Consider the following 56,560-nt stretch of genomic DNA (forward strand, 5'->3'; position numbering starts at 1 on the left):
CAGCCCGGCGGTGTGCAGGGCCAGCCAGACCCGCAGCAGCACCCTGCCGAACTCGACCTGACCAGGCCGGTCGAGGTCCGCCGGGCCGACGAGGACCAGCACCGCGCCGCCACGCGCGAGTGGATCGTCGGCGGCGGCGAGCAGCCTCGGTAACCCCAGCGGCCGCAGCACCGGGTACGCGGCCAGTGCCGCGCGCAGCCCGGTCGCGGCGGTCCGCGACAACGCCAGGCAGCGGTCGTTGAGCCCGTCGGCGTGGTAGTTCGGATGCGTCGGATCCAGCCGTAGCCAGCGGCGCAGCTCGGTGACGACCGCCGGGTCCGCGTACAGCCGCCGGTCGGCGGCGCGTAGCAGGGCACCGAGCCGATCCGGGTACGGCACGGCGTGGAGGCCGCCGTCCGCCTGCCGGGCGATCGCGTCGACCGCGTCGAGGGTCTCCTGCTCCGGGCCGGCGGCGAAGCGGCCCCGGTCGGTGCGGCGCTGCCACACGTCGGTGGTGCGGAACGGCGTCGGGTAGCGGTGCCGGGCCGGCCGCAGCCGGCCCACCTGCCGGTGCCGTTCGTCGTGGTCGGCGACGTACTCCAGTTGTAGGCCGGCGTCGGCGGCGACGATCAGGCAGGTCTCGACGAACGCGCCGAGGGACAGTCGCAGATCCCGGCCGGTGGGGTCGGCCGCCGGCAGCGTGTGGGCCGCGTGCCAGCCGACCTGGATCGCCCCGGTTTCGTAGCGCAGCCGCCACGGCTGGGTGTTGTGCGCGCTCGGCGCCCGCCAGCACAACGGCTCCAGCGCGCGGAACGCGGCGAGGTCCACCTACTTCTCCTTCGCGTAGAAGGTGTACCCGTGCAGCGGGCGACCGCCGAGCCGCCGGTACTGGGCGGCCGACGCCGGGTTGTCCCGCCCGACGTAGGTGCTGCGCAGCGTCGTGTAGCCGGCGGCGTGCAGGTTGTGGTGCAGGTGCGTGGAGAGCAGCCGCTGGTAGCCGCGCCCCTGGTACTGCGGCAGCACGCCCTTGACGATCAGCACCGCCTCCCGCCGGTAGCGGCGACGCGTGGCCAGCAACCGCACCTGGTTGACCGGGTGCAGGTCACCGCGGACGGCGACCAGGAACTCGCTGATGTCCGGTACGCAGAGCACGAACGCCACCGGCTGCCCGTTGCGGGTCAGGTAGAGCAGCAGCGACTCGTCGAGCAGGTACGCCAGACCGTCGGTCTGTCGCCGCAGCTGGCCGGCGGAGATCGGCGTGTAGTAGCCGAGCTGGGCGAAGGAGGCGTTAAGCATCCCGCGCAGCAGGTCGAGCTGGTCGTCGAGCCGCCGGACATCACCACGGTGCAGCTCCAGCCGGGCGTCGTCCGGCGCACTGCGAGCCGGCTGCGCCGGGGCCGGCACCGGGCAGATCCAGGTGTCGGACTCGAACCGGCGATGGAACCCGTACGCCTCGTAGGCGGCCACGTAGCGCGGCGGGTTCCAGGCGCTGTCGACAAAGCCCCGCTCGGCGTAGCCGGAGGTGATCACCCCGCCGGCCTGGTTGGGCAGCAGCGCCACCGGGCCGAACAGCAGATCCCGGTCGGCGTCGGTGTGCGCGGTCATCGCGTCGAACAGCGGCCCGGCGGCCGGCGCGGTGAACTCGGTCAGCCCGAACAGTTGGCACCGACGGCCGAGCTTCCTGTCGAAGGCCGGATCGGTGTGCAGGGTGGTGCGTCCGACCACCGTGCCGGCGGCGTCGCGCAGCAGGTACAGCGGTACTCCGTCGCGCCACCACCGCCGGATCTGCTGCCGGGGAAGGGGCACGTGACGCGGTTCGTCGGCGTACAGCCGGTCGGTGAACGCCAGGAACTGCCGCAGGTCCCGGCGGCTGGTGACGCGATCGAACCGGTGGCTGCTCACCGCCGGACCGCCGGCCCGGTCGTCTCCGCGCCCAGCGGGGTGAAGGTCGCGATGTGTCCCATCTCCGGGCTTTCGGCCCGCCACGCGCCGTTGGAGTACCCGTCCGGAGCGGCGCTGTAGAGCCGGATGAACCCGGCGGTGGCATTGCGGGTGCCATCGGTCAGCCAGACCATCAGCCGGCGGTGATGGCGGGTACGGGCGAAGCGCAGCATCGCGTCGCGGTCGGTGAAGAAGGCGATGGTGCCGAGGGTCAACGGAAACTGCCAGTAGACCGTGTGCCAGCAGTAGCCGGACATCCGGCGCATGTCCCGGACCATCCGGAACCAGGCCGGTGCCAGCCGCAGCAGCACCAGGGGATTGGCGTACCGGGTCCCGCCGATGAACATGGCACCGGCGCGGGCCTGGGCGGGAGCGCGGGAGAAGTCGCGAGTACGCATGGTCACCTCACCAGGTAGACGTTCTTGATCTTCTGCTGCCCGGCGAACGGGCCACTGCCGGGTTCGTGCAACTCCACTCGCAGGTCACCGGCGGTCGGGTCCTCCACGAGCGACTGGGCGAAGTCGCGGGAGACCGAGGTGAGATGCCGGCGTACGCCGCTGCGGCAGGCGGCGGCGAGCGCGTCGCGTTGCGCGGCGGCCAGCGGGCGGCGCAGTTCGAGGTGGATCACCGGCCGGGTCTCCAGCGCCGCGTCCTCGACCAACGCCAGACAGAAACGGTTGATCTCGGCGGCGTGCGGATTGCCGGTGTAGAGGCCGTACTCGACGTCCTGCGGGTAGAGGTTGGCTCCCAGGTAGGAGACGGTGGAATCGCGCCGTCCGAACAGCAGCAGCACGGGCAGGGTCATCCGCTCGACGGAGACGGCGGTGCGGAACTCGGCTCCGCGTACCGGGTCAGCCTGCGCCAGCTCGACGATCCGCCGGTACGGCACCAGCAGCGCCTCGTCCCCGATGTTGTAGCGCAACCGGGGTTGCAGCACGTCGGTGGTGACCGTGCAGACCAGTTCCCGTCGCTCGTTGGTCTCCAGGTAGGTGCTGAACGGGTTGTACTGGAACACCATCGGCAGCCGCTGCTCGTCGGCGCCGAGCAGCGTGGACCGCAGGGCGCGATCGGTCTGCAACCGCCGTCGCAGCCACACCGTGAGCCGGGTCTCCGCACCGATACCGATGGTCAGGTCTGACGCACCGTACGCCGAACGCACCAGCGCGAACCGTTGCTCCAGGTAGTCGCGCAGCGCCTCGGTCATTCCCTCGCCGCCGCAGCTGGCGAAGATGCGGTACCGCGACCAGGGGAATCCTTCGGCGTCGAGCCGGTCGCGCAGGTGTTTCAGGAACGGCGGGTACGCGGTCACCAGGTAGTCGAAGTCGGGGCCGAATTCCCGGAGCGTGTCGACGATCTTTCCGAGGTCCGGGCCGGTGTTCTTCACCACGGCGATGCGGGCCATCGCGGCGCCGGTCGTCGTTCCGGTCGCCCAGGCGCCCATCGAGTAGGCGTTGATGACGAACGGTCGGCGCATCGGAAACACCAGCCCGGTGTATCCGGCGATGTCGCGGTGCACCGCGCGCAGTTCCCGCTCCGCGCGAGGCCAGTTGAACGGCTGCCCGGACGAGCCGGCCGACTCGTCGACCACCACCCCACGGGTGGGCAGCCGTCCCCGCCAGCAGCGCGCGGCGGCGTCGTAGGCCGTGACGTAACGGAGCTTGTCGGTCTCCGGAAAGTCGTCGAGTCGGCGGCGGTCACCGGCGGGGCGGGCACGCAGGAAGGCCCGGTAGGCGGGTACCTGCCGGGCGGCTCGTACGCAGATCGCCGCCGCGTTCGCAGCGGCCAGCCGGTCCAGGAACGGGTGGTGCCGCCGCGCCAGCCACCGCCACCCGGCGGGGTGGCGGCCGGCGAGCCGACTCAGCGCGGCGACCAGCCGGCCGAGGGCCGCCAGGACGGCCTGCCGGGCACGCGCGGCCACGACCGGCAACGGAGATTCGGCGGTACGCACAGCAGGGTGTGGGTGTGGCAGTTCGGCCATGCCGACATCCTGTCGACGCCGCAGCGTCGACACCTGAGCCCGTGCACGGTCCCCCGCTGAGTACTCCTACCCAGCCGGCTTCCCGTGTTACTCGTTGAGCAGCTGCTCGCGGAGGATGTCGGCGTGCCCACAGTGCTGGGCGAGTTCGCGCAGCACGTGCAGGTACACCCACCGCAGCGGCAGCGGGCCCCGGCGGTTGCCGCGCAGTGTGTCGTCCAGATCCAGAGACGACGTCGCCTGGCGTGACGCCGCGCAGGCCTCACGGTGCGCCTGCTGGACGCTGGCGATCGTGTCGCCGTCGTCGAGGACGAACGACTCGTCCGGCGTCGCCGGAATGCCGATCTCAGCGCGCGACCGGCACGTGAGGGCTTCGTCGAACCAAACCTTCTCCACGAAGGTCGCATGCTTCACCAGACCCAGCAGCGTGGTCCGGGAAACCACCAACGAGCGGCGGGCCTGTTCCTCGGTCAGCCCGTCCAGGCAGTTGGTGAGCGCCCTGCGGTGCTCGTCGATGAACGCCTCGAACTGGGCCTTGGCTGGCTGTGCGACGACCTGGTCGGCGAAGGTGGGTGGGTAGGAAGGCATGGACGTAGCATCCCAGACCGTCACTCAGCAGAGGCAACATCGCCCTTAGACTCCGTCGGGTGATCGTGCGCAGGGCCGGCGTGGCGGACGTGGCGGCGCTCGCGGAGCTACGTGGCATCGACGGGAACACGCTCCGGGCGTACGCCGACTGGGTAGCCGCCCACGCGCAGACGCACCTGCCGTTCGTCGCCGAGATCGACGGACTGGTGGTGGGTGCCGCCTGGCTCCATGTCGCGCAACGGGTGCCGGGTAACGGATCGCTTGAGCGCTGGTACGGCGACATCCAGTCGGTCGAGGTCCGTGCGGAGTACCGCAACCGCGGCGTCGGCGGTGCACTGATGGCCGCGATCCTGGCCGAGGCCCGCGCCCGGCGGCTGCTGCACGTGACCGTCCACTCCGGCCGCCGCGCGGTCGACTTCTACAGGCGCAACGGCTTCAGCCATCACCGCCAGATCCTGCTCTGGGAGCCGACGCACCGGTCGCCATGACCGTACGCCGCCGTTCGCCTGCTGCGACCGACCTGCCCAGCCCGGACCTGCCCTGCCCTGCCCTGCCCTGCCCGGCAGCGTAATTCGGTCGCGTGCGGTGCGGCCGGCGGGGACGATACGGCGATGCCCGGTGCACCTGAGGGATTCACCTACCGCCTCCGCAAGAACGGTGACGTCGAACTGCTCCATCACGGCCGGCCGGCCGGCGTGCTTCGGGGTGCCGCTGCGGCCCGGTTCCTGATCGACGTGAACACCGAAGATCCTCAGGAGTTGATGGCGCGCATCACCGGCAACTACAAACACGGCAACGAGCGGACGGCCAAGAAACACCCCCGCAACCGCCACCGGTAGCCCCCGTCGGTGTGCCGACACGCACTGGTCCAACTCGCCGGATGCCGGCAGCCGATGGCCGGACCGTCAGGTGTCGGCTTCGAGGGCGAAGGTGTTGCCGTCGGGATCCTGGAACCACGCGATGCGTCCACCGCCGGCCCGCGCGGTGATGCCCCTGGCGTCATGGTCCAACTGGTCGTACCTGATCATCTCGACGCCGGACGAGACGAGCTCGTCGACGACCTGGTCGATGTCGTCGACGTACCAGGTCGCCAGGGTCGCCGGACTCTTTCCGGCAGTGACCGACTGGTAGACATTCAGCGCCGGCCTGCCACCGCAACCATAGATGCGGCTGCCGTCGGCGATCTGGGCGCTCGGGCCGGACTGCAATGCCTGAAGGCCGAGCTTGCCTTCGTAGAATCCGATCGCCCGTTGGATGTCGGACACCGCGATCGACGCTCTGAGGTCGTACCTGCTCAACGGCATGAACCACTGTCGCACAGAACGGGATGGCGGGCGTTTCGCGGCAGCCTCCTGTGCTCATCCGGGATGGTCGACCAACGGGCTCATCAGCAGGGTCTTGCTCGCCGGGTCGGCGGACAGCCATCCCGTTGCCTGCTCGCTGGGAAGCAGCACCGCCCAAGGGACCTCCGCACGCGTTCGCGCGCCTCGGCCGATGCGCAGCACGAACCGCCACGGCTCCTGGCCGCTGGGCCCGCACCAGGCCCGGCCGCGGATGCACGGTTCGGCGGTCAGCAACTCGTACTGCTCGGCCACCAGACCATCGCACCAGTACCACCGGAGGTGCCGGTCCTCGAAGCCCCGGAACTCCGCGCAGATGCGGAACTCCAGCCGTACCCAGAAATCCTGCTCATCCATGGCGGCCCCCACCGACGACCGGGTGCCATCGCACGGTACGCCACGTTCGATGACTGATCGGCGGGCTACTGTCGCTCGCGTACCAGATCGCGCTCAGACCCCCATGGTCGGAAGAGGACGGCTCAGTGAGTGAAGTTCCGGATCTCGGCCCCGTGCCGCAGCGCATCACCGTCGACGCGGAACAGGTGCGTCGGCTCGTCGCCGACCAGTTCCCGCACCTGGCCGACCTCCCGATCGAGCCGGTGGCCAACGGTGGCTGGGACAACTGGACCTTCCACCTCGGTCCCGACCTGCTGGTGCGTCTGCCCAGCGCCGCCGAGTACGCCCTCGCGGTCGACAAGGAACATCGGTGGCTGCCGGTCCTCGCTGCTCGGCTGCCGCTGCCCGTTCCCACCCCGGTGGCGAGAGGCGAGCCAGCTGTGGACTATCCCTACCCGTGGTCGATCTACCGGTGGCTCGGCGGCGAGCCGGCCAGCCTGGACCGCATCGCCGACTCGGCGCGATTCGCGGTCGACCTGGCCGAGTTCCTGGCGGCCCTGCGGGCCGTCGATGCCGCTGGGGGTCCGCAGCCGGGTGTCCACAACTGGTTCCGGGGCGGCACCCTGCGCACCTACGACAAGATTGTGGAGCAGGCGCTTGCGGCGTTGGACGACCACGTCGATGTCGAGCTGGTGCGCGAGATCTGGGCGGCAGCACTCGACGCCCGCTGGGACGGTGTCGACCGGTGGTTCCATGGGGACATCGCCCAGGGCAACCTTCTGCTTGCTGACGGCCAGCTGGCGGCCGTCATCGACTTCGGGACCTGCGGCGTCGGTGACCCGGCCTGCGACCTGGCGATCGCCTGGACGTTGCTGACCGCCGAAGGCCGGCAGGCATTCCGCGCCCGGCTGTCGGTGGATGATGCGACGTGGGCGCGTGGCCGTGGCTGGGCCCTCTGGAAAACCCTCGCCACCTGCTCCTACACGTTCGACGCCCCGGAGGACGCAGCAGAGTTCGCGAGCGCGCGACGCATCCTCGCCGAGATCCTCTCCGAATCGGCCAGCACTGTCACCAAGCCTCGCCCGCAACAGTGATACCCGCCCTGGCGCTCCCTCGGCCCCGGCCGGAGCACTAGGTTGGGACAGATGCGCACCATCGCGAGCGATCGCCTGCTGCTGCGTCCCTGGCGCGAGGAGGACGCCGACTTCCTGCTGGATCTCGAGTCGCGCTGGGAGGTGGTGCGGTTCCTGGGCGCGCGGCCGACCCTCATGAACAGCCGTGAGGACGCCCTCGCCTCGATCGCACGTCGACGCGCCATCGACGATCCGATCCACGGGATCTGGGCCGTCACCACCGCGACGGACCGCCGGCTGGTGGGCAACGTCCTGCTCAAGCCGATTCCCCTGTCGGCCGGCGAAGTCACCGGGGGCCCGACCGATGTCGAGATCGGCTGGCATCTGCATCCGGACGTCTGGGGGCACGGCTACGCCACCGAAGCAGCGGCGGCGGTCCTGGACGACGCGTTCGACCGAGGTCTGACGAGGGTCATCGCGGTCACGAACCCGGACAACCATGCCTCCCAGGCCGTCTGCCGGCGGCTCGGCATGGCGCGCCTCGGCCGGACGACGAGGTACTACGACACGACGAGCGAACTCTTCGAGAAACTGGCCGGCCTCTGACCTCGGCATCGTGACCGGGACGTGTCGACCTTTCCGAGCCCCGCCCCTGGCCCGCTACGGCGCGGGTTCGAGTACGACGACGGGGATCTGGCGGGTGGTCTTCCGCTCGTACTCGGCGAAGAATGGATACGCTGCCTTCTGCGCGCTCCAGATTCGTTCCCGCTCGTCCCCGGTGGCGACCCGGGCGACCAGATCGACCGTGTCCGTCCCGATCTCCGCTTGAGTGCGCGGATGGGCGAGCAGGTTGTGGTACCAGTCGGGGTTGGTGGGCGCGCCGGCTTTGGACGCGAACACGGCGTAGCCGCCGTCCACCCTCTGGTACATCATCGGGTGTACGCGGGGCTGGCCGCTCTTGGCGCCGACCGTGTGCAACAGCAGCAGTGGCTCGCCAGCGAAGTGACCGCCCACCTGCCCGCCGTTGGCGCGAAACTCGGCGATGACCTTGTCGTTCCAGTCGCTCATGTCTTCCCCTCGACCCGTGCCGTACCGGCTCCTTGAGTCCGATTCTGACAGTTCCGGCTCCGCCGCACACCGTGACGCGACCGGGCACCGCGCGAGCTTCGTCCACCGACTCTCCGTGGCAGGTGGTCACTGCAGTGTGACCTCAACGATCGGGGTGGCGCGATCATCACCGAACTCGCCGCCGAGTGGCTGGCCGCCCGATAACCCGGATGCGTCCCGGGGCTCAGGCCACGAGCAGGCGGAGACCGAGCTCCGCCGCGTCGAGGGCGACCAGGTCGCGGTTGCGCTCGGCCCACCGGCCCGAGGCCAGGTCCTCGCGGAGTCTGCTGACGGCCCGCTGCTCGGCCTGCGGTCCGACCCGGGCCCACACCGAGACCGCGCGGCGTACGTGTTCGTCCAGGTACGCCTCAGGTCGACGCCAGTACGCCTCGAAGAACCCGTCGACGCAGTCCCACGGCACGAGCACCGGCTCGGCGCGTCCGCCGATCGCGCCGGCCAGATCGGCCAGCGACGGCCATCCGACGAGGAGGTCCGCGAACTCCGGCAGATAATCGCGGGTGAGCCAGAATCGTTGACGCCAGCCGGTGTCGTCGGCGTCGTACGTGAACACCACCACGCGGCGGGCCACCCGTCGCATCTCGCGCAGGCCGGCGACCGGATCCGGCCAGTGGTGCACCGTGCTGACCGCCATCGCCGCATCGAACGACTGGTCCTCGAACGGCAGACTCTGCGCAGCGGCGGCCACACACGGCGCCGCGCCCGGGGGACGCAGCGCCCGCATGACCGCCGACGGCTCCACCGCCGTGACGTCGCGGTCGGGCGGCTCGTACGAGCCGGTGCCGGCTCCGACGTTCAGCACCGTCCGGGCGTCACCCAACGCATCCCAGATGCGCGCGGCGATCCGTGGCTCGGTGCGTCGGGTCGCGGGATAGTCGGCTCCAATGGCGTCGTACAACTGCGCCCCGAACACTCTCAACTGCTCCTCCGGTGTCGTCCTGATTCCCCTCGCCCGTGCCTCCAGCTCCCGGTCGATGGCCGTCACCATGGCGGCAGCGCGATCACGCTGATCCATCAGCAGGCCCCGCAGCCGGCACAGATGCGCGACCGCGTCCGTGGTCGGATCGTCGACCAGATCAGCGATCTCGCGCAGCCCGAAGCCGAGCCGCCGGTAGGCGAGTACCTCCCGGAGGCGCTCCACATCGTCGGGGGAGTAGGCCCGGTGTCCGGCCGCGGTTCGGGTGGACGGTTCGAGGAGGCCGATCTCGTCGTAGTGGTGCAGGGTGCGGACGCTGACGCCGGCCAACTCCGCCACCCGTCCCACGGTCAGGTGCTCCGCCATGGCACGACTATCGGGCATCACGCCGCGTGAGGAACAAGGTTCGCCGCCGCCCGATCTTCCTCAGGCCCGCTCCAACGTCTGCGCGCGAGCGCGGCCGTACTCGGCCAGGGCGTGGAAGGCGGCCTTCGGCTGCCACGAGCCGTCCGGCAGTACCCGCACGATCCCGCGCGCGGCCAGGTCGTAGTCGTGCGCCGGGTCGCCGGTGGTGGGTAGGTGCCGGTTCGCGAACGTGTACACGAACGCCGCCTCCACACCGCCACGCTCGTAGTCGCATAGCAGATCCACCAGGTAATGGGCCTGGCCCGCCTCGTCACGTGCCAGGCTGGCGGTGAGCTTCGCGGCGCGGCCCTGCTCGTCGTAGGTCACCGGCTCCGTCGCGCCCGCGACGGCGGGCGCGCCCCGGAAGGTGCAGCAGCCGAACTCGGTCACGGCGTACGGCTTGCCCTGCCCCACGGCAGCGGCCAGGGTCTGCGGAAAAGCCGCGGCGTTCGTCGCGTCACGGTAGCCGGCGTCGCTGGCGATGATGTCGAACGCGGCCCAGTCGACGTCCTCCAGCGGGATCGCGGCGTAACCGACGAGGCCGTCGAACCGCTGCCGCACCGCGGGCACGACCTCGGCGAAAAAGTCGCGTACCGCGGCTCGGGCAACCGGGACCGCCTCCCGCATCCGCATCGGATCGGCGAACAGTGTCAGCCGCTCGACGAGGTCACGACCGGGCAGAAATCCGTCGGTGAACAGGGAGATCTCGGAGCCGGTGAGGTACACGACCGAGGCGCCGGTGCGGCGGAGCCGCTCGGCCCGCTCGGCGCCGTCGAGGAGGAACGCTTTGAGCCCGTTGCGGTCGAGGCCGTTGGTGAAGGGGGAGTACCACACCTCGAGCCCCGCTTCGGCGGCGAATCGCGCGGCCAACTCCAGTCGATCCTGGACACCGCCGGTGAGGCGTACCGCGTCGCAGTGCAACTCCTCGCGGATGATGCGCAGGTCGCGCCGGACGGTCTCGGGGTCGAACGGCTCGTGGGTGGTGGAGCCGGCGCTGACGAAGCCGGTGTCGTAGTTCATGCCGAAGACACGCACGGAGATCTCCTTGCCCATAGGGTACGCACCGTACCTTATAGGGTACGTCTAGTACCCTGCAAGGCATGGGCACCAGACGCCGGGGCGAGGATCTGGAACGGGCGATCCTGCAGGCGGCGGCGGAGGAACTGGGCCGGTCCGGTTATCCGGGGATGACCATGGACCGGGTCGCCGCCCGGGCCGGGACCAACAAGAACGCCATCTACCGCCGGTGGCCGCATCGGGCGGCGTTGGGCATCGCCGCGTACCGCCACCTCTCCGACGCCGCGATGCCGAACCCCGACACCGGTACGCTGCGGGGCGACGCGCTCGAGATGCTGCGGCAGGCGAACGAGACGTGGTCCTCGCCGCACGGAGCGGTCCTGCGCAGCCTGCTGGCCGCGGCGGCGGACGATCCGGCGCTGCTCGACCTGATGCGCGAACGTTCAGGCGCGGACACCATGGACCGCGCCTGGCTGACCATGCTCGACCGCGCGGTCGCCCGCGGTGAGGCAGCGCCGACGGCCGTGCATCCGCGGGTCGCGGCCGCGCCGATGATGCTGCTGAGAGCCGAGTACGCGATGCGCGGCACACCGTCGGTCCCCGACGAGGTCCTGATCGAAATCGTCGACGAGGTCTTCCTACCGCTCGTCCGCGGTCGCGTCTGACCCCCGCACGACGGTGGGCCGACGCGCGCCGGCCAGGGCCGGGGCGGGGCTACGCTGACCGGGTGCGGCTGGTCATCATGGCAGACACCCACCTGCCGAAACGTGCCCGGGACCTGCCGCCCGGGCTGTGGGCCGCCGTCGACGCCGCAAACCTTGTCATCCATGCCGGCGACTGGGTCGACGCCGCCCTGCTCGACGACCTGGAACGGCGCAGCGCCCGGCTGATCGGCGTCCACGGCAACAACGACGGTCCCGACCTGCGTGTCCGACTGCCGGAGATCGCCCGCGTGGACATCGGCGGGATGCGGATCGCGGTGGTGCACGAGACCGGGCCGGCCAGTGGCCGGGAGCGGCGGTGCGCGGCGCGCTTCCCCGACTGCGACCTGCTCGTCTTCGGCCACTCCCACATCCCCTGGGACAGCGAGGCGCCCGGTGGCCTGCGGTTGCTCAATCCCGGCTCGCCGACCGACCGGCGCCGCCAGCCGTACGCGACGTACCTCACCGCCGAACTGGCCGACGGTCGGCTCGACGCCGTCACCCTGCACGAGGTGCCGCGCTAGCCGTAGCCGGGACGCGGGCCGGCCTAGTCTGGGAGCATGCCGAAAGCCATCTGGAACGACCTGGTCATCGCCGAGAGCCCGGACACCGTCGTGGTCGAGGGCAACCACTATTTCCCCCGTGCCGCGCTCCGCGACGACCTGCTGCGGGACTCCGACACCCAGACGGTCTGCCCGTGGAAGGGCACTGCGTCGTACTACACGCTGGAGCACGACGGGCAGACCAGTGTGGACGCGGTCTGGTACTACCCGCAGCCGCTGCCCGAGGCCGAGATGATCCGGGACCGGGTCGCGTTCTGGAAGGACGTCAAGGTCGTCGGGGGCGACTGACGTCGACGTCAGCGCCGAGGGTGCTGTCGAAGGCGGTCAGCCGCCGCATGAACCAGGACGGGTCGGCCAGGTGGGGGTAGTGGGTGACGGTGGGCGACATCTCGACGACCGCACCGGGAATTCGACCGGCCAGCCAGGCTGGGTAATCGTCGGCCACGGGTAGGCCGTGTAGCGACAGGAAGGGTGTGGGCTGCCGCATCGCCATCACGTTCGCCATGAACGCGGCCAGTTCCGGCGGTTCGAGGTCGAGCAGGGGCGCCCATGCTCCGAGCAGTACGTCCTGGCGCAGCGTCCGGCTTCTGCTGATCTCTTCGGCGACGGCGGTGTCCAGCTGCCCGTACATCCTGGCCAACGCCGACGTCATGAACTCGGCGAAACCATCCCCTCGCAGGGCCCTGGCCGCCCGTGCCGGCAGCGGTTTCACGTCGAGTGTCTGATCGACGGTGACCACACCGCGCGCCGGGAAACGGGCGGCGTAGGCGGTGGCCACCACCCCGCCGTAAGAATGCCCCACGACCAGGGGATCTTGCTCGATGCCCAGGGCACGGACGAGTTCGTGGAGGTCGCCGGCCATGCTCAGCGGGTCGTACGGCGGCACTCGTGGCGAGACGCCATGGCCGCGCAGGTCGACGCGGACCGTACGGAAGTGCGAGGCCAGCGGCGCCCGAGCCCAGGAGTGGCGGTCCTCGGTCATCCCATGGATCGCGACGAGGAGTGGCCCAACGCCATCGACGTCGTGGGCAAGCGGGACGGTCCGCTTCATCGGTGTGCGCCTTCCGTTCCGCCGGCTCGGAGGCTGGCGCGAACGAGGCTGCGTGCCAGCTCGGTGCTTTCCGCGAGGGTGTCGAGGGCGAGTGGTTGGGTGGCGAGAGCGCCCTCGTGCAGCACGAGGAGCCGGGTGGCAAGCGGGGCGGGTTGTGCGCAGCCTGCCGCGGAGGCGAGTTCCCTGAAGAGATTCAGCAGCCAGTGCTTCTGGTCCGCGGCGATGCGGTGGGCGGGATGCGCCGGGTCCGGGAGTTCGGCCAGCGCGTTGATGAACGCGCAGCCGCGGGTGTTGGTCCGGCTCCAGGTCCGCAGCGCGTCGAACGGTGCGGTGACCGCCGCGACCGGATCGTCGCACGCGTCGACGGTGTCGTGGACGAGCGACCGCCAGCGTTGGTCGCGCTCGGTGAGGTACGCGGAGACGAGGTGGTCTTTCGAGCCGAACTGGTTGTACAGGGTCCGTTTGGTCAGACCCGAGTGCTCGGCGATGAGATCCACGCCGACTGCGGTGATCCCGCGGTCGTAGAAAAGCTCCTCGGCGGCCGCGAGAATGCGCTGGCCAGCCGGGGTGCGGACCCGGGTTTTCGGCATGTGGGGCTCCCCCTCACCGATCGCTGTACGCTGGTGGTTCACAGATCAGTGTACTTATGGAGGGGGCAGCTGATGGCGGTGCCGACGACCATGCGTGCCGTGCGGATCACCCGGCACGGTGGACCGGACGTGCTGACCGAGGCGGAGGTGACCGTGCCCGCCCTGGCAGCGGGGGAGGTGCTGGTGCGGGTCAGCGCGGTGGCGCTGAACAACACCGACCTGTGGACCAGGGAGGGTGCCTACGGTCGCCCGGGGGATCCGCAGGCGCGGTCGGGCTGGCGGGGGCCGATCGAGTTCCCCCGCATCCAGGGCGCCGACGTGGTCGGCCGGGTCGTGTCGGTGGGGCCCGGGGTGGACGTGGGCCTCGTCGGCCGCAGGGTGGTGGTCGATCCGGCGATCTACGACGCCGACGGGCCGGACGCGAACCCGGTCGGCCTGATGGGCAGCGAACGCGACGGTGGATACGCCGAGTACGTGACCGCACCGGCGCGGCAGGTGCACGACATGACGGAGTCGCCGCTGGCGGACGATCAGCTCGCGGCGTTGCCGACGGCGTACGGCACGGCGCTGGGCATGATCGAGCGGGGCCGGCTGCGGTCAGGGGAAACCGTCCTGGTCTCGGGAGCCTCCGGCGGCGTGGGGTTGGCGCTGGTGCAGATCGCGCGGGCGCGTGGCGCGCGGGTGCTGGCCATCAGCAGCGGGGAGAAGATCGACGCGGTGCGCGAGGCGGGAGCGCACGACGTGGTGGACCGCGCGAAGGACGTCGTCGAGCAGGTCCGCGCCATCGCCCCGGAGGGCATCGACGTGGGGCTCGACGTCGTCGCCGGCGACCTCGTGGGCGAGGGGCTGCCCCTGTTGCGCGACGGTGGCCGGTGGGTCATCGCCGGTGCGCTCGGCGGCTACCAGGTGGCCTTCGACGTGCGCCGCCTCTACCTGCACAACGCGCAGTTGATCGGCTCCGCGATGCACAGCCCGGCACACTTCGAACTCCTGATGGACCTGGCCCGGCGAGGCGAGATCGCACCCGTCATCGCGGCGACCTTCCCGCTGCACCAGGCTGCTGACGCCCAGGCGGAACTCGCCCGTCGGCAGCACGTGGGAAAGATCGTCCTGTTTCCGTAGGGCCCCGTCGGAGGCGACATCCCGCCGGTCGGTCTTCACGCCGTTCGGTGGTGCAGCTCCAGGACGCCCCGGTCGAGGACCAACCCACCCGCACCACCGTCGCCGTACACCAGTTGCCGCACCCGCACCTGCTGATCGAGATACAGGCGGTCGGCCGGCGGCGGCCATGACCGGTCGACGCCAGCGTTCCGAGGCGGCCCAGGGGAGTGGTGACACCATCATCCTAGGACGGCCTGGCGGTTGTGGGGGGCGTCACGGCAGGTAGCGGAGACCCGGGCGCCTGCGCCAAGTTGTGCAGGGGCACGGCAACCGGCATCCGCGACGGCTGCGAACGGGCAGTGGCGCATCGCCCGGCCCGCTGCGCACCAAGATGATCTACGGTGGCGGTCGAGGAGCGCGGACGATGTCACGACCCGGGGTGCAGCGTGCGCTGATCGCCGCCGTCCAGGTGCTCAGCCTGGCGGTGTGGTTCTCGGCCTCCGCCGTGGTGCCGGCGCTACGCGAGTCGTGGCAGATCAGCGCCGCCGCATCCGTCTGGCTGACCGCGTCCGTCCAACTCGGCTTCGTCGCCGGTGCCGTCACCTCCACCGTGCTGAACCTGGCCGACCGGATCAGGCCGCACCTGCTGATGGCCGGCTGCGCGACGCTGGCCGCCGCCTGCACCGGCGTCTTCGCCCTCACCGTCGACGGGCTGGCCGGGGCCGTCCCGCTGCGCTTCCTCACCGGTGTCTTCCTGGCCGGGGTGTACCCGGTCGGCATGAAGCTGACCGGATCCTGGGCACCGCCGGCCCGCCGTGGGCTCGCGTTCGGCGTCATGATCGGCGCGCTGACCCTCGGCTCGGCGCTGCCGCACCTGATCGGAGGGCTGGGCGACCTGCCGTGGCGTGGCGTGATGGGCAGCGCGGCCGGCTGCGCGCTGCTCGGCGCGGTGGTGGCCGTGACCCTGGTGCGGGAGGGTCCGCAGTTCGCTCCGGGCACGCCACCGCGTCCGTACCCCCGGTACGCCCTGGCGATGTTCGCTCAGCGCGGTCCACGGTTGGTGAACCTGGGCTACTTCGGACACATGTGGGAGCTGTACGCGCTCTGGACCTGGCTGCCCAGCTTCCTGATCGCGGGTACGGCCGCCCGGACCGGCCGCGACGGCGTGAACGTCAGCCTGCTCGTGTTCCTGGCCGTCGGCCTCGCCGGAGTCGCCGGATGCCTGGCCGGCGGGTGGGCCGCGGACCGATTCGGGCGATCCCGGGCCGCGTTCACCGCCCTGGTGGTCAGTGGTGCCTGCTGCCTGGCCTCACCGCTGTTCTTCACCGCGCCGCCCGGCGCCGTCGTGCTGCTGGGCGTGGTGTGGGGTGCCGCGGTCATCGCGGACTCCGGCGTCTTCTCGACCGCCCTGAGCGAGGTCGCCGACAAGCGGTACGTCGGAACCGCGCTCACCGCGCAGACGGCCATCGGGTTCGCCCTGACCGTCGTCACCATTCAACTCGTCCCCGTGCTGGCCGACGCGGTCGGCTGGCGTTGGGCGTTCCTGCTGCTCGTCCCGGGCCCGTTCGTCGGCGCGCTGGCGATGCGCGCCTTCGGCCGTGCGTCCGCTCGTGCCTGAGCCGCGAAAACGGCACCGCGCTCGGGCTGGCCGGCGGCGGCCTGGCTGTCGGTCATCGCGCACGAGGTAGGGCGGCGGTGGTGACCGTACGCCCGGCGTCGTCGTGTGCGGTGACCGTCGGCGGCCGGCGAGAGCCCCACACCACGATCAGATGACCGTGGTACGGGACGGGCAGGCGGCGGTCGGCGACCCGTAGTTCCGTGATCCCAGAGCCGACGAGTATCTCCCCCGCGTGCACCCACCGGCTGCCCCACGGCAGCGGGCGCCGGGTGTCGCGGAGGGCACCGGAGCTTCCCTCCACCACCACGTCATGCGGCGCGAGGCTGACGCGGGCGAGTGCGAACTCGTCTGCCGTCAGGTCGTCGCCGCTCGAGGACGCGCTGCCGCCGAGCTGTCGCCAGGCGCCGCGACCATCGCTGGCCAGCAGGTGTGTCTCATCCCAGTGGCAGCCGACGCCGCGACGGAGAAACCGGGTGGCGGCGATGTCGCCGTCCACGTCGACCGCGACCGGTGCGAATCGGCGACGCCGGCTCAACCGCAGCGGGCGGTCCGGCAGACCCGATCTGATCAGACGCAGGCTCTCGGCCTGACTGTCGTACGCCACCCGCCGACCGTATCGGCGTCGAGGCGCGGTGTGCAGCATGCGCCCGTCTCCACCGGCTGGAGCAGCCTCGACCTGGAGAAGGGACGACAGCGTACGTCGCACTTGGTCAATTGGTGGAAACCAGATCTTGTCGTCGCTCTTCGCCCAAACTGGCCGGGTGAGTGCTCCACCGCCGTTGCGCCGTTCCCGTTGGCTCCGGCCGGTCATGCCCGGTTCTCGGGTCACCCGCCTGGAGCTGTTCTTCGACCTGATCTTCGTCTTCGCGTTTCTCAACGTGGCCGGCCTGGTGTCGGTCGAGGTGACCACGCAGGCCGTGCTGTCCGGCACGGTCGTGCTGGCTCTGCTCTGGTGGTGCTGGACGACGTTCGCCACGCTGGGCAACCTGGTCCGCGCCGACCACGGACTGCTACCCCTGTTCGGGTTCGGGGTGATGGCCGCCGCGTTCGTGCTGGCGATCGCCATCCCACAGGCGTTTCTCAATCAACCCGACGACCTGACCGGCCCGGTGGTGTTCGCCGTCGCCTACCTGGTCCTGCGTGCCCTGACCCTGGTCGCGTTCCTGTACGCGCTCAGCGCCGCCGGCCGCAGCCGCCGGCAACTCATGCTGATCAGCCTGCCGGCAGTGGTGGCGGCAGTGCTCGTCGGGTTGGCGGCCTCCGCGAGCCGGTGGGTGCCGGCGCAAGCCGTCCTCGACGTACGCCTCGGGTTGTGGGCTGCCGCCCTGCTGGTCGAGTATTCGGTCGGTCTGTTCCTGCCGTACACCCGCTGGGCCGTCGCCTCGGCCGGGCACTGGGCGGAGCGGCATTCGCTGATCGTCATCATCGCCCTCGGCGAAGCGGTCATCTCCCTCGGGCTCGGTCCGGGCCGGTTCGACCGGCTCGCCCTGACCGCGCCGGTGGTCACCGGGTCCGTGCTCGGTATCGCGTTGCTGGCGACGCTGTGGTGGCTGCACTTCGACACGCTGCTGCCGAGCGTCGAGCAGGCGATGCACGGCACCCGGGGTCCGGAGCGGATCACCCTCGCCCGGGACGTCTTCTCCTACCTGCACTTCGTGACCATCGTCGGCATCGTGGGGATCGCCCTCGGGCTGAAGTTGGTGCTTGAGGCGGTTGCCATGCCCGAGGCCGAACCGCTGCCCTGGCCGGCCGTCACCACCCTGTACGGTGGCGTCGCCCTCTATCTGCTGGCCGGTGTGGCCGTCGCGGCGCGGACGTTTCGCCGGCTGCGGGCCACCACGCTGATCGCCGCAGTGGTCGTCGGTCTGCTGGCGGTGCCGGCGGCCGCGCTCACCCCTCTCGTCGCGCTGGCCGTGCTGGTGTCGGTCTGCGGTGCCCTCGTGGTGATCCAGCGGTTCAGCGCCGCCGACGCGCGGACGCGGATCAAGGCCTCGGTCCACGCGGAGGAACGGGCGGTCGAAGTGGCGGCCAGCGAGTGGCGCCACCAGCATCTCTGACCTGGCGGCGGCGAACCTCCGGCGTACCCACGTCGGCGACGAGCGCTGCCATCTCCCGTTGGCCGGGCGTGAGGCGTTCGATGGGTGATTCGGTCGTGACCCGCGCGGGTACCCGGTCGGGATGGCACGAGCACCCTCCCCGGAGGAGATCTACGACAGCGCCCGCGCCGAGGGCGAGCGGCGACTGTCCAGCGGCGCTCTGGAACAAGCCTCCACCGGATTCATCGCCGGGGTCACCATCGTCTTCGGCATCGTGGCGCTGGGTGTGGCCCGGGAACTGGCCGCACCCGACTTCGCTTCCGGTGTGGGGCAGTTGGTCGGCGCGCTGGCCTTCGGCATCGGCCTGATCTTCGTGGTGGTCGGCCGCACCGAGTTGTTCACCGAGAACTTCTTCGACCCGGTCGCCGCCGCGGTGACCCGTCGGCGCCTCGGGGCGCTGTGGCCGCTGGCCCGGTTGTGGCTGCTGGTGCTCGTCCTGAACTTCGTCGGCGGTGCGGTGATGGCCGCCGTGTTCACCGTCCCCGGCACGCTGCCGGGCCGCGCCCACCACACCCTGGCCCTCGTCGCCGAGGAGATCGCCGCCAAGGACGGGCTGGCGACCTTCACCCGCGGTATCGCCGCCGGAACCCTGTTGACCCTGCTGTCCTACCTGCTGCACGCCGTCGGATCGGTGGGCAGTCGGATGCTCCTGGCGTACGTGGTGGGGTTCTTCCTCGCCCTAGGCCCGTTCGATCATGTCGTGGTTTCCGGGCTGCATCTGCTGTTCGGTATCTGGCTGGGCGCCCCCGTCTCCTACCCGGATCTTGGGCTGAACATCGTCCTCTCCGGTGCCGGGAACCTCCTGGGCGGCCTGCTCCTGATGACGCTGACCCATGCTGTCCAGGTCAAGGGCAGCGGCTGAGGACGGTCAGCTGTTGCCCCAGGGCGTGGTCGGTTGCAGGACCGCCTGTTGCAGGGCGACGGTTCGCCACCTTGTGACCTGCTGATATTCGGGGTCGGCGACCATCCGGCTGAAAGCCGTCCGGCTCGGGTACCGCACCAGCAGCACCGCGTCCCACGCCTGGCCCTCCTCGGCGACCAGGGCCGGTCCACCGTCACCGGCGTAGAGCACCTCGCCGCTGTGGCGGGGCAGGAAGGTCTCGCGCAGCTCGGCGGCGTACCGCTCGTACGACTCCCGTCCACCGTCGGCGAAGCGCAGCAGGTTGAGCATCACCACAGGCGCCTCGGGATCGGTGGCGAGGAACTCTTTCAGATCCTGACCGGTCGGGTCGACGGCCATGTTCGCGTCTCCTTCCGTTGAGGGTGGCGACATCAGACCACAGACCTCGGTGGCGGGAGAACCGTCCGGTGGCCTGGCCGAGGGTACGCGGGGTGGCGGCGGGTGTCAGGGCCGCCCGGGTACGGGTGCGGCGGGCCGGGCAGTTCCTGGTGGCGGAGCATGGACGGTGATGTCCTGGGTGACGGAGGCGACCCGGAGGCCGTTTTCGGTGAAGCGATCGAGCACTCGCCGGGTGACCTGGTCCTTGACCTGTCGGGCTGCGCGTACCGGCACCACGAACCGGGCGGACAGCTCGATCCAGTTGGGGGTGGCACGGATGAAGACCCGAGGATCCACCTCGGCGTCGGCGACCGGGTAGCGGTGGCGCATCTGCTCGATGGCGCGCTGCGCCTCGGCGGTGGAGGAGATGTTCTGCGCCTCCTCGCACAGGATGCGCTCCGCCAGGTGCCAGTCCGCCTCGTAGGGGACCGGCAGGGTCAGTTCCTCCCACAGATGGTCCAGCACGGTGCTGCTGTTGAACACCGGCGCGGTGAACACGAAACGATTCGACAGGGACACCACGCGCCCGGTGTACTGGCGGCCGCGGATCCAGGACTCCGGGTCGGAAGAGGATCCGCTCTCCAGGATCCGGGTACGTAGTGGGGTGATGTCCAGGACGTCGCCGCGGACGCCGCACATCTGGATGCGGTCACCGACGCGGAACTGCCGGCCGGTGAGGATGCTGACCCAGCCGGCGAATGCGCCGAGGACCTCCTGCAGGGCCAACGCGAGCCCGGCGGCGAGAAGACCGACGACCACGCCGATCCGGCCGGCGAATGGTCGCCACAGCAGCGCCAGCGCGAACAACAGCGCTACGACGGTCAGGTAGTGCACCGCCTTGCGGAGGTAGTACCGGTTGGTGGTGTCCTTCACCTTCACGGTGGCCAGCCGACCAGCCAGGGCGGCGACGACGACAGCGAGCAGGGCCAGGACGACGCTGGTCACGAGTCGACCGTTCACGCTGCTCGTGTCCCACAGTATTTCCAGGAACCGCGCCATGGTGTTGCCCATCGTTCTCGGCGGCCGACCGATGTGTGTCCGTCGCGTCTTCACCTTAGGCAGCCGCCGACGGGGGGATTCGCGGAATGCGCGACACACCTTCCGTGCCGGTGGGGTGCGGCGTCAATCGCTGTGGTCGGCTCCGTCGTGGATCTCGGCGTCCTCGGTCTCGACGACTGGTGGTGGCGGTGGCACGGGGGTCAGGGCAGCGGCGACCGGTGCCGGGCCGGTGACGCGTTGCCCATTGCCGAAGTCGAAGGTGACAGAGGCGTGCTGCCCGGAGCGGAGAGACTCGTCCAGATCGAGGAGTTGAAAGTACCGGCCGGATTGTTCGTTGAACCGCACGAAGCTCAGCGGCGGGAGTTCGATCCGAGCGGGCCCGGTCGCTGGTTGCGGCACCCCGCTCTGCGGCGATCCGTCGGGGGAGAGGGAGGCGTTCGGGCTGGCGGTGGTGGGGCGCGGAGATGCTGCGTCCGACCGGGGAGGGATGGGTCGGTCAGCATCGACGATGACGACCTCGCGGGCGTCCTGCGTGGTGACGGTCACCGTGACCGGCCCCTTCGAGTCGTTGTAGATGACGGCGCTGAGCAACGCGTTCTCGCCGGCGCGGTAGCCATCAGCGCCCGGAAACTCGATGAGCAGACCGCGAACCGCGTACTCGCCGTTGTCGGCCATGAGGTTGACGCCCTGGATGGAGGGCTCCTTCTCGGCCGTCTCCGCGATCTGCCCCGCGCCGCATCCGCCGAACAGCAACACGACCAGTGCCGTGCCGGGCAGCGACGCCCACCGGAGCGTTCTGGCCGGTCGCGTCACGGTGCCTCCTCGCGGTTCCGCGCTCCGTCTCGGTGCTCCGCGTTCCGTTCGCGACCGCGGCGACAAACCCAGCCTAATGCCGCTCGACCGGGCCGGTGCGCGGATCCAGGTGGCTCGCCTACCGCCAGCCTCGCCGCGATCGGCCGGGCCGATCGCGGCACCACCCGCCGGCATCCGACGTGGCCGGCCGGACCGGGACAGGCGTCAGGGGCGTTCCCAGAAGTCCGGACCGATGGGCTGGCGATAGTCGGAACTGGCGACGAAGAAGCCCTCGTCGTCGACCTCGATGGGCAGCTGCGGCAGCGGCCGGCTGGCCGGCCCGAAGACGGGTCGCGCGTTGTCGGTGATCAGAAACTGGGACTGATGGCACGGGCAGAGCAACCGGTTGGTCTGTTGCTCGTAGAGGCTGGCGGGGCAGCCGGCATGGGTGCAGATCTTGGAGTAGGCGATGAAGTCGCCCCACATCCAGTCCTGCTTGCCGGCCCGACGGTTGTTTTCCCGTGCGGCGAGGGCATCCTCGGCGCGCAGCCGGATGAGCAGCGTGACCGAGTCGGCGTACTGGTTGCTGACGCCGTGTGGGATGCCTGGGAACACGGTGACCTGGCCGCCGGGTAGCACGTCCAGCGGCCGGACGGGCCGCAGGTCTTCCCGAACGAGCCGGATCCTGGTGACGGCGCCGTTGTCGTCGGCGGGGGCGAACCCGGTGCGGAACAGTTCCCGGTTGTCGTGCGGGTCCCTGATGAGGCCGCCGACCAGGGGAGCGGCGACGACCGCCCCGACCGGAACCAGACCCGCGAGCAGGGACACCCCGAGCACGGGGCGCCGTTTCACGCCCAGCTCGTCGGCCATGTACAACATGGTCTGGCCGGTGATGCGCCGATCGGCGGCGGGTACCGGCTCGTCGTGCCGGTCCTGGATCGACACCTCTTTCGGCAGCAGTCGCTTGCCCCAGACCAGGATGCCGAAACCCAGCGCGAGCAGCGCGACGCCGAGGGTCAGACCGAGCAGCGGGGTGTAGTACTCCTCGATGTCACCCACCAGTCGATACCGCCAGGGCCACCAGATGTAGACGATGAGGAAGGCCGTGGCGGACAGCCCGGTGACCAGGAAGAGGGCGGCCACGGTGCGGACCAGTCGCCGTTCGGCCCTGGAACCGGCGGCCACCTGCGGTTCGTAGTGGACGATCTCGATGTCATCGCGGCGCGCACCCTCGCGAACCACCTCGAAGCGAGCCAAGCCGGGGTCGTCGACGTCCGTCGGCTCGCGGCCGTGTCGTTCGGTACCGGTGTTCACGACTTACCCGCGATCCACAGACTGGCGAACACCAGGGCGATGATGCCGACAAGGAAGATCGCCAATCCTTCGGTGGACGGGCCGTAGCGGCCGAGGTTGAAACCGCCCGGGTCGCGATCGTCCTGCACGACCTGCTGGATGTAGGCGATGATGTCGGCCTTCTGCTCAGGGGTCAGCTGACTGTCGCCGAACACCGGCATGTTCTGTGGACCGCTGAGCATCGCCGCGTAGATCGTCCGATCCGACGCCGGGTACAGACTCGGCGCGAACTTGCCGGAGGACAGGGCACCCCCGCCGCCGCCGAAGGCGTGACACTGCGAGCAGTTGATCCGGAACAATTCTCCGCCCCCGGCCAGATCGGCGTCGTTCAACTGTTCGTCGACGCTGTCTGGCACCACCGGGCCTCCGCCGATCTCCTGGATGTAGGCCGCCAGCTGACGGACCTCCTCGTCGCTGTACTGCGGTGGCTTGCGCAACGCCTGCGCCTCCTGCCGCGCCAGTGGCATCCGCCCGGTACCGACCTGAAACTCGACCGACGCCGCGCCCACCCCCACCAGGCTGGGCCCGCGCCCCTCGACACCACCGGCGCTGCGTCCGTGGCAGGTGATGCAACCGACGTTGAACAACGCCTCACCCTGCGCGGCGGCGCCGCTGAACCGAGGCTCCTCCTGCGCTCGCGCGGCGGGCGCGAAAGTCGCATACACCCCGCCGGCCAGCACCAATGCGGTCAAAAGCCGGGCTGCGGCTCCGAGACGCCGACGGGCCCTGCTCATCGAACGTACGACAATCCGGCGGCTCGGCCGTTGCCGGCCGGATCGGCCCCGACGATCAGTCGCCACGCCGTCTCCTGTGTCCGAGGGTGAGCCGGGGCACCGACGGACCTGCCGATCATCGTGCGAGCAGAACCGGCCCCACCGCAGACTAAGAAGTGAGCAGCGGGTGCACGCCCGTTTCGGTCAGTCCGTCCCTCCCAGGCGTTCAGTACCGGTCGTCGAGGATCTCCTTCATCTGGTTGATCTCCTCCTGTTGCGACCGGACGATCTGATCGCACAGTCGTACGATCTCGGGGTCGGTGATCTGGGATTCCTGGCACACGAGGATGGCCCGGGAATGATGGGGGATCATGGATTTGAGGAAGGCTTCGTTGCCCACGAACGGCTCCGTACGCACGGCCGCGAACCCGCCCACGAAGAGCACGCCCAGCGCGATGTAGAGGGCGATGTTGAGACGCCGGACGGCGAACATCTGGTGCATGACGCCCATCATGATGAGCCCCATGGTGGCCACCATGATCAGCGACATGTAGAAATTGCTGAGGTTCAGGTAGAAATCCGACCAGCCGCGAATCTGGGACAGCGTCAGGACGAACATGACCGCCAGGCTGATCACCAGGACCAGCCCGAACCGGACGTAATTCTGCTTCATCTACCCCTCCGCCGGCTGGTCGGGAAGTTTCACCCGCTATCTGGTGATAAGCAACCATACGCGCTTGCCGGCAGCCGGTCCGGCCGCCGGGGAAGCCGGACCGGACGGTCGACGGTCACGCCCGGCGGACGTGGGTCGAGTGGATCCAGCGGTGATAAGCGGCCACGTCGACGTTGCTGCCGCAGACGATGATGGCGACGTGGCGGCCGGCGAACCGGTCAGGGTCTTCGAGGATCGCGGCGACGCCGAGCGCGGCTGAGGGTTCGGCTACCAGGCCGGCCTGGTCGAGAAGCATCCGCATACCGGCGATGATCGAGGTTTCCTGGACGAGGATGGCGTCGTCGGCGACCAGGAGCAGGTCGTCCAGGACGGCCGGGATGGGTCGCCGGCCGGCGACGCCGTCGGCGATGGTGTTGACCGATTCGGTGGTGACGACCGCCCGCTGGTGCCAGGAGCGGGTCATCGCGGGTGCGCCCAGCGGCTGGACGCAGAGGACCTCGACCTGGGGGGCCTGCTCCTTCAGGACGTGTCCCACGCCCGTGGCCAGCGCGCCACCACCGAGCGCGATCAGCACCGCGTCGAAGGACGGCGCGGTGTCCACCAGTTCCAGGCCGATGGTGCCCGCGCCGTCGCAGGTCTCGATGTCCAGGCTGTCTTCGAGGAGCCGGATGCCGCGCTGCTGGGCGATGGCTGCCGCGCGGTCGCGGGCCAACTCGTGGTCGCCGTCGACCAACTCCAGGGTGGCGCCCAGGGCCCGGATGCGATCGAGCTTGGCGACGGTCGCCTGGCGGGTGGCCACGACGGTGACGTCGAGTCCTCGACCGCGACCGGACCAGGCGAGGGCCTGGCCGAGGTTGCCCGCGCTGGCGCACACCACCGCGTGTTGTCCGTCGTCTGCGAGCTGACTCGCGACCAGTTCGGTACCGCGGGCCTTGAAGCTGCGGACCGGGTTCGCTGTTTCGAGCTTGATGCTCACGGCACACCCGAGTTCGGGCTCCAACGGCTCGCACCGGTACAGCGGAGTGTCGAGAAAGACCGGGTCGATGGTCCGGCGGGCCGCCCGGATCCGGGCAGTGTCCAGGCGGGTCTTCGGCACGACCGATCAGCGTAGCGGCGGCCGGCCGTGGGGTGGGGGCACTCGGGTGCCGGAAGTCTTTCACGGTTCTGTCAGGCAGCGGTATCGCGCCGATGGGGCCGGCAGAGTGGCGGACGCTGGCCTCTACCTGCGAAGGGTGGGCGTTGACCTTGACGCGTCACGGAACGGACAACTCGACCAGGGATCGGCAGGCGGACGAACCGGTGATCCGTGTGCGCGACGTGGCGAAGACGTATCCCGTGCCGGGTGGTGAGTTTCCCGCGCTGAGCGGGGTGGACATCTCGGTGGACGCCGGCGAGTTCGTCGCGGTGGTAGGTCGATCGGGCAGCGGCAAGACGACGCTGTTGAACCTGCTCGCCGGGATCGACCGGCCGACCGCCGGGGAGATCAGAGTGGCCGGAATCGCGGTGCACGAGGTACCCGAGGCCCGGTTGGCGGCCTGGCGGGGGCGCGCGGTCGGGTTGGTGTTTCAGTTCTTCCAGCTGCTGCCGACGCTGACCGTCGCGGAGAACGTGATGTTGCCGATGGACTTCTGCGGCACGGTTCCGGCGCGCCGCCGCCGGCCGCTCGCGCTGGAGTTGTTGGGCCGCGTCGGCATCGCCGAACACGCCGACAAGGTGCCGGCCGGGTTGTCCGGCGGGCAGCAGCAGCGGGCCGCGATCGCCCGGGCTCTGGCCAACGACCCGCCGGTCATCCTGGCCGATGAACCGACCGGCAATCTCGACAGCTCCACCGCCGAGGCCGTGCTCGGACTGTTCCGGGATCTGGCTCGCGGGGGCAAGGCCGTCGTCATGGTCACCCACGAGCGCGACCTTTCCGGGTACGCCGACCGTCTGGTCACGCTGGTCGACGGACGGGTGGCCGAGGACGTGGCGGTCTCAGCGTGATACGGCCACGCACGGTCAAGATGTGGCGGGATCTGTCCGCTGCTCGGGGCCGGGTAGCGGTCATGATCCTGGCGATCACGGTGGCGATGTCCGGTGTGGGTGCGCTGCTCATCGCCCGTACCGTGATCGTCCGTGAGGCCGAGGCGGTCTATGCCGGCACCAACCCGGCGAGCGCGACCCTGGAGGTCGAAGGCGGCGTGGATGCCGCCCTGCTCGCCCAGGTTCGCGCCCGACCCGGTGTCACGGACGCCGTGGCGCGGCAGACCGTCCTGACCCGGGTCCGGGTCGGTGACCAGTGGCGTCGCATGCTGCTGTTCGTCATCGCGCCGGACGACCCGATGCGGGTGGCGAAGCTGCGCATGGAGCCCGGTGCCTGGCCGCCCGCCGACGGTGAACTGCTCATGGAACGTACCGCGGGGCCGGTCCTGGACGCGACAGCCGGCGACCGCCTGGCGGTCGCCGGCCCCTCCGGCGCGACGACGGAGGTGCGGATCTCCGGCACCGTGTACGACGCCGCGTTGGCCCCGGCCGGGCAGGAGAGCACCGGCTACGGCTACCTCACCCCGGCCGGGCTGGCTCGCCTCGGTTTCACCGCGTCGGCCGACGAGCTGCGTATCGTCACGGCCGAACGGGACGAGGCCACTGTGGCGGCGACCGCGACCGCAGTCGCGGCGTGGCTGACCGCCCAGGGCCGCGAGGTGCATCTGATCCAGGCACCTCCGTACCAGCATCCGCACCACAGCCAGTCAGAAACGATCACCGGCATGTTCCTGGCCTTCGCCGTCGCGGCCCTGGTTCTCGCCGGAGTCCTGGTGGCGGCGACACTCGGCGCGATGCTGGCGGCACAGACCCGTCAGATCGGCATCATGAAGACCGTCGGCGCCACCACCGGCCAGCTGCTGCGGGTCTACCTGGGGGCGGTTGCCGCGATCGCCGCGACCGCCACCGTGCTGGCCGTCGGCCCGGCACTGCTGGCCGGTTACGGGCTGACCGGGCTGGTCGCCGAGATGCTCAACGTCGAGATCGCCAACCGGGCGACGCCGTGGTGGGTACCGGCGGCGTTTTTCGCCGTCGGACTCCTGGTGCCGCTGGCGGTCGCGCTCGTACCGCTCGTCCGGGCGGCCCGGATCACCGTACGGTCCGCACTCGACGAGCATGGCGCCGGGACGGGAGTGGGAGCTCGGCGCGGCGACCGGTGGCTGACCCGGCTGCGCGGTGGCCGGCTCGGCGCCCTCGCCCTGCGCAATCTGCTGCGCCGCCGAGGCCGGTTGGCGCTGACCCTGGCACTGCTGGCCGCCGGCGGGGCGATGTTCACCAGCGGGCTCAACAGTTCTGCCGCCTGGCGGAGCTGGGTCGACGACGGCATGGCCCGCCGTGCGTACGACGCGCAACTGCGACTCGCCGCACCGGCGTCGGCCGACACCATCACCAGGGCCGCGAGCGTCGTCGACGGCGTGATCGCGGTCGAACCGTTCGTGTCACTGCCGGCGACGCCGGCCAGCGCGGACGGGCAGATCGAGGTGGAGCGCACCTACCCCGACGACGGACACGGTCGGTTCCTGCTCGCCGCGTTGCCCGTGCCCACCCGCATGGTCGACTTCGAGGTCACCGCCGGTCGCTGGCTACAGCCAGCAGACACCGACGGCGTCGTGCTGAACCAGAGCGCCGTATCGCGGCTCGGCGATCCGCGCGTCGGCGACGAGGTGCACCTGGCCGTCGAGGGAGTGGTCGGGCGGTGGCGGCTCGTCGGCACCGTCGCGGAGGCCGGTGGACCCGCCACCGCGTACACGAGCCCGCAGAGCGTCACCCGGTTCGTGGACCCGGGGACCGCCAACATGCTGCACATCGTCACCACCGGAGACACCGCGGCGGTCACCGGCGCGGTGGAAGGGGCGCTCGCCAGCGCGGGGCTGATGGTCGGCGAGTCGATGCTCACCGAGGACCTGCGCACGGCGATCGACGAGCACGTGGCCATCTTCATCGGCACCCTGCTCGCACTCGCCGCGCTGATGGCGGCCGTCGGCATCCTCGGGTTGGCCGCCACGATGAGCATCACCGTCACCCAACGCACTCGCGAGTACGGCATCATGCAGGCCATCGGTGCCCGTCCCACCGTCATCCGTCGCATGGTCGTACTCGAAGGCACCATCACCGGTCTGCTCGGCTCGCTCGTGGCCGTCTCCCTCGGAGTGCCGCTCTCCATCCTGGTGGGCGAACTGCTCGGCCGGATCTCCTTCGGGCTGCCGTTGCCGCTGCGACTCTCACCGGGCGGACTCGTCGGCTGGCTGTTGCTCTCGATCGTTGCGGCGGCCGCCGCGTCGCTGGTCGCGGCACACCGAGCGGCCCGGCTCACCGTCCGGGAGACCCTCAGCTACCAGTGAACCGGTGCGGGGCCGGCGGAGGCACTATCGTGCTGGCGTGCAGATCCGTTTCGACGTACCCGCCGATCCCGCCTATCCGGGCCGGGTGGCCGCTGCGCTCAGCGGTGCTCAGGCGCGGAGGTACCGCCTGATCGGCGCGGTGCTGGTAGCGGTCGGTGTGATCGGTTTTGTCGTCTCGCGGGGGTCCGGGTGGGGCGCGCAGACTCTGTCGGTGTGGATGACGCTGGGCCTGGGTGGTCTGCTGGCGATGCTGTACTGGCCCTGGCTGCGGTGGCGGGCCCGCCGTCGCTCCAGCGGCTATGCCGTCGAGGGCGGCTATGACATCACCGAGGACAACATCATGATGCGCAGCGGGGCGGAGTCGGGCGGCATCGCCTGGGACGGGGTTACCCAGGTGCGGGCCACCCCTGAGTTCTGGATCCTGTACGTGGGGCGGATGCCGGCGACCGTGATCCCGCGCCGACTGATGTCCGTCGAGGACGCGGAGACACTGCGTACCTACATGGCCGATCGTGGTCTGCTTCGGACGTGACCTGATCGATTGGTGTGTGGGTGGAGTCGGCGACGTCGCCTGCCGTCATTCGCTGAGAACGTTCACCTGCCGGGTTGACCCGGCCTGCGCGGCCTGCCCGCGTACGTGCCTCGGCGGTGGGTGATCAGGTTTGCCAGCTCAAGCGGGACTCAACGATCGATTGCCTCCGATCGATGCTTGAGGGCGTGGGAGCGCTCCCGTAATATGCACGACGCAGCTGTTAACGCTCACCTAACACCCACGACCGCCAATGTGTATTTGCCATCCCATCGGGAGGACGCCTTATGTCAAGATCCAGACAAGTCAATGCTGTTGCGGCGTCGTTCGGCGCCGCGCTGCTGGCGTCCACGGCGCTCGTCGTGGCAATGCCGGCAAGCGCGGCGGCGGCTGGCTGTTCGGTGAACTACGCGGTGTCCTCGCAGTGGCCGGGCGGCTTCGGCGCCAACGTCACCATCACCAACCTCGGTGACCCGTTGACCAGTTGGACGCTGACGTGGTCGTTCGGCGCCGGGCAGACCGTCACCCAGTCATGGAACACCACCCTGACCCAGAACGGTGCCGCCGTCACCGCCAGGAACGTCAGCTACAACGGCGGCATCCCCACCAACGGCACCGCCTCGTTCGGCTTCAACGGCTCCTGGAACAGCAGCAATCCCGCTCCCACCACCTTCGCCCTCAACGGCGTGACCTGCACCGGCGGCGTCACCCCCACCACCCCACCCACCACCACCCCACCGACCACAACTCCACCGACCACCACGCCGCCGACCACACCGCCCCCGACCGGTACCTGCAACCTGCCGTCGTCGTACCGGTGGTCGTCGACGGGTGCGCTGGCGCAGCCGCGGTCGGGTTGGGTGTCGTTGAAGGACTTCACCCACGCGCCGTACAACGGTCAGCACCTGGTCTACGCCACCACGCACGACACGGGCACGTCGTGGGGTTCGATGAACTTCGGGCTGTTCTCGAACTGGAACCAGATGGGTTCGGCGAGCCAGAACGCGATGCCGTTCTCGGCGGTCGCGCCGTCGCTGTTCTACTTCGCGCCGCGTAACGTCTGGGTGCTGGCGTACCAGTGGGGTGGACCGGCGTTCTCCTACCGGACGTCGACGAACCCGACGAACGTGAACAGCTGGTCGGCGCACCAGACGTTGTTCACGGGTTCGATCTCGAATTCGGGTACGGGTCCGATCGACCAGGCGTTGATCGGTGACGACCAGAACATGTACCTGTTCTTCGCCGGGGACAACGGCCGCATCTACCGGGCCAGCATGCCGATCGGGAACTTCCCCGGCAGCTTCGGGTCGAACTACACCACGATCATGACCGACTCGACGAACAACCTGTTCGAAGGCGTCCAGGTGTACAAGCTCCAGGGACAGCAGCGGTACCTGATGATCGTCGAGGCGATCGGCTCGCAGGGCCGTTACTTCCGCTCCTTCACCGCCACCAGCCTGGGCGGCAGCTGGACCCCGCAGGCCACCAGCGAGAGCAACCCGTTCGCGGGTAAGGCCAACAGCGGCGCCACCTGGACCAACGACATCAGCCACGGCGAGCTCATCCGGTCGAACGCCGACCAGACCATGACCGTGGACCCCTGCAACCTGCAACTGCTCTACCAGGGCCGTTCACCCAACTCCGGCGGCGACTACGGCCTCCTGCCGTACCGGCCGGGAGTACTGACCCTGCAGCGCTGACGGCGTGCAGGTCCGGCTTGGGCACAGCCGGCGCGGGCGGGCTCGGCGTACGTCGAGCCCGCCCATCCCGCAGCACACCCCACCCCACCACCAGGAGGTATCGACAGTGCGAGGACACGCACCCCACCCCCCGCCCCCAGGGGAAGCCCATGACGGCCGAGTGTCCCCCGGCATTCGGCGACGACTGTTCAAGCTCGCCACGGCCGGGATCGCAGCCGCCGTCGGGATGTTCACCGTGACAGTGGCCACCAGCTCGGCGTCAGCCGCCGACAATCCGTACCAGCGGGGCCCGGACCCCACCCGGGCAAGCGTCGCGGCCGTCAACGGCCCCTTCGCCAACACGTCGGTCAGTGTCCCGACCGGGTACGGCTTCAACGGCGGCAGGATCTACTACCCGACCGACACCAGTCAGGGCACCTTCGGTGCCATCGCCATTTCGCCGGGCTACACCGCGTTGTTCTCCGCGGAACTGGCCTGGATGGGCCCGTGGCTGGCATCGCACGGGTTCGTCGTGATCGGCATCGAGACCAACAGCCGTAACGACTTCGACACGGCCCGAGGTACCCAGTTGCTCGCCGCGCTCGACTACCTGACGCAGCAGAGCCCGGTACGCGACCGGGTCGACCCGAACCGGTTGGCCGTCTCCGGTCACTCGATGGGCGGCGGCGGGGCGCTCAGCGCAGCCATCCGGCGCTCGTCGTTGAAGGCGGCGGTCGGCATCACGCCGTACTCGCCGTCGCAGAACCTGGCCAACGACCGGGTACCCACGATGGTCATCTCCGGGCAGGCGGACACGGTGGTCACCCCGTCCTACGCCCTCGGCCTGTACAACAGCCTTCCGGCCTCCACAGAGAGCGTCTACCTGGAGGTCGCCGGTGGGGATCACGGGTTCATGGTCGGGCGGTCGAACCCGGTGTTGATCCGGACCATGCTGCCGTTCCTGAAGATGTTCGTCGACAACGACGCTCGGTACAGCCAGTTCCTCTGCCCGCTGCTCGACAGCAGCGGCGTGGTCACCTACCGCAGCACCTGCCCGTTGCTGCCGACGGATCCGACCACGCCGCCGCCGACCGGCACGCCGACTCCGACGCCGACCTCAACCCCGACGCCGACTCCGACGCCGACCACGCCGCCGCCGTCCGGCTCCGCCAACGAGATCATCGGCACCCAGTCCGGCCGCTGCATCGACGTACCCAACGCCTCCCGCAACAACGGCACCCGCGTCCAGCTCTACGACTGCAACAAGCAGACCAACCAGGCCTGGACCTACAACACCTCAAACAAGCAGCTACGCGTCTACGGCGACATGTGCCTCGACGCCGCAGGCTCCGGCAACGGCGCCGCCATCCAGATCTACAGCTGCCACAGCGGCACCAACCAGCAATGGAACGTCAACTCCAACGGCACCATCACCGGCGTCCAATCCGGACGCTGCCTCGACGTCTGGAGCAGCAACAACGGCGCCCAGATCCAGCTCTACGACTGCCACGGACAAACCAACCAACAATTCCGACTCGCACCCCTCGCATAACCACCACCCCACCAACCAACAACCCGTTCGAGGCTGGGGAGCTCTACCGGCTGTAGAGCAACCCCAGGCTCCTGCGAATCGGCACCAAACGGGCGGGTCCGGCATCACGCCGGACCCGCCCGAACCACACCAACGCCCCCTCCATCGATCTCCCAGCCCGGATGACATTAGGCGCTTCATTGACGGTCGTCAGGAAAGTGCTTAACGTTGAGTATCCACCACCATCGATGGAGGTACCATGAGAAAAACCAGGGCGGCGCTGGCCGGCCTAGCCAGCTTCCTGCTCCTCAGCTTGGGTTTTGTGGCGCTGTCGTCGCCGGCGTCCGCCGCGTCGCTGGTCGAGGTGACCAACTTCGGCAACAACCCAGGCGGCATGCGAATGCACATCTACGTGCCGGACAACCGACCCGCCAACCCGGCGATCGTGGTCGCCATGCACGGCTGCGGCGGGTCGGGGCCGGGCTTCTACTCGGGCAGCGAATTCGCCTCGCTGTCGAACCAGTACGGGTTCATCGTCATCTACCCGAGCGCCATGCAGGAGGCCGGGTTCGGCAGGTGCTTCGACACCTGGTCGGACGCGTCCAAGCGGCGTGGTGGCGGTAGCGACCCGGTCTCCATCGAGTCGATGGTGAACTACGCCCGGACACAGCACGGCGGGGACATCAACCGGGTCTACGCCACCGGCAGTTCGTCCGGCGGCATGATGACCCAGCACATGCTCGCGGTCTACCCCGACCTGTTCAAGGCGGGTGCGTCCTTCATGGGCGTGCCCTTCAACTGCTTCGCCAACGCGGCCGCCTACCCGCCCGGTGGGCCGTGCACCAACGGCTCGATGAACCGGACCCCGCAGCAGTGGGGCGACATGGTCCGAGCGGCGTACCCCGGCTACACCGGCCCTCGCCCGCCGATCCAGCTGTGGCACGGCACCAACGACACCCTGGTGCCGTACTCGCTGCTTCAGGAGTCCATCGAGCAGTGGACCAACGTGCACGGGCTGAGCCAGACGCCCACGTCCACGGACACCCCGCAGGCCAACTGGAACCGCCGCCGCTTCGGCACTCAGGTCGAGGCGTACGCCATCCAGGGCGCCGGGCACAGCCTGCCCTCCAACGGTATGGCGCGGGTCGCCATCCAGTTCTTCGGCTTGGACCGTTCAACCCCACCCACCACCACGCCGCCGCCGACCGGCACGCCGACTCCGACGCCGACCTCAACCCCGACGCCGACTCCGACGCCGACCACGCCGCCGCCGTCCGGCTCCGCCAACGAGATCATCGGCACCCAGTCCGGCCGCTGCATCGACGTACCCAACGCCTCCCGCAACAACGGCACCCGCGTCCAGCTCTACGACTGCAACAAGCAGACCAACCAGGCCTGGACCTACAACACCTCAAACAAGCAGCTACGCGTCTACGGCGACATGTGCCTCGACGCCGCAGGCTCCGGCAACGGCGCCGCCATCCAGATCTACAGCTGCCACAGCGGCACCAACCAGCAATGGAACGTCAACTCCAACGGCACCATCACCGGCGTCCAATCCGGACGCTGCCTCGACGTCTGGAGCAGCAACAACGGCGCCCAGATCCAGCTCTACGACTGCCACGGACAAACCAACCAACAATTCCGACTCGCACCCCTCGCATAACCACCACCCCACCAACCAACTGATCGGGCGGGCCCGGCAGCACGCCGAGCCCGCCCGACCACGTCGAAGCGAGAGCGGACTGCTCAGTCCGGTCGCTCCGCCATGCTCGTCCCGGCGGGCTGCCGGGTCGGGTGGTTCTGCCGTCGTCGTTGGCGCCACCAGCCGATTGCCGCGCCGGCCAGGAGGGCGGCCAGGATCACCGTCAGAGTCGTGGCGCCGGTGCGGTCGAGCTGGGTGGCCAACCAGCGTTGCGCCGCGCCGGCGGCGGCAATGATCGGGTCGTCGGTCGTGGCATCGCGCAGGATCCGGATCTCGAACCAGCCGTACCAGGCCACGTAGGCACCGGCGACCACGAGCAGCACGCCACCGAGGCGGGACAGCAGTGGTGCGGCGCGGCGGATCCGACGGAGCAGGCCGTCGCGGGCGAGGGCCACGGCGAGAGCGGCCACCGCGACGGTCAGGCCCATGCCGGCCGCGTACGCGCAGAACAGCCCGACCCCGGCGACGATCGAGCCGGCGCGGAAGCTGCTCACGACGATGGCCAGGAACGGGCCGATCGTGCATGACAGCGATGCCGCGGCGTAGACGGCGCCGAACACCACCATGGACGGCAGCGACCGACGCACGGTTGGGGCGCGCCAGACCGCCAGCCGCAGGCCCGGCAGTTGCCGGCCGGCCAGCAGCCAACCGCCCGATGCGAGCAGCAGCAGACCCAGAACGACGGTCACCCAGGGAAGGTGTCTCTGCAACGTGCCGGCTACGGGAGAGAGGACCAGACCGAACAGGCCGAAGACGGCGACGAAACCGCCGGTCATCGCGGCGGTGGCGGCAAGGGCCCGGGCGACGGCTGCCCCACGATCGGTCTCCGCTTCGCCCGCGACCAGCAGCGACAGGTACGCCGGCAGCAGCGCGAACCCGCACGGGTTGACCGCGGCGAGCATCCCGGCGGCGACCGCCAGGCCCAGCGGCGCATCGAGCATCTCAACCCACCAGCAGCGGGTCGAGCAGTTCGGGCAGCTCGTCGACATCGACACGGCCGCGGGCCGCGACCGTTCCTTGGCTGTCGAGCACCACGAAGGTGCTCTGCTCGGTCATTCTGAACCGCTTCCAGACGACGCCCTGTTCGTCGGCCAGCTGCGGAAAGCCGGCGAGCTTGGCCATCCGCACGAAGTCGTGCATCGCCGGGACCTTGTCCAGGCCAGCCACCCCGACCACGGCGACCCTGCCCTGGTACCTGGTCGCGAGATCGGTGACCGGCTGGGCCTGCCCCAGGCAGGTGGGGCACCACGGGGCCCAGAACCACAGCAGCGCCGGCTTGCCGGCCAGGCTGCGGCCGTCGAAGTTGCCGCCGTCGAGCGTCGGGACGGTGAAGTCGTAGCTGTCGGTTCCCCCGTCGGTGGTCACGTCGGACGAGCTTCGCGACGAGGCCGCCTGGTCACCGCTGTCGCTCGCGCAGCCAGCCAGCGTCAGCACGCCGACCATCATCAGGGCAAGGAGTGCTTGCCGTGCCTTCATCGGTACTCCTTCGTCGCTAGGTCGGACGGTGCCGGCGGGGTCGCCCGGAGGTTCGGCGTAGCTGAGCCAGTATCGCGCGGCGGGCAACACGACGAATGGATGACGGTTGCTGCCCAGGACCGTGACGTTCCGGCGTTGGTCGCAGTCCGGGGTTTGTCGCCCGGAGGTTCGGGTAGCGGGCCAGCCAGGCACCTGACCGCTGCACTCCACCGGGAGGACTTGACCGTGACGCTCCGATCGCGCTGGATGGCACTGCTGGGCAGCGGGGCAATGTTGATCGCCACCGCCAGCTGCACTGCCGACGGCGGAGGGGCGGCTACGGCACCGACCGCCGCGTCGACGGCCGCGCCGGTACCGGCGGCTGCGGCCGACCTGCCGCAGATCGTCGCCCGACTGCAACCGTCGGTCGTCACCGTTCGGGTCGGGCAGGGCATCGGCTCCGGGGTCGTGTTCCGGGACGGCGGGCTGATCCTCACCAACGAGCACGTCGTGGGTGACCGGGAGAACGTGGAGGTCGCCCTCGCCGACGGCACGCGCGTGCCGGCCCGGGTGGTCGCCGCCGACGCCGTCACCGACCTCGCCGTGCTCCGCGCCGAGCGCGCCGACCTACCGCCCGCGCCGTTCCACACCGAGCTCCCCGCTCCGGGCGAGCCCGTACTCGCTCTCGGCAGCCCGCTGGGCTTCCTCAACAGCGTCACCGCCGGCATCGTCTCCGGCGTCGGTCGGGAGATCCCCGGTTCGGCGGGCCAGGGCAACGCCCTCGTCGACCTGATCCAGACCGATGCGGCGATCTCGCCGGGCAACTCGGGCGGCGCGCTCGCCGATTACTCGGGCCGGGTGATCGGCATCAACGATGCCTACCTGCCGCCGCAGACCGGCGCGGTGTCCATCGGCTTTGCGATCCCCGCCGCCACCGCCCTGGACATCGCCGACGACCTCCTCGACGACGGCCGGGTCACCCAGCCGTATCTCGGGGTGGCGGTGGCACGCCTGACCCCGCAGATCGCTCAGTCGCTGAATGCCGGCACCGACCGGGGGGTCCTGGTTCGCGACGTCGACGGCGACGGTCCGTCGGCCGCGGCCGGCCTGCGCCCGGGCGACATCGTCACGCAGGTGGCCGATGAGCGTACCGACACGCTGGAGGCGTTCATCGGCGCGTTGCGGTCGGTCGAGCCCGGCGAGCCGGTGTCAGTGACCTACCTGCGCGACGGCGACACCCGGCAGACAAGCGTCGTACCGACCGCCGCCACCCGCTGACGTCGCCGTGCCCGACGGTCACCGCGAGCGTGGGGATCGGGGCACGCCCAGGGCGTGATGGCGGGCTTGCGCGTGACCCACTCCTTCGCAGCCAGATCTGGTCGAGGCGTCGCCGGCGCTCGTGAGCGAAGTTCCGCAACAAGTACGCCCGCCGCAGCCCTCAGGGCAGATGAGCACCAAAAGACACAGGTCGAGTGGACCAGGCTGAGGCGGTTGCTGGCCCAACGGCTGCCGTCTGTGGGTACGGCTTCCCGGTGCGCGCGACGGTCCGGCGGCTACGTGGAGACGGACGCGCAGTGGTGGTTGCTGCGGGCAGACCGGACTCGCGGCAGCGACCTGCAGACCGGCGGTGATGGCGCAAGGCCGAGTGACAAAGCTGGTCACCCATTGCGAGACCGCCTTCACAAATTGCACACTGAGGCTGCATTAAGTCCTGGAAGTTGCGCGTTCGGCAACTTCGAGGCCAGCCGCAGGAAGGGGTCCGCGATGGGGGCACCGAAGGCAGGAGCCGCCGGCAAACCCATGTCTGTGCCGGCCTGGAAGGCGCTGCCCAGTTTCCTCCGTGACGCACATCAGTCCCTGGTGGACGCCGGTGAGGCCGCCGGCGGTGAGGTCGTACGGCTCGGGCTCGGGGTCTCCAGTCCGTACCTCGTGACCCATCCCGACCATGTACGGCAGGTGTTGCAGGACCGGGCTGCCAACTATCCCCGAGGCGATGACACCGCGCTCTGGCGCTCGGTCCGCAAACTGGTCGGCGACGGCATCCTCGCCGAGGGCGACACCTGGCTGGCATCACGTAGGACACTGGCCCCACTTTTCCGGCGCGGCCGCCTCGACCCACTGATCGACACGATGGCGGGGGCCATCGACGAGACGACCGACCGGCTGGACACGGCCGCGGCAGCGGGCAGCGTCGTCGACATCGGCGCGGAGCTGTCCCGCCTCGTCTGCGCCGCCATCATGCGGGTGTTCTTCGACTCCCGGGTCTCGGTTGACGACGCGCTGCGCATCATGGCGGCGCAGGAGGACATCGTCACCTCCATGGCACCACGTCTGCTGGCCCCCTTCGCACCGTGGTGGATTCCGATGCCGGGTGACCGTCGCTTCCGCCGCTCCGTGCAGACCATCGACGGAATCCTGCTGCCGGTCCTCCGCGCTGCGGTGCGTCATCCCGGCGACGGCGACGACGTGTTGTCGACGCTGGCACGTGCTCAACGTGACGGCCAGCCGTTGTCCGAACGGCAGATGCGCGACGACCTGGTGTCGATGGTGGCGGTCACCACCGAGACGAGCTACGTCGTGTTGACATGGCTCTGGCCGGTCCTCGCCAACCACGCCGACGTCGCCGACCGGCTCTACGCAGAGGTCGATCAGGTTGTCGGTGCCGGGCCGGTGCGGGCGGAGCATCTGCCTCAGCTCACCTACACCCAGATGGTGCTCAACGAACTCCTTCGCTTGTACCCGGCGGGTTGGATCGTCCCCCGGCGTGCGTCGGCAGCCGACGTGCTGGGCGGAGTACGGATCGAGCAGGGCGCGACCGTCATCCTCTCCCCGTACGCCACCCAGCGGATGAAGGCCTACTGGGGCTCCACCGCCGAATCCTTCGACCCGGAGCGCTTCGCACCCGGCCGCGCCGAGGCGGACACACCTCGCCGCCATGCCTACTACCCCTTCGGGCTCGGCATGCATCGATGCCTCGGCGAACACCTCTTCAACGTGGAGGCTCTGTTGATCGTGGCGACCTTAATCAGTAGGTTCCGCTTCACACTGACTGATCCCACAGTGCCCGCACCACGGGTCGCCGCCTCACTGCGCCCCCGACGGCGAGTCGAGCTGACCCTGTCGCGTCGCGAGCACTCCGTCGCCAGCAGGAGCCACTGATGCCCTCGGACACCCTGGCCGCCACGCTTGAGCAGAGCGCCGAACAGGGACGAATCTGTTCCGTAGCCGTGCGAGGGCAACGCGACCTGCAGGACCGGGTCGCCACGTATCCCGCTCTCTTTCCCGACCCTCCCGTCGATGCCGCCATGCTGAGCGCTCTGGCACTGTCCACCGCGTTCATCGCCCCGTGGTGCACCGCCGCCGAACTGCGTACCGCGAACCGGACATCGCTGTGGGTGACGGCAGAGGATTGGCGGATCGACTCGGAGATCAGCTCCCTGGAGGAGGCCACCGCCACCGCCACCGTCTGCATCGCGGTAGCAGCAGGCTCCGCGCCAGCCGACGGCGACCAACTCACGCAGTTCCTGGCCGATATCCGCGATGACCTGGCAGCTACACCGCTGTTTCCACGCCTTGGTCACCTGTGGCAGGACGAGTTGCGCCGCATGCTCGACGCCGAGCTACGGGAGTGGCAGTGGAGAACAGACCGAAACAACAAGGTGACCGAGCTGCCGTCTGCCGGTGACTACCTGGCCAACGCCGCCGGCTACGGCGCCACCTGGGTCAACATCTCCCATTGGATCGCCACGAGCGCTGTGGAAACCGAGGAGCACCTGACCACCCTGGCTAGGGCCAGCTACGAGGTGGAGAAGGTCCTGCGGCTGGTCAACGACCTGGCCAGCTACAACCGGGACGTCAAGGCCGGCGATCTGAACATCCTGATGTTGGGCGTCGACGAACACGAGGTGCGCCAGCAGGCGATAGACCTGGCCGACCGGTGCCAGAAACTGCTCGACCCGCTGGCCGAGGTCAGCCCGCAGCAGGTGACATACCTGCGGCGGGTACTCGGCTTCACGGCCGGCTTTTACCACGGGACCGACTTCTGGGCATCCCGGTGACAACCGTCAGCGGGCGGAGACCGACCAGCAAGACCGCCGCCGTACGCGGGCAGGTCCGCGACCTCGTCGCGGAGATGATGCGCGATCCAGCTGGCCGCACATCGCCCTCACCGTACGAGACCGCCCGGCTGGTGAGCCTCGCCCCGTGGTTGATCGGACACAGCGACCGGGTGCGCTACCTGCTCGACACCCAGCGGCCCGACGGCGGCTGGGGCCCCCCGGGGGGTTACGGTCTCGTCCCCACCCTGAGCGCGACAGAGGCACTACTGACGGTCCTGCACGCCGATCCACCGGCGGACCTGGCGCGTCTGGTGCACGCCGTCGACCGTGCTCTGGTCGCCCTGACCGGGCTCGTGAACGACGGTGGTCCGTTACCCGACACCCCGGCCCTCGACATGATCGTCCCCGCACTCGCTGACCGGATCAACGACCACCTTCACCGCCCGACCATGCCGCCGCCAGCCGTTCTGGAGCGGTGGCAGCGCTCCACCCCGCTCGGCCTGCCACGCGGCCTGACCCGAAAGCGACTCACCGCCGTACGTCACCTGGTGGCCACTGGCGCACCTCTCCCCGACAAGCTGCTGCACGCGTTGGAGGTCGTGGCCGACCTCGCCCCCGCCGCGGGCGACGTCGCGGCAAACGCCTCGGGCACGGTGGGCGCCTCGCCGGCAGCCACCGCCGCGTGGCTCGGCAGGCCCGCCCGCCCCGGCGGCCACGGGGCGTTGGCATACCTGGAAGGCACCGTCCGTCGCTACGGCGGTCCCGTGCCGTGCGCAGCCCCGATCACCGTCTTCGAACGAGCCTGGGTGACCACCATCCTGGCTCGCGCCGGCATCGACCTGACCGGGTCTCCGGGGTTGGTGGACAGCCTGACCGCCGATCTGGGCGCAACCGGAACGCCGACCGGTCCTGGGCTGCCGACCGACGCTGACACCACCGCCGTGACCCTGGCCGCTCTCGGCCGCCTTGGCGTCTCGGCGTCAACCGACTGCCTGTGGCCTTACGAGATCCCCGAGGGCTTCGCCACCTGGCCCGGTGAGGACGGCTTCAGCACCACGACCAACGCCCACGTGCTCGACGCTCTCGGCCAGCGGCTGGCGGAACAGCGAGGCGCACAGCCGCGCCATCGCGCTGCTGTGCGACGGCTGGTGGCGGCCCTGCTGGATCGGCAGGAACTCCAGGGGAACTGGGCCGACAGGTGGCACGCCTCGCACTTCTACGCGACTTCCTGCTGTGTGCAGGCGTTGGCAGAGTTCGGGGACCCGACGACAGTGGCGAGACCGCTGGATCGCGCGGTCGAGTGGACACTTGCCACCCAACACACCGACGGCGGCTGGGGCACCTGGAGTGCTACCGCCGAGGAAACGGCTTACGCATTGCACATCTTGCTGGCCAGCGGCACCCGGACACCCAAGGTAATGGACGCGGTTGGTCGCGGGCACGCCTACCTGTGTCAGGACGACGGCGTCACCGGGCCGGCGCTGTGGCATGACAAGGATCTGTACCAGCCCACCCTGATCGTCCGCGCCACAGTTCTGGCAGCCCAGCACAGTGCCGGGAGGCTGCTGACCTACCTGTCCGAATGCGCGTAGATGTCCGACGATCACGACTGACGGCATTCGCCTCAGGACAGACGAGTCCTTTATGGACGTGACACTTAGTGATGGTCTTGAGTCAATAGTCAGATAACTGCTAGCGTGCGTCGGTCTGCCTACACCGGCGGCTTGGTCGGCATGCCTCTGCCGACAAGTTCCTCTGCTCGGCATCGGACGGTTCAATGCGGTCTCGCAGCGCCAATCTGCGCACCAAGGTCATCGCGCTCCTCGCCTCACTCGTCGCTCTCTGGGCATTCGCCGCCTGGGTTACCCTCCGAGACGGTGTGGACCTCCTTGGCGTCCAAGCGATCGACAGCCAGATCGTCTCCCCGAGTGAGCCGCTGCTGCTGGACCTCCAGGTTGAACGACGCCTAGCCGTCGTCTACCTCGGTGGTCCCAGTGCCGACCGGAAGAACGCCCTCGACGCCGCCCGTCTGGCGGTCGACAAGAACGCCACCGCCTTCAAGTCCACCGCGCGTAGCTGGCTAGCCCGTATGGCCACCAGTAGCGAGGCCGAACAACGCGTGAATGAGGCGATCGCCGAGCTCGATCGACTGCCGGAAGTCCGCGAGTCCATCGACGATCGGTCAGTCGACCGGGCAAGCACCATCGGCACCTACAGCGACCTCGTCGAGTCGATGTTCGCCGTCTACGATGTCGTCGGCACGCTCGATGATCCCGAAATCCAGCAGGACACCCAGAATTTGATCGAGCTGTACCGTCTGCGCGAGATCATCTCGCAGGAGGACGCCCTGCTCAGCGGCGCTCTCGCCGCCGAACGGATCACCGCTGGTGAACAGGTCCGGTTCACTGAGCTGGTCATCGCGCAACGCTTCGTCGCGGATCGCACCCAGCTGAACGACTCCGACCAGGCCGCCTTCAACCAGGTCCTCAACGGAGATGCGTTCAGGAGCCTGCGTCAGCTCGAGGACCGGGTGATCAGCACTCGAGGGTCGGCCCGTCCGGACATTACCGCCGAGGAATGGAACGAGGTCGCACCCGCGGCGTTGACCCATCTGCAGGAGATGGTTCTCGGCAGCGGTGACAATCTGGTGCAGCGCGCCGTGCCTGTCGCGGTCGGGGTGATCGCCCGGCTGGTCCTCGCCGCCGGCCTCGGTCTGCTGGCGGTCATCGCGTCGATCGTCGTCTCCATCACCACCGCGCGTGCTCTCGTAGCTCAACTGCAGCGACTCCGTGACGCGGCCCACCAACTCGCCGACGAACGACTCCCCGCAGTGGTGGAACGCCTTCAGCGCGGCGAGAAGGTGGACGTCGCCGCCGAGGCACCACCGCTCGACTTCGGCGCTGACGAGATCGGGCAGGTCGGCCAAGCTTTCAACGCCGTTCAGGAGACGGCTGTCCGTACGGCCGTCGAGCAGGCGGAGCTACGCCGCAACGTACGCGACGTGTTCCTGAACCTGGCCCGGCGCACCCAGGCCCTCGTGCACCGCCAGGTGACCCTCCTCGACGAGATGGAGCGTCGTCAGGAGGATGCGGACGAACTCGAAGACCTCTTCCGCGTCGACCACCTCGCCACCCGGATGCGGCGCAACGCCGAGAACCTCATCGTTCTCTCGGGCGCGACGCCCGGCCGTGGCTGGCGGCGCAACGTGCCCATGGTCGACGTCGCCCGCGCCGCCGTGCAGGAGGTGGAGGACTACACGCGGGTGAAGGTGATGCCATTCGGGTCGGTCGCGCTCGCCGGCCGGGCCGCCGGTGACATCATCCATCTGCTCGCCGAGCTGATCGAGAACGCCCTGACCTTCTCGCCGAAGAGCACCCCTGTCGAGGTGCGTGGGCAACTCGTAGCCAACGGCTTCGCCATCGAGATCGAGGACAGAGGTCTCGGCATGGCCGAGGAGGATCTGGCCGCCGCCAACGCCGACCTCGCCACTGCCGCCGAATTCAACCTCGCCGACGCCAAGAAACTGGGGCTGTTCGTCGTCAGCCGGCTGGCCGCGAAACACCACCTCGCAGTGCGGTTGAAGCCGTCACCGTACGGCGGGACGACGGCAGTCGTGCTCCTCCCCAAGGACCTGGTCACGACCGCCGACCCGATCGGCGCGGCCTCCTCACCGACGGCAGGCATGTCAAGAGACGCGGTTGCCGCCGGGGACGCCCAGCGCGTCCCCACCCCGCGGCCTGCCTCTCTCGCCGTCGCCGAGCCCACGCCTGTGCACGGCGAAACGATGGAACTGCCCGCAGTGCGCCCACTGCGTGCCGCCGCTGACGCCGCCGCGACCGTCACCGAAGGGCCGGTCAAGAGCGCGCCCAACGTACGGCAACGGCCCGAACCTGCTGCCGAACACACCGAGCACACCGAGCACGGGCTGCCAATGAGGGTCCGTCAGGCCAACATCGCGCGACAACTACGCGACTCGTCACCAGGCCAACCACAGCCGCCGGACGACGACGAGGCGGGGCGATCCCCCGACGACATTCGCCGGATGATGGCCTCGTACCAATCCGGCACCCGCCGAGGGCGCGATGACGCCGCACGTCTCGTCGACGCCGACGACGACGAGCAACGCAACGCCGCCGACAACACGTCCGCGGCCGAAACCGACCGGTAAGAAAGAGGAACGGGCAAGTGCAGCAGAATTCCACGGGCGATTTGGCCTGGCTGCTCGACGACCTGGTCGGGCGCGTCAAGCAGGCTGAGCATGCCATCGTGCTCTCCGCTGACGGACTGCTCATGGCTTCCTCCGCCCAGCTCAGCCGAGACGACGCGGAACATCTGGCCGCGATGGCATCGGGCATCCAGAGCCTTGCGAAGGGTGCCAGCAAGCGGTTCGGCGGCGGACCCGTGCAACAGACCATCATCGAGATGAAGTCGTCGTTCCTGTTCGTTACCGCGGCCGGAAGCAACGCATGCCTGGCCGTCCTCGCGGCCGAAGACACCGACGTCGGACTTGTCGCGTACGAGATGGCAATGGTCGTTGCGCGAGCCGGCAAGTTTCTCGCCTCTCCGACCCGGCCGAGCCAGCACACCAACAACTAGGGGCCGCCATGACGATGCCCGACGAAGAACCAGTCTGGTTAGATGACGAAGCCGGGCCGGTAGTCCGGCCATACGCCGTTACGGGCGGACGAGCTAAGCCAGCCAACAGCTTCAATGTGGTCGCTCTGGTCCTGTCGACGCGATCGGCCCCGCCATCCGAGGTGGGGATAGCACCAGAACAGGCGAGGATCATTCACCTCTGTCAACGGCCACTCGCACTCGCAGAAGTGGCCGCGCATCTCAGCCTGCCTCTCGGCACCGTCCGAGTGCTGCTGGACGGACTGATCGCGCAGGGATTCGTCCAGGTCAACGATCCTCGCCAAGCCGCCACCCTTCCCGACGACAGCGTATTCGAGGCGCTCATCAATGGACTACGTCAACTCTGAGCGGACGGGCCAAGTGACCCTTCCCACCGCCATCAAAATCCTCATCGCGGGTGGCTTCGGCGTAGGCAAGACCACCCTCGTGGGATCCGTCAGCGAGACCAAGCCCCTACGCACCGAGGAGGTTCTCTCCGAGCAGGGCGTGGGTGTCGATGACATCTCCGGCGTCGAGACGAAATCGACAACGACCGTGGCGATGGACTTCGGCCGGATCACCATCAGCGAGGAACTCGTTCTCTACCTGTTCGGCACCCCAGGCCAAGACCGCTTCTGGTTCGTCTGGGACGAACTCACGATCGGCGCCCTGGGTGCCGTGGTCCTGGCAGACACCCGGCGCCTCGCCGACTGCTTTCCCTCCGTCGACTACTTCGAGCGGGCGAGGCTGCCATTCATCGTGGCCGTCAACTGCTTCGAGAATGCCCGCCGGTACAGCCTTGACGAGGTGCGACTGGCCTTGGACCTCGACCCGGACGTGCCTGTCATGTTGTGCGACGCGCGAGAGCGGCAGTCATCCAAAGAGGTCCTCGTAGCGCTGATCGAGCATGTCAAGAAGCAAGGGCTCAGCCGCAGACCCGAGCCGGTAGGCCATTGACCGGCGGCCTGCCGCCACACTCCTCACCTTCGCTCGCGGAGTACCCCGCATCAGGCTCGCAGTCGCCTCAAGCGCCAACGTCAGGGGAGAAGGCTGCGCCCCTCCCAGGTTCCATGCTCTGACAGCGGGCGGAACCGCATGAAGGCGGATTCGTGGTGGAAGTCCCGGCGATGCTGTTCAGCCATGGCGACGGTGTGTGTATGTGCCTCTGGGACGGCGCTGCGGCCGTACACCATGTCGCTCATCTCGCGGACGCTGCGCCAGATCGTGAAGGTTGAGAACGTGTGGGGCGGGCGTACCGCCGCGGTGGCGAAGGTGGTGCCGGGGTGGCGGGCGACCAGGCGTTCGACCGGCCGCCCCCACTTCAGGAACCGGGGTAGTTCGAGAAGCTTGAGCCGGGCGAGGGTGACGGCCACAATCGGCTCCTCCGGATCCCACCGGCCCGCCTGCACCGGCAGGCCAGCGAGCGCGGCCACCCCGCCGTAACGCCGTAGGTACTGCAATCGAACATGCCAACCGCCGTCGAGCCGCCGCCCTAGATCGTCGTCTGCGAGGAACCGGTCCAACGCCGATTCGTCGTCCCATTCGGCGAACATCGCCAGGCGTCGCAACTGCATCCGTTCCACCGACAACGCCGGGGAACCGAGTCGCATGAGCGCGAGGCATTCGGCGTGCCGCAGCCCAGCCGCCCGAGGCCCGCGACGCAGGGTGCGCAAGGTCAAGGCCGGCGGAAGCAGTGCGAGATGGAACGAATGCATCATCGGCCCATGATCCCAGTCGTCCGCGACCGCGTCCCCTCCCGGAGCGTGCGGGCTGGCGACGGTGGCGGGCGGACGTTGGCTTCGCCGTGCTGGTGCTGCGGGCTCGATGAACCAGCAACGCGTCCTCGACGGCACCGGCATGCCAGAGCTGGACGGCGCAGAACCGCATCAGCTGCGTATTACGGGGGGTTCAGCACCCCACGCGGTACGAGGGGCATCCGGCGCACTAGCATTGCTGCGTTCCAGCGGCTGAAACGAGGCGAGATGCGTTGGCTCCGGCAGTTGCTCGGTAGCAAGCGGGTCCAGCTCGATCCAGGGCGGCAGCAGGCACTGCTGCGGGATGTCCGGCACCGGTACGGCGTCGGCTCGCCGGTCCGGTTTCCGGAGCAGGTCGAAGCGATCACCCGGATGCTGGACGACGACGACGGCCTGGTGGTGGCGGCCCAGATGGTGAGCGAGGTCGCCGACGAGGCTCACGCGGACCTGCAGGCCCAAGCCCACGACGTGCACCGACGTACGGGCCGGCGACTCCTGGTGCACCGCCGGAGCTACCGACCGCTGTGGAAGGAGGCCGGGCGGGCGCTGCGGTGGCCACTGTTCGCGCTGCCGGGCGGCCTCCATCCGTACGCGCAGGTGAGCGCCGCCGTCGCAGTGGTCGGCAGCCGCGCGTCCCGGCTCGGCCAGGTGACCGACCCGGACCTGCTCCTGGTTCGCGTGTTCGAGGTGCTCGATCTCACCGTCATCGGCTGCGAGTACGGCCAGGTACGGGTGGACACCGACGCCGCAGCCCTGGCCGACCGACTGATCTCGACCGCCGGACAGGTTCTCGCGGTCATCGACGACCCACCCCGGCTGCCTCCTCCGGTCCGCGAGGCGATGCGCCGCAACAACACCCTCGACGTCCACGATCCAACCGGGCCTCAAGTGGTCGGCGGCATCAATCTGGGCGCGCGGATGCGGGAGAGTCTGCTGGTGTAGAACACCGCCAGCCAGCGGTCCGGCCCGCCACGAGCGGGTCAATCTGGTCTGGTAGTGGCCGAAGTACGACCAGACGGTTTATCTCTATGGTTGACTCTCAGCGCGAACCTGGATATTCCACAGGTATGGATCTGATGCGGCGCGGCTGGCCGGTCATCGTCGGGGCGATGCTGGTGTTGGCCGCGAGCCTGCTGCCGTGGTTCCGCACCAGATGGGCTGACGGAGACGGTTGGGCCACCAACTCGGCGACCGCGTGGGCGTCGTCCACCTGGTGGGCCGCTGCGGTGACCGCCTGCCTGCTCGCCGCCGCCGCCGGGCTGCTCGGCCTTCACCTGCAATCGGGGGCCATGCTGCGCTGGGGTGCGGCAGGCCTCGCCACGGCCGCCGTCGCGGTCACCGCCGTAACGTGGCTGCGCATCCCTCCGCTGACCGAGGGCACCGGCATGGCCTGGTCCACCGCTGGCGCCGAGTCCCGCGGCGTGGGCGACATTGTCCGCGACGGCCTGGTGCTGGTCCGCATCGACGGACTCACCCAGGAGGTCGGCTGGGGCGTTCACGCCGGACTCGCCGCCATGAGCCTACTCACCGCCGTGCTGATCAGCAGGGCTGTGCGACCCGGACGCCCCGGTCAGACACGCGCCTCGGGACACTGCGTTGTTGGGGTACGGCGGTGGGATCACCGACAACGGCAGACGCCGCCCGGTCGAAGCTTCCCGTAGCACCAGTTGGACAACCGGGCTCGCCGGTGGTGGAGCGACCTTTATGAGCTCTGCCCAGACGAGTTGCTCAATGAGCTGAACGACGGCGCCCGTGACTACGCCAAGATCACCGCGCTGCTCCGCGAGTACCGAGCACAGAAGCGGTAACGCAGTACACCAGGCCGCCGCGTTCGGTGGGGCACGAGCGGTATCGCAACCGCTTCGATTATTGCCGGTCGCGGACATTCCGTATCGCTACGGTTCTGTGCCATGCCCGACGCGATCTTTGCCCACCCGCGCCTCGCGCCTGTCTACGATGCGTTCGATGGCGACCGCGCAGACCTCGACGCATATCTTCGCATCGTCGACGAGTTCGACGCGCGACACGTGCTCGACATCGGATGCGGTACCGGATCCCTGGCCGTCCTGCTGGCAAGAAGCGGACGACATGTGACCGGCGTTGATCCCGCCGCCGCCTCCCTCGACGCGGCGGTATCCAAAACCGGCGACGCATCGGTCACCTGGCTCCACGGGGATGCCACGACGCTCCCCGCGCTGTCAGTTGACATCGCGCTGATGACCGGCAACGTGGCTCAAGTCTTCCTTGACGACGATGACTGGATCGCGACACTCCAGGGCATCCATGGCGCGCTACGCGACGGCGGCCACCTCGTGTTCGAAACGAGACGCCCGCAGCGCCGCGCCTGGGAGGAATGGGCCGTCGACACTGACCCCGTCATCCGAAATCTTCCTGGCATCGGTGAGGTCGAACGGCGCATGGAAGTCACCAGGGTGGCGCTGCCATATGTCTCCTTCCGGTACACGTACACCTTCGCCTCTGACGGCTTCTCAGTGGAGTCGGACTCCACCCTCAGGTTCCGCAGTCGAGCAGAGGTTGAGGAGACCCTGGTGACCAACGGTTTCACCACCATCGACGTCCGCGAGGCCCCAGACCGCCCTGGGCGGGAGTACGTGTTCGTGGCGCAACGAACGCACTGACCACACCAACACTGAACGATGGACGCCCTGCTCAGGAGCGTCCTCGCGCCTGCCCATGAGCAGCGGCTGCGTTCCGTGACGCCCGGTCCGCGGCAAATCTGCCTGCCTCCGCCGCGATCGCGCGTATGGTTGCGCCCGCGTACCCAGCCGCCACAAACACCGGCCCCGTAGCCTCAAGGACCCGTCGCCTGGTGCGCCGGGCTCCCGCCTCGCGACGGCTCGACCGGTAAGAGCGGGTGGCCTTGTCTTCGGTGAAGCTCACCCACACCACAGGTGACTATGGTTGGCCCATAGTCAATGAGCCCTTTTCATCCTGACCCTGCAGGTCAGAGGAGGTGTGCGTAGCCCCGGGATCGATGAGGGCGAGGCTCCAGGTAAGACAGCAAATCGACCAAAACCCGATGCCCCGACCGGGAGCCTCGCCTGTGCTGTCTTACCCGTCCACGATCTCGTTGTCCAGCCGGACCCTCAACCACCTCGCCGACCGCATCCGCCAGCACCGTAACCAGCAACGATCCAGGTGGCGGCGCCTCGACGCGGGACGCCAGGCACTACTCGCCCTTGCCCATCTACGTAACGGCGACACATACACCCGGCTGGCCTGCGGGTTCGCGATCGGCGTCGCCACCGCCTGGCGCTACGTGCAGGAAGCGACCGCCCTGCTCGCGGCATCCGCCGACGACCTGGCCACCGCGATGAAACGCATCCGCATGCTGGCGTACGCGATCCTGGACGGCACCCTGATCCCGATCGACCGGATCGCCGACCAGAAGCCCTACTACTCGGGAAAACACAAACGCCACGGCGTGAACGTGCAGGTCATCGCCGACGCAGCGGGCCGCCTCGTCTGGGCATCGCCCGCGCTACCCGGATCGGCTCACGACCTGACCGCTGCCCGCACGCACGGCATCATCGACGCGCTGACCAGTGCACACGTGATGACCTTCGCGGACAAGGGCTATCAGGGCGCCCACGGCAGCGTGCGTACCCCGTTCAAGCGGCGCCGCTTCCGGCCGAAGCTGTCACGCAGGCAGAAAGCCGTGAACCGCGCCCACGCGAAGATCCGCGCCCGCGGTGAGCGAGCGATTGCCACGCTCAAGACCTGGAAGATCCTCGCCAAGCTGCGCTGCTGCCCACGCCGAGCCACCGCGATCGTGCAGGCCATCCTCGTCCTGCACCACACCGAATCCAACCGCTACACAGGATGAAAAAGGCTCAATAACGCTGGGCGGCGCGGGCCATGTCTCAGCTAAGCCTTGATTGGTGCGGCCGACCTGGCGGCCTGCTCGATCTTCGCGCAGTAGGCTGCACGGGCTTCCTCGTCGATCTGCTGCTCGTGTTCGGCGCGCAACCCGGTCCGGCCGTCGAGGCCCTCGCGCAGGATATCGGCGTGCCCGGCATGCCGGATTGACTCACCGAGGACATGGACCATGATGGCGAACAGGTTCGTGTCGGCATAAGGCTCCGGCCACCACGGCACGTGGCCGGGGGCGTCGAGACGGAGCTCGTTGATCGTCGAGTCCGAGTGTTCCCACGTGCGCCGGTAGAACGCGATGATCTGATCGCAGGTCTCGTCCTCAGCCGCCCACAGATCGCTGCCGTTGGAGTCCTGCCACCGGGGCAGCGGTTCCGGAGAAGGGCGGTCGAAAACCTCGCCGAAGTACCTGGTCTCGACGGTGGCCACATGCTTGACCAGACCGATCAGGTTGGTCCCGGTCGCTGTCAAAGGTCGACGGGCGTCGTACTCGGACAAGCCGTCGAGCTTCCAGAGCAGCGCCTCGCGGTCCCGCCGCAGTCTCCCGTGCAGGTTGTCTTTCGCGAACTCATCATTCATGCGGCATGAGCCTGCCATGGGCTACTCGTGGTCTCCACCGGCGCTCACACCGGAAACGCTCAGCCACACCAACGACCGAACTCGGAACACTGCGTCTTCAGGGTTTGAGGACGATCTTCTCGCAGTTGTCCTGCTTGTTCTTGAAGATCTCGAAGCCGCGTTCCGCCTCGTCGAGCGGCAGGGTGTGGGTGATGACCCGGGTGGGATCGATCTCGCCACGATCGATGCGCTGCAGCAGCGGTTTCATGTAGCGCTGAACGTGGCATTGACCGGTACGCAGCGTCAGCGCCCGGTTCATCCACGCGCCGGCGGGAAACTTGTCGAGGAAGCCGCCGTACACGCCGATCACCGACACGATGCCGCCGCTTCTGCACGACATGATCGCCTGCCGTAGCGCGTGCGGGCGCTCGGTCTCCGAGCGGACTGCCTGCTTGACCCGGTCGTAGGCGTAGAGGGGCATGCTGCCGTGGCTGGCCTCCATGCCGACCGCGTCGATGCACTTGTCCGGTCCCCGCCCACCGGTGAGTTCCAGCAGCCGGGATCGCACGTCCACTTCCTCGAAGTTCACCGGCGTGTGGCCCGCCCGTTCGGCCATTTGCAGCCGGTACGGCTCCTTGTCGATGGCGATGACCTTTGCGGCGCCGAGCACCCGGGCGCTGTCCATGGCGAACTGGCCGACCGGGCCGGCGCCCCACACCGCCACCACGTCGGTGGGCTGGATGTCACACATCTCGGCACCCATGTAGCCGGTGGGCAGGATGTCGGAGAGGAACAGCACCTGCTCGTCGGTCAGGTCGGACTCGATCTTCAGCGGACCGACGTCGGCGAACGGCACCCGCGCGTACTGTGCCTGACCGCCGGCGAAGCCGCCGGTCAGATGGGAATAGCCGAAGATCCCGGCGACCGGGTGGCCGAACATCTTCTCCGCGATCCCGGCATTGGGGTTGGAATTTTCGCAGCAGGAGTACAGCTCGGCGGCGCAGGCGCCGCACGCGCCGCAGGCGATCGGGAAGGGAACGACAACGCGGTCTCCGACGCGCAACCGACCTGGGTCGACGCCCCGGCCGACCTCGATCACTTCGCCCATGAACTCGTGACCCATGACGTCGCCGTCCTGCATCGTGGGGACATACCCATCGACCAGGTGCAGGTCCGAGCCACAGATCGCGGTGGAAGTGATCCGTACGATGGCATCGCGCTCGTTCAGAAGCCTGGGGTCCGGTACGTCACGAACCTTGACCTTGTTGCGTCCCGCCCAGGTGTTCGCCCTCACGCGTCCGCTCCCTTCGCGAGGTCGGAGTCCGACAGCGGTTGCGCCGGCCGCTGCGGAAACTCCTTGCGGGCCCGCTTGCCCCACGGGGCGCCCTCGGATCGGACCACCTGGCTGGTCTCCAGCACCTGCTTGAGGCGGCGCAGATCGTCGTCGAGCTGCTGGTGTGGCTCCTCGCCGAAGTACTTGGCCACCGCTTTGCCGACCGCGCCGCCCGGAATGTCGTACGACATGACGACGTGCACCTCGGTGCTGACACCGTCCGGGGCCGGCACAAAGCGAACCGTGCCGGAATTCGGCACGTCGGCGTTGCCGGCCGACCGCCACCCGATCCTCTCGCCGGTCGCATCGTCGACGATCTCCGCGTCCCACTCGACGCTCTTGCCGAACGGAGCGCTGGCGGACCAATGGCTCGTACGGTCACCGGTGGCGCGGACCTCCTCCAGGTGTGCCATGAACGTCGGGAGGTTGCCGAGATCGCGCCAGAACGCGTACACCTGCGGTGGGGGTTTGCGGATGGTCGTCGTGGCTGTCAGCTCCATGAATCCTCCTTCGCGCAAGCCCCGTGCCGCCCGCACCGAGCCGATTTCCTTCGACCGGGTTGCCTGGGCGGCCGTCAGCAGGTCGACCACCGTGATCCCGATGATGGCGCCCGTAACACCGATGAGGCGTCGCCGGCGTCGCCCGCTGCAGTGGGCGATGGCAATTCCGAGCGCGGCCAGGTCCATCGCATCGCCCATAACCCGGGTCCACGCCCAGATGCCCTTTCTCCGGCTCTTCAGGAGCCCGGCCGCGTGTAACAGTTCCCGCGCCCCGACCAGCTGCACCACCGCCCGGGACGTCGGGGAGTCGTCCACGCCGCTGATCCGGCGCACAGTGTCCGATGCCGTTAGCTGTGCCACGCCCAGACCGAGACTCATCCAGCCGAGCCCGCGCCCCCGCCGCTGCACATCGTCCTGTCTGGCCTGCGCTGCCTCTCGGGCTGCTAGTTGAGTCACGGGTAGCCTCCATATGCGGTCGCACCCCGGGGCAAGCATTCCGCTTCACGACGGTCGGGGCGCGACCCGTAGGGGCCGGGAATACCCCTTTCAAACCACCCCAACCCGCTCACCGATGCTCGGTTGGATGGGTTTCCCTGTCCCGGTGCTCAGCACGATGTCACGGCCGCGGACGCCAGGATTGGTACGGGGGCCAGCCACGCGAACACCTCGTCGATCAGGTACCCGCCGTCCACTCGTACCAGATGCGCCAGCCGCCCGAGCCCGGCCCGCCGCTGTTGGCGCGGTACGGCGGGCGTTGAGTCTGGGTCGAACAGCCGCTGCCAGGCGGAGCGGTGGCCCTGCGGCCGGCGGGACGGCCGCCGCAGGGCTCAGGCCCGGCCTAGCTTCCTCGACACAGAGCCCCACCGGGTCACGCCGTCGCCATTTGGCGGACGTCTTCGCCCTGGACGAACTCCTCGACCATCTTGGCGCAGAAGGCCGGAAGGTCGCTGGGGTTGCGGCTGGTGACCAATCCGTTGTCGATCTGTACCTGCTGGTCGACCCAGGTTCCGCCGGCGTTTTGGATGTCGGTGCGCAGGCTGGGGAACGAGGTGACGGTCCGGCCGTTGACCATTCCGGTCTCGACCAACGACCAGGGTCCGTGGCAGATCGCTGCCACCGGCTTTTGTTGCTGGAAGAACGCCCGGACGAAGTCCATCGCCTGTGGGTTCATCCGGAGCCGGTCGGGGTTGACCGTTCCGCCCGGCAGCAACAGGGCGTCGTAGTCGGCCGGATCGGCCTCGTCCAGGGTCCGGTCCACCCGATAGCGGTTGGCCGGATTGATGTCCTGGTTCATCGACTGGATCTCGCCGGACTTCAACGAGATCAGGTGGACCTCGGCCCCCGCCTGCTCCGCGGCGGTCCGGGACTGGGTGTACTCCACATCCTCCACCCCGTCGGCGGCGAGGCAAGCGACTCGCTTGCCGGTCAGTGGCTGCTGGCTCTGCGCCATCTCTGCGACCTTCCCTTCGCGGCGCCGCCCCGTAGGCGGCGCATCGCTCGAACGCGGCCGCCTTCCCGGTGCGGGCGCGGGCAAACAGACAAGCGAACGTCACTCAAGGGCGCGTATGCGACCACCGCCCCTCTGCACAGCGATGGCCGGCGCGGAGAAGATCCGCTACCAGGTGTGCTGCCCCTCGCAGCGGGTAACGCAGGCAACCCACTGGTGCTAAAGCTCCAGAAAGGCCACGACATGACCCTCGCTGCCGAAGCGATCGAACTGCCGTCCGGCCAGACCATGCCCGTGCTCGGCCAGGGAACCTGGTACCTCGGCGAGCGCCCCGCGAGGCGGCAGGACGAGATAGCCGCCTTACGGACCGGGCTCGACCTGGGCATGACCATGATTGACACTGCGGAGATGTACGGTGACGGCGCCTCCGAGGAACTCGTCGGCGAGGCGATCGTCGGACGACGCGCTGACGTCTTTCTGGTCGACAAGGTGCTCCCGTCCAACGCCAGCCGACGGGGAACCGTGCAAGCCTGTCGCCGCAGCCTGCAACGACTCGGCGTCGATCACATCGACCTCTACCTCCTGCACTGGCGCGGCTCACATCCACTCGCGGAGACGATCGAGGCGTTCGCCGAACTCGTCGACGCCGGCGACATCGGGCAGTGGGGCGTGAGCAACTTCGATCTTTCCGACATGACGGACCTGTTCGATGCGGGTGGCAGCGCCTGCGCGACCAACCAGATCCTGTACAACCTCACCCGCCGCGGTCCCGAGTACGACCTGCTGCCGTGGCTACGCGAGCACCGAATCCCGGTGATGGCGTACTCGCCGATCGAGCAGGGCCGACTACTCGGCCACCCCCAAGTCGCCGAGACCGCCGCCCGGCACGAGGTCACGCCCGCTCAGGTGGCGCTGGCCTGGCTGCTGCGGCAGGAGAGGGTTGCGGCCATCCCCCGGTCGTCCAACCCCGAACACACCCGCCAGAACGCGGAAACGCGCGACCTGCAACTGAGCGCGGAGGACGTGGCGGCACTCGACACCGCGTTCCCGCCGCCGACCGGCCCGCAACCGCTGGAGATGTTGTAGCGTCTCGTCTCAGCGGTCAGACCGCCCACCCCGTGGCTGCTCCCGGGCGCTAGCCAGCGGCGAGCCGGACGTACGAGTTTCTCCCGATCGCCTCCACGTCCCAGCGCTTGCCGAAGGCGTTTGTGCCGGCCAGCCGGACCCGACCGATCTCCTCGGGAATCTGCGGGTCGAGGACGAGCTGACCATCCCGGGCATCGAGTCCGAGCATGGTGCGCAGGAAGAGCAGGGGTGCTCCACTCGCCCAAGCTTGGGGGCTGCAGGCGGTCGGGTACGGGACGGGCAGCCGGCCGAAGGGCCGGTCGTACCCGGTGAACGCCTCGGGCAGGCGGAAGTCGGAGTAGGTGGCCGCCTTCAGCAACCCCAGGATGATCCGGTTCGCTTCCTGGCGGAAGCCGTACCGGGCGAGCCCGTGGGCGATCAGCGAGTTGTCGTGCGGCCACACGGTGCCCATGTGGTAGGCGATCGGGTTGTAGCCACGGTCCTGCGTCGAGGTGGTGCGTACCCCCCAGCCGGAGTAGAGGCCATCCGACATCAGTTGGCGCGCCACCACCGCGGCCCGGTCGGGCGGCACTATCCCGCTCCACAGCAGGTGACCCATATTCGATGTCATCGAGTCGATCCGACGCTTGTCCCCGTCCAACCCGACCGCGTAATAGCCGCCCCGCTCCTCGATCCAGAAGTCCCGGTTGAAGCTCTGGAACAGCTGGCCCGCCTCGGTATGCAGCCGCCGGGCCAGCATCGGGTCGTCGAGCGGGCCGTAGGCCAGTTCGGCCAGACGAAGCTTTGCGTCGTACGTGTAGCCCTGGATCTCGCAGGTGGCGATCGGCAGCACGGGAATGGACCCGTCGGCGAACTGGATACCGTCCCACGAATCACGCCAGCACTGGTTGCCCAACCCCTGCGCCGATCGCGTGGAATACTCGACGTAGCCGTCCCGGTCCTGGTCACCGTACTCGTCGATCCAGCGCAGCGCCGCGTACGCATTGTCGCGCAGCTCGCGGACCAGGTCATCGTCGCGGGTGAAGCGCCAGTACTCCGACAGCAGGATCAGCCACAGTTGGGTGGCGTCGGCGGTTCCGTAGTACGGGTCGTAGGGCTTGAGGCCGAGCTTGGTCAGCTCGCCGGTGCGCACCTCGTGCAGGATCTTGCCCGGCTCCTCGTCGGTGAAGTCGTCGACCATGGTCCCCTGGTGCATCGCCAGCTTCTTCAGCGCCCCATGCGCGAGGTGCGGCCCGAAGGCCACCGTCTGGTACGCGGTGATCAACGTGTCCCTGCCGAAGAGGCCGAGGAACCAGGGCAACCCGGCCGCGGGCAGCACGAGCGGCTCGTCCCGTGGCCGCACCTCGATCCGCAACGCGATCAAATCCCGTATCGACTTCTCGTACACATCCCGCAGCGCCTCGGAGTCCGTCCGCAGGACCGGCAACGCGGCCCGCCACCGCGAGGCGGGGTCGTCCGCGTCGTCCTCGAAGGTCTCGCCGAGTTCCCTATGGGCGGGCAGCAGGTAGCTGGGCCCGAACCGCAACGGCACCTGCATGTCGCAGTGCCACCCTCGATCCGGATCGAGGGTGAGATCCCAGATCAGATCATCGCCCTCGATCCGGCTGGCCGGCGGGTCCGCCCGCACTTCGGTCCGGGCCTCGAACGACCCGTTCCGGTACGTGAATTCAAGATGTGCGCCGTCCGCCGCATGGTTGCGGGTGATCTGCGCGGACCGGTCGCGGACCTCCTCCTTGACCTCCAGGATGTCCGCGAAGTCGTTGCCGACCGCCAGGCGGAGCTGAACCGACACCGGTTTCTGGGCGAAGGAGAGCATCTCGACCCGTTCG

General features: G+C 69.2%; 59 protein-coding genes and 1 pseudogene (2 of these 60 only partly in view). 32 read left to right on the top strand and 28 right to left on the bottom strand.

The annotated features are described in order from the left end of the window. The 5 genes from KBX50_RS04210 to KBX50_RS04230 all read right to left on the bottom strand — a co-directional run. On the bottom strand, positions 1–807 hold the 5' portion of the coding sequence (locus tag KBX50_RS04210; RefSeq protein WP_210934800.1) for a nitroreductase. It extends 159 nt beyond the left edge of the window; only the first 807 of its 966 coding nucleotides appear in the window; its start codon is at positions 805–807; its stop codon lies beyond the left edge, outside the window. Then, positions 808–1,881, bottom strand: a complete 1,074-nt coding sequence (locus tag KBX50_RS04215) for a GNAT family N-acetyltransferase (protein WP_210934801.1) — start codon at positions 1,879–1,881, stop codon at positions 808–810. Then, positions 1,878–2,318, bottom strand: a complete 441-nt coding sequence (locus KBX50_RS04220) for a DUF4188 domain-containing protein (protein WP_093408755.1) — start codon at positions 2,316–2,318, stop codon at positions 1,878–1,880. Before KBX50_RS04220 ends, KBX50_RS04215 begins: the two co-directional genes overlap by 4 nt. A 2-nt stretch (positions 2,319–2,320) precedes the next feature. After that, complete coding sequence (locus KBX50_RS04225; RefSeq protein ID WP_210934802.1) at positions 2,321–3,898, bottom strand: phenylacetate--CoA ligase family protein; 1,578 nt, start codon at positions 3,896–3,898, stop codon at positions 2,321–2,323. A gap of 87 nt (positions 3,899–3,985) precedes the next feature. Next, entirely contained in the window at positions 3,986–4,483 is a 498-nt protein-coding gene (locus KBX50_RS04230; RefSeq protein ID WP_210934803.1) for a DinB family protein, read from the bottom strand. A 59-nt stretch (positions 4,484–4,542) separates the two neighbouring features. Between KBX50_RS04230 and KBX50_RS04235 the strand changes: the two genes are divergently transcribed. Further along, entirely contained in the window at positions 4,543–4,971 is a 429-nt protein-coding gene (locus KBX50_RS04235) for a GNAT family N-acetyltransferase (protein WP_307870840.1), read from the top strand. A gap of 123 nt (positions 4,972–5,094) precedes the next feature. Further along, a complete protein-coding gene (locus KBX50_RS04240) occupies positions 5,095–5,322 on the top strand; it encodes a hypothetical protein (protein WP_210934804.1) in 228 nt (75 codons plus the stop codon). A gap of 66 nt (positions 5,323–5,388) precedes the next feature. Here the strand turns inward: KBX50_RS04240 and KBX50_RS04245 are convergent, their stop codons facing one another. Both KBX50_RS04245 and KBX50_RS04250 read right to left on the bottom strand, forming a co-directional pair. Beyond that, on the bottom strand, positions 5,389–5,781 hold the full coding sequence (locus tag KBX50_RS04245) for a VOC family protein (protein WP_374224569.1): 393 nt from the start codon (positions 5,779–5,781) through the stop codon (positions 5,389–5,391). A gap of 60 nt (positions 5,782–5,841) precedes the next feature. Beyond that, positions 5,842–6,180 carry a hypothetical protein gene (locus KBX50_RS04250; RefSeq protein ID WP_210934806.1) on the bottom strand — a complete coding sequence of 113 codons (339 nt, stop codon included), beginning with the start codon at positions 6,178–6,180 and terminating at the stop codon, positions 5,842–5,844. A gap of 125 nt (positions 6,181–6,305) precedes the next feature. Here KBX50_RS04250 and KBX50_RS04255 point away from each other — a divergent pair, with 125 nt between their 5' ends. Together KBX50_RS04255 and KBX50_RS04260 are read left to right on the top strand one after the other, a co-directional pair. Then, the gene (locus tag KBX50_RS04255) at positions 6,306–7,253 is read left to right on the top strand and encodes an aminoglycoside phosphotransferase family protein (RefSeq protein WP_210934808.1); all 948 of its coding nucleotides are present in this window, start codon (positions 6,306–6,308) and stop codon (positions 7,251–7,253) included. 51 nt (positions 7,254–7,304) lie between these two features. After that, positions 7,305–7,838 carry a GNAT family N-acetyltransferase gene (locus KBX50_RS04260; RefSeq protein ID WP_210934810.1) on the top strand — a complete coding sequence of 178 codons (534 nt, stop codon included), beginning with the start codon at positions 7,305–7,307 and terminating at the stop codon, positions 7,836–7,838. Between the two features lie 54 nt (positions 7,839–7,892). Here the strand turns inward: KBX50_RS04260 and KBX50_RS04265 are convergent, their stop codons facing one another. The 3 genes from KBX50_RS04265 to KBX50_RS04275 all read right to left on the bottom strand — a co-directional run bounded on the left by KBX50_RS04265 (position 7,893) and on the right by KBX50_RS04275 (position 10,713). Beyond that, positions 7,893–8,300, bottom strand: a complete 408-nt coding sequence (locus KBX50_RS04265; protein ID WP_210934812.1) for a nitroreductase family deazaflavin-dependent oxidoreductase — start codon at positions 8,298–8,300, stop codon at positions 7,893–7,895. Between the two features lie 223 nt (positions 8,301–8,523). After that, positions 8,524–9,639, bottom strand: coding sequence for a MerR family transcriptional regulator (locus tag KBX50_RS04270; RefSeq protein WP_210934814.1), 1,116 nt, complete (start codon positions 9,637–9,639; stop codon positions 8,524–8,526). Between the two features lie 60 nt (positions 9,640–9,699). Continuing rightward, the gene (locus KBX50_RS04275) at positions 9,700–10,713 is read right to left on the bottom strand and encodes a hypothetical protein (RefSeq protein ID WP_210934816.1); all 1,014 of its coding nucleotides are present in this window, start codon (positions 10,711–10,713) and stop codon (positions 9,700–9,702) included. Positions 10,714–10,778: 65 nt separating this feature from the next. On the opposite strand from KBX50_RS04275, the gene KBX50_RS04280 reads away from it, so the two are divergent. The 3 genes from KBX50_RS04280 to KBX50_RS04290 all read left to right on the top strand — a co-directional run bounded on the left by KBX50_RS04280 (position 10,779) and on the right by KBX50_RS04290 (position 12,247). Then, positions 10,779–11,360, top strand: a complete 582-nt coding sequence (locus tag KBX50_RS04280; RefSeq protein ID WP_210934818.1) for a TetR/AcrR family transcriptional regulator — start codon at positions 10,779–10,781, stop codon at positions 11,358–11,360. A 62-nt stretch (positions 11,361–11,422) separates the two neighbouring features. After that, on the top strand, positions 11,423–11,920 hold the full coding sequence (locus KBX50_RS04285; RefSeq protein ID WP_210934820.1) for a metallophosphoesterase: 498 nt from the start codon (positions 11,423–11,425) through the stop codon (positions 11,918–11,920). A 36-nt stretch (positions 11,921–11,956) separates the two neighbouring features. Further along, positions 11,957–12,247 carry a DUF427 domain-containing protein gene (locus KBX50_RS04290; RefSeq protein ID WP_210934822.1) on the top strand — a complete coding sequence of 97 codons (291 nt, stop codon included), beginning with the start codon at positions 11,957–11,959 and terminating at the stop codon, positions 12,245–12,247. Here the strand turns inward: KBX50_RS04290 and KBX50_RS04295 are convergent. Then, positions 12,225–13,010 (bottom strand): alpha/beta fold hydrolase, encoded by a 786-nt coding sequence (locus KBX50_RS04295; protein WP_282101313.1) that lies wholly within the window; start codon positions 13,008–13,010, stop codon positions 12,225–12,227. The two genes, KBX50_RS04290 and KBX50_RS04295, sit on opposite strands and share 23 nt — an antisense overlap. Continuing rightward, positions 13,007–13,600 carry a TetR/AcrR family transcriptional regulator gene (locus tag KBX50_RS04300; protein ID WP_210934826.1) on the bottom strand — a complete coding sequence of 198 codons (594 nt, stop codon included), beginning with the start codon at positions 13,598–13,600 and terminating at the stop codon, positions 13,007–13,009. Before KBX50_RS04300 ends, KBX50_RS04295 begins: the two co-directional genes overlap by 4 nt. 72 nt (positions 13,601–13,672) lie before the next feature. On the opposite strand from KBX50_RS04300, the gene KBX50_RS04305 reads away from it, so the two are divergent. The 3 genes and pseudogenes from KBX50_RS04305 to KBX50_RS04315 all read left to right on the top strand — a co-directional run bounded on the left by KBX50_RS04305 (position 13,673) and on the right by KBX50_RS04315 (position 16,319). Beyond that, positions 13,673–14,722 carry a zinc-binding dehydrogenase gene (locus tag KBX50_RS04305; RefSeq protein WP_210934828.1) on the top strand — a complete coding sequence of 350 codons (1,050 nt, stop codon included), beginning with the start codon at positions 13,673–13,675 and terminating at the stop codon, positions 14,720–14,722. An 83-nt stretch (positions 14,723–14,805) separates the two neighbouring features. After that, positions 14,806–14,892, top strand: a pseudogene (locus tag KBX50_RS04310) (RidA family protein); the annotation flags it as partial. 233 nt (positions 14,893–15,125) lie between these two features. Next, positions 15,126–16,319 (top strand): MFS transporter, encoded by a 1,194-nt coding sequence (locus KBX50_RS04315; RefSeq protein WP_210934830.1) that lies wholly within the window; start codon positions 15,126–15,128, stop codon positions 16,317–16,319. A 52-nt stretch (positions 16,320–16,371) separates the two neighbouring features. Here the strand turns inward: KBX50_RS04315 and KBX50_RS04320 are convergent, their stop codons facing one another. Then, positions 16,372–16,923: a hypothetical protein gene (locus tag KBX50_RS04320; RefSeq protein WP_210934832.1), complete on the bottom strand. Its 552-nt coding sequence runs from the start codon at positions 16,921–16,923 to the stop codon at positions 16,372–16,374. A 157-nt stretch (positions 16,924–17,080) separates the two neighbouring features. Here KBX50_RS04320 and KBX50_RS04325 point away from each other — a divergent pair, with 157 nt between their 5' ends. After that, positions 17,081–18,376: a low temperature requirement protein A gene (locus KBX50_RS04325; RefSeq protein ID WP_210934834.1), complete on the top strand. Its 1,296-nt coding sequence runs from the start codon at positions 17,081–17,083 to the stop codon at positions 18,374–18,376. 121 nt (positions 18,377–18,497) lie between these two features. Next, positions 18,498–19,277 carry a formate/nitrite transporter family protein gene (locus KBX50_RS04330; RefSeq protein WP_210934836.1) on the top strand — a complete coding sequence of 260 codons (780 nt, stop codon included), beginning with the start codon at positions 18,498–18,500 and terminating at the stop codon, positions 19,275–19,277. 6 nt (positions 19,278–19,283) lie between these two features. Here the strand turns inward: KBX50_RS04330 and KBX50_RS04335 are convergent, their stop codons facing one another. The 7 genes from KBX50_RS04335 to KBX50_RS04365 all read right to left on the bottom strand — a co-directional run bounded on the left by KBX50_RS04335 (position 19,284) and on the right by KBX50_RS04365 (position 25,320). After that, positions 19,284–19,655 carry a DUF1330 domain-containing protein gene (locus tag KBX50_RS04335; protein WP_210934839.1) on the bottom strand — a complete coding sequence of 124 codons (372 nt, stop codon included), beginning with the start codon at positions 19,653–19,655 and terminating at the stop codon, positions 19,284–19,286. A 105-nt stretch (positions 19,656–19,760) separates the two neighbouring features. Continuing rightward, a complete protein-coding gene (locus KBX50_RS04340; protein WP_210934841.1) occupies positions 19,761–20,639 on the bottom strand; it encodes a mechanosensitive ion channel family protein in 879 nt (292 codons plus the stop codon). Between the two features lie 177 nt (positions 20,640–20,816). Further along, positions 20,817–21,506, bottom strand: a complete 690-nt coding sequence (locus KBX50_RS04345; protein ID WP_210934843.1) for a hypothetical protein — start codon at positions 21,504–21,506, stop codon at positions 20,817–20,819. 204 nt (positions 21,507–21,710) lie between these two features. After that, entirely contained in the window at positions 21,711–22,799 is a 1,089-nt protein-coding gene (locus KBX50_RS04350; RefSeq protein WP_210934845.1) for a ubiquinol-cytochrome c reductase iron-sulfur subunit, read from the bottom strand. Next, positions 22,796–23,572, bottom strand: coding sequence for a c-type cytochrome (locus KBX50_RS04355; RefSeq protein WP_210934846.1), 777 nt, complete (start codon positions 23,570–23,572; stop codon positions 22,796–22,798). The genes KBX50_RS04350 and KBX50_RS04355 overlap by 4 nt, the downstream gene beginning before the upstream one ends. 205 nt (positions 23,573–23,777) lie before the next feature. Beyond that, entirely contained in the window at positions 23,778–24,224 is a 447-nt protein-coding gene (locus KBX50_RS04360; protein WP_210934848.1) for a DUF305 domain-containing protein, read from the bottom strand. A gap of 115 nt (positions 24,225–24,339) precedes the next feature. Then, entirely contained in the window at positions 24,340–25,320 is a 981-nt protein-coding gene (locus tag KBX50_RS04365; protein WP_210934849.1) for a threonine/serine dehydratase, read from the bottom strand. 203 nt (positions 25,321–25,523) lie between these two features. Between KBX50_RS04365 and KBX50_RS04370 the strand changes: the two genes are divergently transcribed. The 6 genes from KBX50_RS04370 (at position 25,524) to KBX50_RS04395 (ending at position 33,993) form a co-directional block, all read left to right on the top strand. Further along, complete coding sequence (locus KBX50_RS04370) at positions 25,524–26,207, top strand: ABC transporter ATP-binding protein (RefSeq protein ID WP_210934850.1); 684 nt, start codon at positions 25,524–25,526, stop codon at positions 26,205–26,207. Positions 26,208–26,269: 62 nt separating this feature from the next. After that, positions 26,270–28,588, top strand: a complete 2,319-nt coding sequence (locus KBX50_RS04375) for an ABC transporter permease (protein ID WP_210934851.1) — start codon at positions 26,270–26,272, stop codon at positions 28,586–28,588. 37 nt (positions 28,589–28,625) lie between these two features. Next, positions 28,626–29,120 carry a YcxB family protein gene (locus KBX50_RS04380; RefSeq protein WP_210934852.1) on the top strand — a complete coding sequence of 165 codons (495 nt, stop codon included), beginning with the start codon at positions 28,626–28,628 and terminating at the stop codon, positions 29,118–29,120. Positions 29,121–29,404: 284 nt separating this feature from the next. Further along, complete coding sequence (locus tag KBX50_RS04385; protein ID WP_210934853.1) at positions 29,405–30,817, top strand: non-reducing end alpha-L-arabinofuranosidase family hydrolase; 1,413 nt, start codon at positions 29,405–29,407, stop codon at positions 30,815–30,817. 160 nt (positions 30,818–30,977) lie between these two features. Continuing rightward, positions 30,978–32,348: a ricin-type beta-trefoil lectin domain protein gene (locus KBX50_RS04390; RefSeq protein WP_374224570.1), complete on the top strand. Its 1,371-nt coding sequence runs from the start codon at positions 30,978–30,980 to the stop codon at positions 32,346–32,348. A gap of 238 nt (positions 32,349–32,586) precedes the next feature. Beyond that, on the top strand, positions 32,587–33,993 hold the full coding sequence (locus tag KBX50_RS04395) for a PHB depolymerase family esterase (protein WP_210934856.1): 1,407 nt from the start codon (positions 32,587–32,589) through the stop codon (positions 33,991–33,993). Between the two features lie 83 nt (positions 33,994–34,076). Here KBX50_RS04395 and KBX50_RS04400 read toward each other — a convergent pair whose 3' ends face one another. Further along, complete coding sequence (locus KBX50_RS04400) at positions 34,077–34,973, bottom strand: cytochrome c biogenesis CcdA family protein (protein WP_210934858.1); 897 nt, start codon at positions 34,971–34,973, stop codon at positions 34,077–34,079. A gap of 1 nt (position 34,974) precedes the next feature. Then, positions 34,975–35,508, bottom strand: coding sequence for a redoxin domain-containing protein (locus tag KBX50_RS04405; RefSeq protein WP_210934859.1), 534 nt, complete (start codon positions 35,506–35,508; stop codon positions 34,975–34,977). Between the two features lie 225 nt (positions 35,509–35,733). Between KBX50_RS04405 and KBX50_RS04410 the strand changes: the two genes are divergently transcribed. From KBX50_RS04410 to KBX50_RS04445, 8 genes are all read left to right on the top strand, one after another. Continuing rightward, the gene (locus tag KBX50_RS04410; RefSeq protein ID WP_307870842.1) at positions 35,734–36,765 is read left to right on the top strand and encodes a trypsin-like peptidase domain-containing protein; all 1,032 of its coding nucleotides are present in this window, start codon (positions 35,734–35,736) and stop codon (positions 36,763–36,765) included. Positions 36,766–37,293: 528 nt separating this feature from the next. Further along, positions 37,294–38,646, top strand: a complete 1,353-nt coding sequence (locus KBX50_RS04415) for a cytochrome P450 (protein ID WP_210935135.1) — start codon at positions 37,294–37,296, stop codon at positions 38,644–38,646. Further along, a complete protein-coding gene (locus KBX50_RS04420) occupies positions 38,646–39,545 on the top strand; it encodes a terpene synthase family protein (RefSeq protein ID WP_210934861.1) in 900 nt (299 codons plus the stop codon). The genes KBX50_RS04415 and KBX50_RS04420 overlap by 1 nt, the downstream gene beginning before the upstream one ends. Continuing rightward, on the top strand, positions 39,542–41,137 hold the full coding sequence (locus KBX50_RS04425; protein WP_307870843.1) for a prenyltransferase/squalene oxidase repeat-containing protein: 1,596 nt from the start codon (positions 39,542–39,544) through the stop codon (positions 41,135–41,137). Before KBX50_RS04420 ends, KBX50_RS04425 begins: the two co-directional genes overlap by 4 nt. Positions 41,138–41,322: 185 nt before the next feature. Then, complete coding sequence (locus KBX50_RS04430; protein WP_210934863.1) at positions 41,323–43,713, top strand: nitrate- and nitrite sensing domain-containing protein; 2,391 nt, start codon at positions 41,323–41,325, stop codon at positions 43,711–43,713. Positions 43,714–43,730: 17 nt separating this feature from the next. Continuing rightward, positions 43,731–44,141 (top strand): roadblock/LC7 domain-containing protein, encoded by a 411-nt coding sequence (locus KBX50_RS04435; protein ID WP_093410703.1) that lies wholly within the window; start codon positions 43,731–43,733, stop codon positions 44,139–44,141. Positions 44,142–44,149: 8 nt separating this feature from the next. Continuing rightward, entirely contained in the window at positions 44,150–44,527 is a 378-nt protein-coding gene (locus KBX50_RS04440; protein ID WP_093410706.1) for a DUF742 domain-containing protein, read from the top strand. Further along, positions 44,508–45,116, top strand: a complete 609-nt coding sequence (locus KBX50_RS04445) for an ATP/GTP-binding protein (RefSeq protein ID WP_210934865.1) — start codon at positions 44,508–44,510, stop codon at positions 45,114–45,116. The genes KBX50_RS04440 and KBX50_RS04445 overlap by 20 nt, the downstream gene beginning before the upstream one ends. Before the next feature lie 80 nt (positions 45,117–45,196). On the opposite strand, the gene KBX50_RS04450 is transcribed toward KBX50_RS04445, so the two are convergent. Then, positions 45,197–45,877, bottom strand: coding sequence for a hypothetical protein (locus KBX50_RS04450; RefSeq protein WP_247673079.1), 681 nt, complete (start codon positions 45,875–45,877; stop codon positions 45,197–45,199). A 264-nt stretch (positions 45,878–46,141) separates the two neighbouring features. Between KBX50_RS04450 and KBX50_RS04455 the strand changes: the two genes are divergently transcribed. From KBX50_RS04455 to KBX50_RS04475, 5 genes are all read left to right on the top strand, one after another. Beyond that, positions 46,142–46,855, top strand: a complete 714-nt coding sequence (locus KBX50_RS04455) for a hypothetical protein (RefSeq protein ID WP_210934867.1) — start codon at positions 46,142–46,144, stop codon at positions 46,853–46,855. A gap of 125 nt (positions 46,856–46,980) precedes the next feature. Continuing rightward, positions 46,981–47,574, top strand: coding sequence for a hypothetical protein (locus KBX50_RS04460; protein ID WP_210934869.1), 594 nt, complete (start codon positions 46,981–46,983; stop codon positions 47,572–47,574). A 6-nt stretch (positions 47,575–47,580) separates the two neighbouring features. Next, positions 47,581–47,721: a hypothetical protein gene (locus KBX50_RS04465; RefSeq protein ID WP_210934871.1), complete on the top strand. Its 141-nt coding sequence runs from the start codon at positions 47,581–47,583 to the stop codon at positions 47,719–47,721. A gap of 102 nt (positions 47,722–47,823) precedes the next feature. Continuing rightward, positions 47,824–48,552 carry a bifunctional 2-polyprenyl-6-hydroxyphenol methylase/3-demethylubiquinol 3-O-methyltransferase UbiG gene (locus KBX50_RS04470; protein ID WP_210934872.1) on the top strand — a complete coding sequence of 243 codons (729 nt, stop codon included), beginning with the start codon at positions 47,824–47,826 and terminating at the stop codon, positions 48,550–48,552. Positions 48,553–48,977: 425 nt separating this feature from the next. Further along, entirely contained in the window at positions 48,978–49,760 is a 783-nt protein-coding gene (locus tag KBX50_RS04475; protein ID WP_210934479.1) for a transposase family protein, read from the top strand. 41 nt (positions 49,761–49,801) lie between these two features. Here the strand turns inward: KBX50_RS04475 and KBX50_RS04480 are convergent, their stop codons facing one another. The 4 genes from KBX50_RS04480 to KBX50_RS04495 form a co-directional block, all read right to left on the bottom strand. Further along, positions 49,802–50,386 carry a DinB family protein gene (locus KBX50_RS04480; protein ID WP_210935141.1) on the bottom strand — a complete coding sequence of 195 codons (585 nt, stop codon included), beginning with the start codon at positions 50,384–50,386 and terminating at the stop codon, positions 49,802–49,804. Between the two features lie 97 nt (positions 50,387–50,483). Next, a complete protein-coding gene (locus tag KBX50_RS04485; protein ID WP_210935143.1) occupies positions 50,484–51,659 on the bottom strand; it encodes a zinc-dependent alcohol dehydrogenase in 1,176 nt (391 codons plus the stop codon). Further along, positions 51,656–52,486: an SRPBCC family protein gene (locus KBX50_RS32650; protein WP_307870844.1), complete on the bottom strand. Its 831-nt coding sequence runs from the start codon at positions 52,484–52,486 to the stop codon at positions 51,656–51,658. The genes KBX50_RS04485 and KBX50_RS32650 overlap by 4 nt, the downstream gene beginning before the upstream one ends. Positions 52,487–53,066: 580 nt before the next feature. Continuing rightward, positions 53,067–53,648 (bottom strand): type 1 glutamine amidotransferase domain-containing protein, encoded by a 582-nt coding sequence (locus KBX50_RS04495; protein ID WP_210934873.1) that lies wholly within the window; start codon positions 53,646–53,648, stop codon positions 53,067–53,069. A gap of 240 nt (positions 53,649–53,888) precedes the next feature. Here KBX50_RS04495 and KBX50_RS04500 point away from each other — a divergent pair, with 240 nt between their 5' ends. Then, complete coding sequence (locus KBX50_RS04500) at positions 53,889–54,731, top strand: aldo/keto reductase (protein ID WP_210934874.1); 843 nt, start codon at positions 53,889–53,891, stop codon at positions 54,729–54,731. A gap of 49 nt (positions 54,732–54,780) precedes the next feature. Here KBX50_RS04500 and KBX50_RS04505 read toward each other — a convergent pair whose 3' ends face one another. Beyond that, positions 54,781–56,560 carry the 3' portion of a glycogen debranching N-terminal domain-containing protein gene (locus tag KBX50_RS04505; protein ID WP_307870845.1) on the bottom strand. It continues 383 nt past the right edge of the window, so 1,780 of the gene's 2,163 nt are visible here — the last part of the coding sequence; its start codon lies off the right edge, out of view; it ends in the stop codon at positions 54,781–54,783.

The sequence above is a fragment of the Micromonospora sp. C51 genome (assembly GCF_018070435.1).
Taxonomy (GTDB): Bacteria; Actinomycetota; Actinomycetes; order Mycobacteriales; family Micromonosporaceae; genus Micromonospora; species Micromonospora sediminimaris.

Coding starts and splice junctions, on each gene's coding strand:
- KBX50_RS04240 (WP_210934804.1), top strand. CDS start 5,095: ATGCCCGGTGCACCTGAGGGATTCACCTACCGCCTCCGCAAGAACGGT.
- KBX50_RS04495 (WP_210934873.1), bottom strand. CDS start 53,648: ATGGCGCAGAGCCAGCAGCCACTGACCGGCAAGCGAGTCGCTTGCCTC.
- KBX50_RS04445 (WP_210934865.1), top strand. CDS start 44,508: ATGGACTACGTCAACTCTGAGCGGACGGGCCAAGTGACCCTTCCCACC.
- KBX50_RS04270 (WP_210934814.1), bottom strand. CDS start 9,639: ATGGCGGAGCACCTGACCGTGGGACGGGTGGCGGAGTTGGCCGGCGTC.
- KBX50_RS04385 (WP_210934853.1), top strand. CDS start 29,405: ATGTCAAGATCCAGACAAGTCAATGCTGTTGCGGCGTCGTTCGGCGCC.
- KBX50_RS04230 (WP_210934803.1), bottom strand. CDS start 4,483: ATGCCTTCCTACCCACCCACCTTCGCCGACCAGGTCGTCGCACAGCCA.
- KBX50_RS04265 (WP_210934812.1), bottom strand. CDS start 8,300: ATGAGCGACTGGAACGACAAGGTCATCGCCGAGTTTCGCGCCAACGGC.
- KBX50_RS04450 (WP_247673079.1), bottom strand. CDS start 45,877: ATGATGCATTCGTTCCATCTCGCACTGCTTCCGCCGGCCTTGACCTTG.
- KBX50_RS04405 (WP_210934859.1), bottom strand. CDS start 35,508: ATGAAGGCACGGCAAGCACTCCTTGCCCTGATGATGGTCGGCGTGCTG.
- KBX50_RS04315 (WP_210934830.1), top strand. CDS start 15,126: ATGTCACGACCCGGGGTGCAGCGTGCGCTGATCGCCGCCGTCCAGGTG.
- KBX50_RS04480 (WP_210935141.1), bottom strand. CDS start 50,386: ATGAATGATGAGTTCGCGAAAGACAACCTGCACGGGAGACTGCGGCGG.
- KBX50_RS04280 (WP_210934818.1), top strand. CDS start 10,779: ATGGGCACCAGACGCCGGGGCGAGGATCTGGAACGGGCGATCCTGCAG.
- KBX50_RS04360 (WP_210934848.1), bottom strand. CDS start 24,224: ATGAAGCAGAATTACGTCCGGTTCGGGCTGGTCCTGGTGATCAGCCTG.
- KBX50_RS04260 (WP_210934810.1), top strand. CDS start 7,305: ATGCGCACCATCGCGAGCGATCGCCTGCTGCTGCGTCCCTGGCGCGAG.
- KBX50_RS04440 (WP_093410706.1), top strand. CDS start 44,150: ATGACGATGCCCGACGAAGAACCAGTCTGGTTAGATGACGAAGCCGGG.
- KBX50_RS04330 (WP_210934836.1), top strand. CDS start 18,498: ATGGCACGAGCACCCTCCCCGGAGGAGATCTACGACAGCGCCCGCGCC.
- KBX50_RS04375 (WP_210934851.1), top strand. CDS start 26,270: ATGATCCTGGCGATCACGGTGGCGATGTCCGGTGTGGGTGCGCTGCTC.
- KBX50_RS04470 (WP_210934872.1), top strand. CDS start 47,824: ATGCCCGACGCGATCTTTGCCCACCCGCGCCTCGCGCCTGTCTACGAT.
- KBX50_RS04455 (WP_210934867.1), top strand. CDS start 46,142: ATGCGTTGGCTCCGGCAGTTGCTCGGTAGCAAGCGGGTCCAGCTCGAT.
- KBX50_RS04250 (WP_210934806.1), bottom strand. CDS start 6,180: ATGGATGAGCAGGATTTCTGGGTACGGCTGGAGTTCCGCATCTGCGCG.
- KBX50_RS04430 (WP_210934863.1), top strand. CDS start 41,323: ATGCGGTCTCGCAGCGCCAATCTGCGCACCAAGGTCATCGCGCTCCTC.
- KBX50_RS04290 (WP_210934822.1), top strand. CDS start 11,957: ATGCCGAAAGCCATCTGGAACGACCTGGTCATCGCCGAGAGCCCGGAC.
- KBX50_RS04460 (WP_210934869.1), top strand. CDS start 46,981: ATGGATCTGATGCGGCGCGGCTGGCCGGTCATCGTCGGGGCGATGCTG.
- KBX50_RS04395 (WP_210934856.1), top strand. CDS start 32,587: ATGAGAAAAACCAGGGCGGCGCTGGCCGGCCTAGCCAGCTTCCTGCTC.
- KBX50_RS04300 (WP_210934826.1), bottom strand. CDS start 13,600: ATGCCGAAAACCCGGGTCCGCACCCCGGCTGGCCAGCGCATTCTCGCG.
- KBX50_RS04305 (WP_210934828.1), top strand. CDS start 13,673: ATGGCGGTGCCGACGACCATGCGTGCCGTGCGGATCACCCGGCACGGT.
- KBX50_RS04225 (WP_210934802.1), bottom strand. CDS start 3,898: ATGGCCGAACTGCCACACCCACACCCTGCTGTGCGTACCGCCGAATCT.
- KBX50_RS04295 (WP_282101313.1), bottom strand. CDS start 13,010: ATGAAGCGGACCGTCCCGCTTGCCCACGACGTCGATGGCGTTGGGCCA.
- KBX50_RS04335 (WP_210934839.1), bottom strand. CDS start 19,655: ATGGCCGTCGACCCGACCGGTCAGGATCTGAAAGAGTTCCTCGCCACC.
- KBX50_RS04220 (WP_093408755.1), bottom strand. CDS start 2,318: ATGCGTACTCGCGACTTCTCCCGCGCTCCCGCCCAGGCCCGCGCCGGT.
- KBX50_RS04500 (WP_210934874.1), top strand. CDS start 53,889: ATGACCCTCGCTGCCGAAGCGATCGAACTGCCGTCCGGCCAGACCATG.
- KBX50_RS04400 (WP_210934858.1), bottom strand. CDS start 34,973: ATGCTCGATGCGCCGCTGGGCCTGGCGGTCGCCGCCGGGATGCTCGCC.
- KBX50_RS04355 (WP_210934846.1), bottom strand. CDS start 23,572: ATGAGCAGGGCCCGTCGGCGTCTCGGAGCCGCAGCCCGGCTTTTGACC.
- KBX50_RS04420 (WP_210934861.1), top strand. CDS start 38,646: ATGCCCTCGGACACCCTGGCCGCCACGCTTGAGCAGAGCGCCGAACAG.